Below are 41,313 nucleotides of genomic sequence, written 5' to 3'. Positions count from 1 at the left end.
ACGTTGTGATCATCGGCAATCAATACCCGTATCATCGCTTTAGTGGCCTTGGGTTGAGGTACAGGCGAAAACTCCCGGGACGGAGGCAGTGTTAAGGGCATGAGCCATTATGAAATAATTGTTTATTAGGTTAAGTTTTTTAGGGGACTATCGATAGCAAGCGTTGCTGTCACTGAGCTTCCATCAATAGAAATTTGTTCAGCAAAAATAGGATTAATTAGATATACGTCGATTAGGGAAAACCCTTTATTCGAAAAAATCTAGGGTATACCCTAGGGCTGGCCTTTTGTAAAGCTTCGATTGAAGCTGGTAGTTTTACTTCGAATGAAGCGGATCGGGTTTCGTACAAGAATTATTTTATGATTCTCAAAGGCGTTTGGGTACGGCTGATACCCTGATTTTCTAACCTCGAAATTAATGGATTAAACCTGAAAGCTTCCCATCATCCTAACCCAGAATGTATTAACTTTGATAAAAATCTTCAGCTTATCAAACACAAGGATAAACAGATCGGAATCAAGGATATCGCCCGGCACGCCAATGTTTCCATTGGCCCTGTCGATCGTGTATTACACAATCGCGGTGGCGTATCCCAGGAAACGCGGGAACGTATTCTCAAGGCCATTGAAGAGCTGAATTACCAGCCTAACCTGTTGGCCAGTCGCCTGAAATCCACGAAAGAATACGTAGTGGCGGTCCTGCTTCCGCAGGCTACCAAAGAAATTCCCTTCTGGCATGATCACATATTAGGGGTTGAACAGGCGGAGAAGGAAATCCGGCAACTGGAAGTCACGACCAAGGTGTTTTATTTCGATCAAAATAGCGAAGATTCCTTTCGGGAGCGGGTTAACGAAATCATGGCCGATACGGTTGACGGCGTCTTTATGGTACCCGTATTTTACGAGGAAGCCATTCGTTTGCTCCGGCACTGTCAAAAGAGTCAGGTGCCCTGCCTGTTATTTGATACGAATCTGCCGGATGAAACTGGTGTCCGTTATATCGGACAAAACGCTTATGATAGTGGCTATCTGGCGGCCGAACTGCTTTCTTATTGCATCCCTCCCGACGGTACGATCCTGTTAGCCAATATTGTACAGGAACACGATAACCACCTACAGTTCGCTAAACGGGAAGAGGGCTTCCTGGCTTTTTTCCGGGAAACTTCCCTCCCTACTAAGCTTATTGAGTTCGAATCCCGTCGCGGTTTTTCGAAGGAGATTGCTCAGAAATTGGCTGAGGTAATCCGGCAGACGCCGAACCTAAACGGTATTTTTACAATCAACGGCGTACAACACGTCGCTCAGGTGCTTGAACAGCAGGGATTTACGGACTATAGGCTTATTGGTTACGATATTATTCCCGAAACTATTCACCACTTGGAAAATGGTACGATTCACTTTCTCATCAGTCAGCAACCCAAAATGCAGGCTTACGAAGGAATCAAGCTTTTATCCCAAAGTATTCTACTGAAGAAAGATTTACCGGAAAGCTATTATCTGCCGATTGACGTGGTGATGAAGTCGAATTTGAAGTATCATGTGAAGTAAGAATTCTTTCTTTTACTTCTTCTACTCTTTCTCTTTCAGGCTGTATATCCTGTATATAGAAACCTGATGATAACTATTGACAATCAACTTTTATCGGAGGATGAATACTTCGTCCTGCAGGCACGGCTGGTCTTTTAGTCCGTATCGCGAACACTGCTCACCTCCTCTTGCTCAAGGCCACCGCATTGCCGAGGCGGTAGGCAGCTTTTCGCGATAGGACAGGGATCGGTTTTATGTCGTCCATGCAGGTTTTCACTTGAATTCTGGCAACTAGTTTTTTTATTCTGTTTTTGACTACTGGGTTAAGGATGGAATCACTATAGAACGTTTATCATGGAAGGCGGCTTAGATCCACACTGAGAAATTTCATCATGAAAGGGGTTTAGTCTAATGCCGCCCGTGCAGAAAATTGCTAATGACCCCTTACTTACAACAAACAACCAATCTACCGCTCATACTTTCGCTTTTCCGTCACTCCTGGCCATTGGTCGGTGCGGAAGGAGTTTAGGGGGAGGCCTTCGGTGTTGAAGACGTTGGCTTCGACGGGGGCGTCGGACCAGGCGTAGCGAACGGCCTGGGGTTTGGGGACGCTGGGATGGGATACTTCGATGGTATTGCCTTTGATTTGGGCCTGGGCATAGTGGAAAACCCGGTCGGCTCCGGCGATCTCGAAGCCTTTGACGTAACCGTATTTGTCTTTTACGATCAGCCCATGCTCCGCGAATTTGAAACAGAGTAGGGCTTTATTTCCCTGGAATTGTACGGTATCCAGCATGGGTGAGTTATAAGCCATGGGTTGGCCATAATCAACGTGCAGGGCTTGGATCGCCAGTCGATGGCCTACCTCCTGCTTGTTGGTGGGGTGAATGTCGGTGGCATTGCCAATGTCCGTCGTAACGGCCATTCCGGTTTTCGGCAATTGTAACGTCATCGTCTGGGCTTCCCGTAGCTCCGCCCAAGCACTGCCCTGGTTGCTACTCTGATCGGTGCCAAAGCTCGAAAGTTGTACAAAATAGAAGGGCAACGTCTCGCCCCAGCCTTGCCGCCAGTCGTTGATCAGCAGGAGAAAACTCCGGCGGTACTGATAAGCCCGATCGGCATTGTTTTCACCCTGATACCACAAAACACCCCGAATACCGAACGGAATCAGCGGGGCCAGTTTGGTATTATAAACCGTTGTCGGCAGACGATTTAGCATGGGTACGAAACTGTGCGGTTCGGCCAGTGAAGGCATGATTTTCCAGTCCGAAACCAAACTGATTTTGTCGGTTTCACTGGCTACGTACAGGTGTTGAAGGGTACCCAGCAAGCCCAGTCCAAACCATTCGGGATTCGTCCGCTTCTGGAGTTTCATCACAAGCTGATTTGCTGCCGATTTCCAGGTATGGGCGGGTAATTTGATTTCTTGAATCCCTTTTACGACGCCCTCCGCAATCTTTTCCCCGTTGAGATATACTTCCGTCGGACTGTCAGTATCGGCCAACACCAGCGTAGTCGGCTGACTGGCCATTGCGGCGGGTATCTGGATGTTCCGGCCCATATAACCATTGCCTTTGAAAGCAAACAGTCCCCGATAGTACCATTGTCCAATCGGATCATACAGCGGAACCCACTTCGAAAAGTCTACGTCAGGACCGAGGAATTTTTGTTCATCCGCCATCGTAGGAACGTAGGTAGCACGGCCATAAAATTTCTGCCGGAAGTTCTGTTCACTCAGCGAATCCGCTTCGGCCCAGGTAGCGGGCAGGCGTTGGGCATTTTCCCGAAGTTCGGGATCCGAAAGCAAGGCTTCTTTACTGATCCAGCCCTCGATGTCGGAACCTCCCCAGGACGAATGCAGCAGACCAATGGGTACATTCAGCTTTTGATACACTTCCCGAGCGAAGAAAAAGCCAACCGCCGTAAAGCCGCCCACCGTCTGGGGTGAACAGACCTGCCACTCGCCCGTTTTCAAATCCGTGTGCGGCGTCAGATCCAGCTCATTGGCTACTCGGAAATGGCGAATCTGCGGGTAGTTGGCATCTTTGCGTTCGGTTTCATACTGCTGGGCACGGTCTACCGCCCATTCCATATTCGACTGCCCCGAGCAAAGCCATACTTCCCCCAGCAACACGTCGCTGATGGACGTGTTACCCGATTTGGCAGAAACGCGTAGTTCATACGGGCCACCCGCTTCCATCGCCGGAAAGCGAACCGTCCATTTGCCCTGAGCATCCGCTTTGGCCGTTTGGGTACTGCCCGCCAGTACCACCGTCACGTTCTCCTTCGGCTGAGCCCAGCCCCATACGGGAATGGGTTTCTGCCGTTGCAGGACTACGTGATCAGCAAACAGGCGAGCCAACCGTACCTGACCCGAAACGGAAAGGCTTACTAGCCCCAGTAAGCAAAGGAGAAGCTTTTTCATGCCAAATCCATTTACAACGAGCGGAACGACCGTGAGGCGTCATCCAGTACCAGCACCCAATCCTGATCGTTGCCCTGACTGGGAGGGGTAAAGGTTTGCACGCCAGTATTAGGCATCATCCCCGCTTTCTGAGCCTTCCCGGTTCGGGGATTGTACCAGGAAGCTTTTACTTCTTTCCCGGAAATGATACCCATTTGTACCTGAAAGGGTTGTCCCGAAGAAGAATAGACAAAGGCGTAATCGCTGCCCCGCGTGGCCTGAATCCGTTTTTTAGGATCGTTGGAATTTGTACCGGGAACCAAGGTTTGGTCCGGAATCCGATCCAGATACGGACGCGACTCCATCAGCTTGCGAACGTAGGGCATCGTCCGGGCGGCGGGCAAGTCGAGCGACTCGTACCAGGGTTTGGTGGGATCAATGTAGCCTTTACGACCCGGTACGTACATTTGCCAGATGTTGTTACAGCCGTAGGTAAACCCATGAGCCCCGGCAAAGAGACTTTGGTACGCTTTCCGGCGTACGTCGTTCGGATCGGCGTAACCGTTTTTTTTCAGGTCGAAACACACGGGAATTTCTTCGTACAAGGGTTCACCGTCCATCGTAGGTTTTACGGGTGCCAGCCGGTAATCCTGCGAAATCTGTTCCCATACCTTGCTGTCCGCACAATGTCCCGTCTGGAATAGATTAAAGTCCAGCCAGTCGTCGGTATGAAACCAGGTGGAAGAACTCGTCTGCGGATGGAACGTCATCAAGGCCTTGTCCGCCCCGCCTACGCCTTCCGTCACGCCTTTCGCTAAAGCCCGCCAGACCTCTACGTCCGCCGACCCCTTCCGGGGATTGCGGTCACCGCCGATCACCCAAATGATGTTTTTACGATGTTTATAGCGTTCGCCCAAGTATTTGCCGTAGGCGTAAATCGATTTCTCGTTGAAAATTTCCGGCCCAATGCCCCACTTATCTTTATGCAGTTTATCCCCCCAGGTCGGCAGCAAGGCCACGTGCAGACCCATGCGGTCCGCCTGCTTCAGGATGTAATCGACGTGGGTGAAATAGGCCTCATTGGGCTGACTCGGATCGGTATTCAGAAAAGGAACCTGTCCGTAAGCATTGGGATCCCGCAGGCCATCGTGCTCGGCCAGTACTACGGCCTGAATCACGGTAAAGCCTTTTTTCTTCCGGTTTTTCAGGTATTTTTTGGCATCCGCCCGGTCGAGTCGGTGGAATAGCTCCCAGGCCGTATCACCCAGGTAAAAGAAGGGTTTCCCATTTTGGTAAACCAGGAAACGTTTGTTGTCACTCACGCGTAAGTCCGTTTGGGCGTGAGCGAGCAGGGAGAGAAAGAAGAAGGCAAATAGAAAACGAAAACGCATAAGTCAGGATGCCGAAGCAGATGGTACTAAAACTAAAAAACTTCCCAAAACGCTAAAAGTTTCGGGAAGTTGGAAAGGCTTACTGGTAGGTTTTAAGCGTAGCGGTATCTCCCCAGGATTTGAGAATTTTCTGGAGTCCGTCCATATTCAGCCGAAGGCCCACTTCCGCATCTGGTGCGGTATCCTCATTGATGATCCCGATGGGTCCGCGGTATTTGCTTTGCTGGACGATTCGCATCATCCCGGCTTCGGCGTCACCCTGACCAATGGGCACGACCTTCACCGGATTTCCCTTTTTCAGTCCCGCCAGATTTAGAGCCATCAGGTGCGGAAGCATTTTTGGGAAGAAAACCGGGAACCGTTCGATGTGTTCTTCCGCGTGGTGGAAGTTATACACGATTCCGAGGTTGGGCTTTTTGAGGTACGCAATGATTTTCAACTGATTTTCGGGTTCGCCAAACCAGCCGCCGTGGTTGTACAATCCAACCGTACAGCCTAGCTCCGCAGCCCGGTCGGCAATGTACTGAACGGGACGGGCAACGGCTTTGACCTTTTCTTCCTCGCTCATGGCGTCCAGGCCTTTGATGCCGCCAATCATGCACCAGATTTGCATCTTCGCTTTCTGACGTTTCAGGACTTCGAACACGGCCTGTAGGCCCTTGTCCTCTTCCGGATTGGGTCCGGAGTATAGCCAGAAAGCCTCAAACTTTATATGGTGTTTCCGGCAGGCCTCAAACTCTTCGTCGAAGGTCGGGATGTGTTTTTCCCGCCAATCGTAGGCGAGTTTGGTAATGCCCAGCTGATTGAGCATTTCGGCCCGTTCGACCGGACCCCGGTTTTTAGTATCAAAAGGCACAATACACCAAGCCACCAGATTGTCGCGGGCGTAGATACTTTTCGCTTTTCGCTGAGCCGTTGCGGATTTAGCGGATAGAAAGAGCAGGGCCAGAAGCGGGAAGAAAAGAAAACGTTTCATAGGAAAATCAATAGGCCCTTACACGGCGAGTTCATTGGGAAAATTGTACGACCACTTCCAGGTCTGACTCATGTCGGGGTACTGACGACGGCATTCGAGGTACTCTTCCATCATGCGTCGCATCGTCGGACTGAGCGTGTCGAGGTACTGGGGCGTCAGCAGATCGCCGTTGAGCAGGTAAAAATGCCAGGTCGGCGGGAAGTTTGCACTGTGGTAACCCATGTGTAAGGTCCGACGGGGAATCTTCATTTTTTCCGTGAAACCCCGGTGAATCAGATTATTGTTGTACAAAACCGCCTGACCCGCTTTCAAAGGCACGGGAATGCCGCCGGGCATTTCAACCCCCACGGGGGCGTAATGTTTCGATCCCCGAAAGGCTTCGTCTTCTTCCGGCGTATTGGGCCGGTTGTGACTGCCGGGTACGACCCAAAGCGAGTTTTCATCTACCAGCGGCAGGTTAATCTGTACGCTGTTGTGAAAGCGTTCGGGCGAGAACAGCCAGTCTTCAATTTCATTCTGCGGAATCTGGATGATGTCGCGGTGCCAGCCCAGCGAGTATTCCGTCCCTTCATTCGCAGCCAGAATCGAAGCGTTATTGACAATCAGATTTGGCCCGAGCAGCTCTTCCACCGTCTTCAGAATCACGGGGTGGTGAAAGGCGTGGTGAATCGACTCCGTACCGGGCTTGGTCAGCAGGTGGAAGTAGTACTGCCGGGCCTCTTTTCCAAAGTCCTTGATTTCATCCCCTAAGTGCTGAAAGGATGAACTACGCTTCTCTGTATCAGCCGATTGAATTTTTGGACTGATCAAGGCATCCATCACTTCGCGGAAATCATCGATTTCCTGTGGTGTCAATACATCGACGATTACAAAGCCGTCGCGTTCAAATTTTTCTTTGTTAGAGGATTCCATAGTACTAGGGTTTGGTTTAACTGATAATCACTTGCTGGTGCCTTTCGGCGGAGGTAAGTCCGGCCTCGAGTACCCGAAGAATCTTCAGGCCATCCGAGAAATTGGGTGTAATGGTTTGTTTGGTTTCAATCGCGTCAATAAAATCCACCACGGCGTGCACAAAGGCGTGTTCATAGCCGATGATGTGCCCGGCGGGCCACCAGTGCTGCATGTAGGGATGCGAGCCGTCGGTCGCCAAAATGGTCCGGAAACCCTGGTACCCTTCGGCGTCTTCGCGGGAGTAGTACTGCAATTCGTTCATCCGTTCCAGATCGAACAGCAGACTGCCCTTACTGCCGTAGATTTCGAACGTCAACCCGTTTTTCTTACCCGTCGCAAATCGCGTCGCTTCAAATGAACCGATGGCTCCGCTGGTAAACTGAACGAGCATCAGGGCGGCGTCTTCGACGGTTACCTCTCCTTTGGCCTCACCCTTGCTTTCAGCTTTAAGATTGCCCGAAGTCGATTCATCGGCCAGCGGACGTTCCTTGATGAAGTTGGTCGTCAGGGCCGACACCGTCGCGATGTCGCCCACCAGAAAATGAGCCAGATCCACGGCGTGCGAGTTCAAATCCCACTGGGGTCCGGCCTGAGCGGTTTCTTTGCGGAGTTGCCAGGTAAGCGGAAAACTGGGGTCTACAATCCAGTCCTGCTGATAGGCACACCGCCAGTGAAAAATCCGGCCGATTTTGCCTTCGTCGATCATGCGTTTGGCCAGAGCAACGGCGGGCGTACGGCGGTAGTTGTGGTTGAGGTAATGAACGACCTTATGGTCTTCGCATACCTTCAGCATCTCTTCCGCCTGCTGGCTATTCATCGCCAGCGGTTTTTCGCAGAAAATGTGTTTGCCTTCCTTCGCCGCCGCTAAAGCCACTTCGTAATGCAGTTGCTGAGGCAAAGCAATATCGATAATGTCGATGTCGGGACGGGCGACGAGTTTCTTCCAGTCCGTCTCCGTTTCCTGCCATCCCCACTGTTGGGCAAATTCCTTGAGGGAAGCTTCGTGCCGTCCGCAGGCGACTTTCAGGACCGGTTGAGCCGATACATCAAAAAATAACGGTGCTTTTTTCCAGGCGTTGCTGTGGGCCTTGCCCATGAACTTGGTACCGACGATACCGACGTTGAGTTGTTTTTCCATGCGTTAGAGCGTTTTAGTCAGTGAACGGAGCGCCTGTATGCTTTGTTTGACGACTTCTTCTTCCCGGTCGGTATAATCGGGGTGCAGAAAATCGACCTCCACTGCCAGGAAGCCCTGATAGTTATGCTGACTTAAAAGCTCGGCGAGGCGTTCGTTCGGAATCAGGCCCTCGCCCGTGGGTACGCAGGAAAAGAAATACCACTCGTTAACGGGCACGCCTTTGACCGGTTTCAGGTCTTTGATGTGCGTGGCGAATACGTACGGGGCCAGTTTCTCCATCGCCTGGATGGGATCATCGAGCACCCGCAGGAAATTTCCGGAATCGAAATTCACGCCAAAATACGGCGAGTTCACGCCCTGAATCAGTTGCAGAATTTCGTCTGAATTGTAATCAATGTGATTCTCCACGGCCAGTTTCACACCGTATCGCTCGGCTATTTTTGTGGCTTCGGAAAACATTCGGGTCAGCTTTTCGAGCTGCGGACCGTGCGGCTCAAAGCGGAACATCAGACTACTGCCGACGACTCGCATCACCGGGGCACCAATCTGCTGGGCGTATTCGATGTGCTCGATCATTTCCTCAAACGCCCGCTCGTTCTTGCCGCCTTCCAGCCCGTCGGGATGACCCCAGGCATACACCCGGTCGAGGCCCGTGCGGTCGAGATGAGTTTTTACATCATCGAGATACGCCTTATCGAATTTGGGGATGAAGCACGATTCGAGGGATACCCCGTCAATGCCCAGCGTTTCCGTTTTCGTCAGAAAATCTTCAAACGTCAGGATTTTGTCGGGCTGATTTTGTCCGGCGTACACTTCGCCAAACAGGCGGTGGTAACAGTAGCTGTCGATGCCAACTTTCATAAAACGTTGATTAGTGGTTTAGGTACTCTTTTTCGCAAATAGCTGAAAAAATACCAGCTCGACCCAGAGAAATCAGGAATTTGAGTAGGGCGGCGTCAACACTGGTCCGGTTGGCGGTCTCGGACCAGCCTTATTCCCGAAGGAATTATGACCCCGCCCTACTGAAACTTACCAGCCCGGATTGTTTTCATTGATGGCCGTATTTCCGTTGATTTCGTTCAGCGGCAGCGGCAACAACAAATGTTTCTCCTGACGACGTTTGATGATGTTATTGGCGTCAATATCAATGGCATTCATGACTTGCAGGTAGATGCCCCAGCGGCGAATATCCCAGGCCCGGTGTCCTTCCAGGGCCAGTTCGCGTTGACGTTCCTGCAGGATGAAGGAACGCAATTGCTGCTGATTGAGGTTGGCAGCATCGCTGGCTCCACTGCGACGACGTACTTTGTTGAGAGCCTCGTAGGCATCAGCCGTCGGACCGTTGACTTCGTTTTCGGCTTCGGCGAAAATCAGTAAGGTTTCGGCGTACCGCAGGAACGGAAAGGGCATATCAGACCGCTGTACCGTCCGGTCAGAGACCTGAGCGTACTTGCTCAGCTTGGCCGTGTGAAACTGGTCGGCGGAATAAACATCCGTAGGCTGGTAACCTTCCGCCGTGGGTACAGTCCCACTGTTTTTCACTTTCAGACTGTCTTTAGCGGGGTAGTAATGCCAGGCGGCGTTACTGAACATCCGCCAGCGGTGCTGTACGCCTTCGGTAATTCGCTGGTCTTTTTCCTCGAAGAGTTCGTACCAGTGGTCCGACATGGCGTACAGGGCCCCGTCGATGGAACCGTTCGCCATCAGATACCCTACGTAATGGTATGACAGGAAGTTACCGAAGATCTCCGATCCCGTGATGGCGTTCATCTGCCAGAGGTGCTCGCCCTTATTACGGTTGCCGATGGTCCAAGTATCCATATACCGCGGGAACAGATCGATGGGTGAACCGGCTTTCTGCATGTCAATTACTTCTTTAGCTTTATCGCGGGCCAGTTTGAAGTATTGAGCCGCATCAAAGGATTCGTGACCCGCTACCACGCTCTTGGTGTAGGTAGTGGCCGTCGGCTGGATGCGACGCACGACGCCGTTGACCGTCTCCCGTTGCCGCCCACCCAGTACGGTCACCTGGGCTCCCTTCAGGGCTCCGGAAGCCATCGTTACGTAGACTTTAGCCAGTAAGGTTTTAGCCGCTTCCTGACTCAGCCGACCCGTTTCGTAGCGAGCGTTGGTGCGGGTGTACAGCATCGTCTCGGCCATTTTCAGGTTTTCGATGATGTGGGCGTACACGTCAGGTACGGAGGCCCGGGGCTGGTTCGTGTTTTCGCCTTCGGTTACGGATTTTTTGAAGATGGGGATGGGTCCGTACGCCCGAACGAGCATGTAATACGCCCAGCCCCTGAGGAAGTACAACTGGCCGAGGGCGTTGTTTTTCGAAGCGTCGTCGATCGTGATCTGACTGACTTTCGTAATGGCGAAATTACAGCGTTCGATCAGCGTATAAGGACCACCCCAGAAGGTGTTGATGTCGGAGGTAGACTGGAAGTTCCCCGCTCCCATCGCCTGGAATGCGTAATCCTTGCCGGTTACATCGTCGGCGTCCACTTCCAGCGGACGGTTGTAGACGGCATACTGAAAAAAGGATCCGCTGTTCAAGGTATTCAGTACGCCATTGACCCAGAGCTTGGCGTCGGCTTCGGTAGTCGTTCCCACCTGATCAGGACCGACGAAATCATACGGCGTTTCTTTCAAAGCATCCTTGCAGGACGTGCTGGCCAGTACCAGGGCTACTAATGCTATATGTATCTTTTTCATAGAAAGTTCGGAGGATTAAAAGGAAGCTTTGAAGCCCAGCGTAATGGTTCGGTTGTTGGGATACGAGTTCATATCCACGCCCCGGCGGGAGGCATCGCCCCCGAAGGAGTTCACGTCGGGATCGTACCAGCTGTACTTCGAGAAGGTCAGCAGGTTACCCAGACTACCGTATACATTCAGTGATTCGACGTATTTCACTGGCGTCTTGAAGGTATACCCCAGGTTGACCGTTTTCAGTCGCAGGTAAGAAGCGTCCTCCAGATACCGATCCGAGAACAGCATCACCCGTACCTGCGAGGCATCGGCCCGGGGCCATTTGGCATCGGCTTTGTTGTCTTCCGTCCAGCGGGTATCGTAGGCCCACTGCGGTACGTTGCCCAACTGGTTCATCCGTACTTTCAGCAGGTTGGTGTTGACGATATTGCCCCCCTGTACGCCCTGGAAGAAGATACTGAGGTTGAAACCTTTGTAGGAAAAGTTGTTCGTGAAACCGTAGGTGAAATCCGGGTTAGTATTGCCGATGATCGTACGGTCGGTACTCTCGCTGATACTGGCCGGATTGTTATCCATGTTTTTGTACTTGATCTCGCCCAGTTTCGAACGAAGCTGCGTTTCTGACCAGTTGGCAAACTGCGGATCGGCCCGTACTTCGGCAATGTCGTCGTAGTAACCGTCTTCTACCAGTCCGTAGATCGTGCCGATGGGGTATCCATTCCGCTGAATGAAGATGTTATCGTAGGAATAGTACAACCGCTGAGCAAACTGGTCGGCGGGCAGATCCATGATCTTGTTGCGGTTGAAGGAAATATTGGCGTTCAAATCCCACTTGAAGGCATTCTGCTGCACCAGTGTTCCCACCGCCGTAATCTCCAAGCCTTTGTTTTCCACCGTTCCGTAATTGGTCAGCATGGTATTGAAGCCGTTGCTGGGGGCAATCTGGATGGTTTGGAGCAGGTCTTTCGTATGCTTCTTGTACAGATCGACGGTTACATTGAAACGGTTATTCATGAAACCAAAATCAACGCCGAAGTCATACTGCGTGGTCGTTTCCCATTTGATGTTTGGATCAACCAGACCGCGACCGTTATCGACCGCAAAACCACTCTGTTCGGATCCACCAAAAGGTACGTTGGCAATCGTCGTGGCGTAGATACTGCCGTAAGGTCCGATGCCCTGATTACCCGTTTGTCCGACACTCGTCCGTACTTTCAGCGTCGAGAATACACCTAGGTTGCGGATGAATTCTTCTTCGCCCGCGTTCCAGGCCAGAGCAAACGAGGCAAAGTTGGCCCACTTGTTGCGGATGGCGAATTTGCTGGAACCATCACGGCGGAAGGAAGCCGTGAAGAGGTATTTGCCGTCGTAGCTATAGTTAACCCGACCCAGTACCGACATCAGCGCGTTGTCGTTCCGACCGTTTTGCAGCGGTGAAGGACGCAGACCTGCCCGGAGGTTAAAGTTTTTGGTAAGGTCCGTTGGGAAACCAGTAGCCGACATCGTTTTGTACTCGGAAACGCCTTTTTCGTAGGTGTAAGCGGCTACGGCGTTGATGTTGTGCTTCGTACCGAACGTTTTGATGTAGGTCAGAATCGACTCCATCGTCAATTGCGAGTAGTTATTATCGCTCACCATGCCGAAGCCATTGACGGGCGTGCGGCCTTCGTTCAGATCGCGTCCGTAGTAAATTTCCCGCGAATTGAGGTTGTAGTTATACCCCATGCGTTGCCGGAAATTCAGGGCGGGCGTAAAGTTCAGTTGAGCAAACGCCGTGGTGTACACGCGGGTCGAGTACGTAAAATCACGGGCCGACTGCGTGGTTTTGTAGGGATTGGCCAGATTAGAGGTATTGATCAGCGATTCCCGGAAGGCCGAGTTCGGATCGTTCACCGGGTACGTAGACGGGAAAAAAATCGTCGAACTGATCAGACTGGGCTGAGCTCCGGACGTATTGGTTTTACCTAATTGATAGGTCGTGTAGGCAATGTTGTTGCTCGTACCGATCGTCAGTAATTTACCAATTTTGCGTTCGAGGTTGAATTGCAGGCTGTACCGTTTGAAACCGGAGTTGAGCAATACACCTTGCTGATCCAGGTAATTCCCCGAAATCAGGTACGTGCCGCGATCATTTCCACCCGAAACCGACAGCGTATAATCCTGCGTAACGGCGGGGCGGAATACTTCATCCTGCCAGTTGGTACCTTTGAAACCAGCCGGATACTGAGTGCCTTCGGGTAAACCGTCACGGTAGTCTTCTGGTCCGGGCAGGTACGTATTTTCACCCAATACTGGGTCGCGGCCAATTTTCCCCGGAAAAGGCACTTCCAACGTCGTGCCGATGTACTTACTAGCATTGGCGTAAGCTTCGTTTTGAAACAGTGCGTACTGATAGCCATTCAGCATCGGAATGCGTTTCGATACTCGGCCCAAGCTCAGGTTGGTGGTGAATTCTACACGGTCTTTTCCGGCTTTGCCTTTTTTCGTCGTAATCAGCACAACTCCGTTGGCTCCCCGCGAACCGTAGATGGCGGTAGCGGAGGCATCCTTGAGTACTTCGATGCTCTCGATGTCCTGCGGGTTCATGTTGGCCAGTACGTTGATGGTTTGCATGGAACCTTCGGCTCCGGCGGGCGTAGCGGCGGAGGTGAACGGAATACCGTCGATGACGTACAGCGGTTCGCTACCCGTGAAAGAGTTGGCTCCGCGAATGGTCATGCTGATGCCACCACCCGGAGCACCGTCGCCTTTGTTGACGTTTACACCCGCAATTTGTCCCTGTAAACTCTGGTTGACGCTTACGGGAATATTGCGTAACAAATCCTGTCCTTTTACGGTCGCTACCGAACCGGTAAGGTCCCGGCGGTTGACTTGCCCGTAGCCAATAACAACGACTTCATTGAGTTTTTTGTCGTCTGATTCCAGTTCAACGTCCAGCGTTGTACGTCCTGCCAGAGCTATTTCCTGCGGCGTGTAGCCAACAAAAGAAAAAATCAGTGTGGCGTTGGCATCGGGTACGGAGATGCTGTACACCCCCACGGCATTGGTGACCGTTCCCGAGGTCGTTCCTTTGACGAGGATACTGACGCCCGGAAGTACTTCGCCCGTGTCTTTGGCCCGAGCCACGCCTTTGACGGTGGTAGTCTGAGTCCAGCCTTCTGAGGTTACCGCCAGGCACAAGAAAGCTAGCAACAATAGATAGTATTGTTTCATAGATATTAGGTTTAAAATGAACTGTAACAAGTAGTATGCGTGGGAGTCAGGATTAAAGCGTTAGGTATTTTTCCAGTATTTTCATTTGCGGCCGATCGACACCCTCCCGGGGGCTTACGGCGAGCGTGTAGTCTCCCCACCAGGGGCCCGCGGCCCAGTAGGTACCGCTCACCTGGTTTTCGCGGAGATACGCCAGGAACTGATCGAGGGTTTCGAGCCAGCGAGGATCCGTATCCGGCACGCCGTATTCACCGACGATTCCCTGAAAATGATTCGCTTTCAACCAGTTGACGAAGGGCTTTACTCGCTCGATTCCTTTCTGAGCCGAAGCTTCTTCTGTTAGGTAATCGTGTTTGTACGTTCCCGAACCGTCTTTATCGAAATACACGTGAGCTTCGAAAATCAGGTGTCGGGAAGGATCTTTCAGGTACTTGAGCGTATCACTGGCCCGTAACCAGCGTTCGCCCGAACTCCACTGATCGCCACCCACGAGAATGGCGGTTTTGGTATCCGTTTTCCGAATCTGCGTAATGCAGTGCTGGGCGATGGAAAACCAGGGGGTATCGGCTCGCAAATCGTGCGGTTCGTTCATCAAACCGTAGCCCCAAATGTTTGGGTACGACCGACAGGCCTGAGCCAGCTTTTGCCAGAGATCGCCGATGTGTTGGATAGAAACTCTTTCGGAACCAATCAGATATTCAGTCCCATCCATCTGCCGACGACCGTAATTATGCAAATCCAGAATAACCCAGAGTTTTCGTTGCTGGGCCTGCTTGATGACCTGTTTGATGCGAGAAAGCTCCCGGGCATCGAGCGGTCCGTTTAACTGGGGCTGAATCCGCTCCCATTTAAACGGTAAGCGAATCAGGATCAACCCTTTGGCTTTGAAATAATCCAGCTCGGAAGGCCGGGGGTACGTATAGGTTTTGTCGAATTCTCCCGGCATCGTGGACCCAAAATCCGCTCCAGCCAAATTTACGCCATAGGCTACGGGGTTTTTCTGACTGTACGCGGACCAGCTAGCCAACGCAAAACACACGCCTAGTAAAGCTTTACGCATACGAGGTTTATTGAATGAAATAGATTTAGAGGTAGTGTACTTCACTTGACAACCTTCCTGTCTATACGTCATCATTTTACAGGCTTTAATCGAAGGCTGTGAACTGATCGTATATTCGGAATTCTCGAAAATATCGGTTTGAGGTACGGAGGCAGTTACCGTATTTGCTCGTTCAAAAATTTAGGTAAAATCCTTGCCGTTCCACTCCGTAAGAGCTTAGCTTTTCATCTTTCGCTGGTATGGAATGGCTGACTCTGGTTTGACAAACTACGCTGGTGTGATGAAATAGTGTACGTTAACTATCTTATTCAAAAGTACTTTCCATTTCTGAATCTACCAACAAATTGTATACTTATTTATTTAAAAAATTGGATCAAAAGAGGTCGAAGGTGAACGTTACTCATTACTTCTGTAAAATCACTCCAGGGCAAAGGCGACATACGCATCGCCCGTCTTCGTACCCAGCTTCCCGCCACCCGTAGCCGCGATCACGACGTACTGTTTGCCATGAACCACATAGGTACTCGGAGTGGCGTACCCACCAAAGGGCAAGGTCGTTTCCCACAGTAGTTCACCCGTGTCTTTATCGAAAGCCCGGAATTTCTCATCACCCGTAGCGGCAATAAAAACAAGTCCGCCTTTGGTGACGATACAGCCGCCGAAGTTCTCGCGTCCGGTTACCGGAATACCCTTCGCCGTTAGTTCGGGGTATTCACCCAGCGGTTTTTTCCAGACGAGTTGACCCGTGTGCAGGTTAATGGCATTAAGCGTACCCCAGGGGGCTTTGGTAGCGGGATAATTTTCCTTATCCAGAAATTTGGTATAATTCATCGCCCGGTATACGGGTTTCTGATTGCTTTGCTTCACGGCCGTCTGGCTTTCCATATCCAGGAGAAACTCCGCCAGAGCCTGTACTTCGTCTTCTGAAATCTGGGAAAAAGCGGGCATGGCCCCCCGGCCATTTTTCACAATTTGAACTACATCCGGCTTTTTATACTTCTTAGAAAGGCTCGTTAAAGCCGGAATACCGCCATTTCCCTGTCGCTCGGAGCCGTGGCAACCGACGCAACCCTTCTCCAGATACACCCGCCGACCCGGATGCTGGGCAAAAGCTTCAGCCGATTTTTCCTTGGCGTTAATATCAATCATGGTAATGTGCCAGGCCAGCTCATTAGCATTCACGTACAAATTTCCGGTTGTCGGATCGTAAGCTCCGCCGCTCCATTCAGCTCCCCCGTGAATGCCGTAGTAAATCACGCCTTTCTGGGTTGGGGGCACGTACCAGCCCGTGTCCGCCTTTTCAAAGCGGGCGAGGGCATCGGCGTGAGCTTCGGGCGTACGGTCCGTTAAATCATTCCGCGTAACCACTTGTTTGGAAAAGGGCTGCGGCCAGCGAACGTACGGCTGCGTCGGGTAGGCCTGTTCGTCGAGTAAGGTAGATAGGGGTACGGGCCGCTCTTCTACATCCGACAACAATTCTCCCGTTAATCGATTGAATAAAAACACATTACCCGTTTTGGTTAACTGTACCACGCCGGGTACGGGTTTACCTTTGTAGTTAAAATCGGCCAGAATGGGAGCACAGGGTAAATCGAGATCCCACAAATCGCGGTGAATAACCTGATAATGCCAGGCATGTTGGCCCGTGTTGGCATTCAGGGCAACAATGCAGTTGCCGTACAGTTGGGAGCCTTCTTTACCCGGACGGTAGAAATCATTTTTCGGTTGACCCGTGGCAAAATACACCATGCCATTTTTAGGGTCTACTGACAATCCACCCCAGACGTTCACGCCCGCCCCATCCTTCCAGAAATCCGGATCACCCCAGCTCTCGTAGCCGAGTTGGCCGGGTTGGGGAATGGTATAAAAAGTCCAGCGTTTTTTGCCCGTACGCACGTCGAAACCGCTGACATTGGCCGGAGCACTCCAGCTCATCGAACCCACGATCACCAAATCGTTATAAATGACGGGCGAAGCCGGAGCCGTAATTTTCATATCCGACGCGGGTCGCATGTGACCCTCGTTCAAATCCATGCGACCACTCGTTCCGAAGCTTTCAATGGTTTTTCCGGTACGGGCGTCAATGGCCAGCAAGTAATGATTAGCGGTAAAGAGAATCCGTTGTTCGTTTCCTTCGTTCCAGTAAGCAATGCCCCGGTTGATGCCACCGAATTTTTCACCCGCCCGGGCCGGATTGTGACGCCAAATTTCCTGACCGTTGGTGGCATTCACTGCAATGATTTCCTGAGCGGGCGTTGTTACGTACATTACGCCGTCTACAATTAATGGATTGCCCTGAATGTTACCTGCCTTGTTGCCCGAGTGATACGTCCAGGCGACTTTTAGCCGGGATACGTTTTGTTTCGTGATCTGATCTGCTGCCGCAAAACGGGTTACGCCGGGATCACCACCCGTGATGGGCCAGTCCAGCGAAGCCGTGGTGGTCTGCGTCATACGTTTACAGGCAACCACGCCTGCTACGAGGCTTATACTCACCAAAACAAACCACCGGGATGTTACCGGCAAACGGGAAAGGATCAGGGGGCGAACCTTTTTCATACAGAGGCGTGCGTATCAATGGGTCGTCACTTCATGCGTTGTTACCACCTAATGGAACAGGAAACAAAAATGCAATAGTGTACGTACACCAAAGGTATAAAGAATAATTTATCCGAGAATTAATTTCATTAAAATTTGATGGAATATGCCTTTTTTAGAACCATTATAAGCTAGTTCCTGATTAGTCGCTTTTCAAAACCGACAAAGCGTAGATTGGGCCGAAAACCCAGTGAGAGTTCGCCGGCGTAGCGGTAGCCTAATTTGGGAAAGAGTCGTTGTGTAGCCTGATTCTGTGTATTAGTGTCCACGCGTAGTATGTGAATATTCCGATCAATGGCTAGTTGTTCGGCCTGTTCCAGTAATCGCTGGGCAATTCCTTTGCCTTGAAAATCGGGGTGCACGGCCAGTCGGTGCGTGACGATGGCGGACTCGGACAGATCCCAACCCAGTTGGGCATACTCGGCATCCTGATCAGTTGTCAGGGCCGCTACGCCCGCGATACTACCTTCGTACTCGGCCACCCAGAGCTGACCTAGCCGAATGTCTTCGCGAAATACCTCGGCATTGGGGTACGATTCATCCCATTGCAGGTTGCCGGAAGCTTGCATGAGGGGAACCACGCGTTGCAGTAAGGTTACCAGAGCGGGCAGGTCGGATTCGGTGGCGAGACGGATAAGCATTTTTTAGTTACTGGTTAATTGTTGTTGGGGGTGATACTGCCCATGGGCTGAGCGGGTTGGTACATAGGCTTTATAAATCACATTGCATGCGGATGTCGGCTCGCTCGTAGGGGGTGGCGGTCATAGCGACTTTGTAGAAACCTAGTTTTTTGTAAAGTTCGATGGCGGGTACCAGTCGCGTGTTGGATTCCAGCCATACCTGGGCGGCTCCGGCTTCGCGGGCTTTCTGTAAAATGGCCTGCCCCAGCTTTTTACCAATTTGTCGTCCCTGTACCTGCGGTGAAACGGCCATTTTGACCATTTCAAAGTCGCCGGGTTTCTCCTGTACCAGAGCTACGGTACCGACAATTTCCTGTTGGTAGCGGGCAAAGAGAATGACGCCACCTTTTTGCAGAATATGTTCGGGATGATCGAGCTGTTCGAGATCGTGGGGTTCGAGCCGAAAGTATTGCTCGATCCAGGCCTGATTCAGGGATTTAAAGTACGGAGCATAGGCCGGATCGTAATCCAGAATTTCCACTTCTTCCAGCTGCTGAGTTTTGAGATAGTCTTTAAAGATGCTGAGATAGTCCTGCTGGGCAAGTACGCCTTCGATTTCCTCTACCGCCCAAAGCAGGTTGTGCCGACGCTCGGCAATTAGTCTGGTATTGACAGCCTGAATATGAGCCCAGACTTTCTGAAATTCGGGACGCAAGGCCTCTCCTTTTTCAGATAGCTTCAGAATTCGCTTGCGTTTATCCGCATCCGATTTCCCGGATACAATGAGTCCGTCCTGTTCCAGTTGTTTGGCCAGTTGAATGACGCCCGGATGGGAAAAGCCAATGTATTCCGCTAACTCGCTAATACCCATAGGACCTACTTCACAAAGCGTCCAGAATACGGGAAAACACTTGGGATCAAAATTCAGTCCGTATTGCTGATAAACCGCCCGGGCGTACAGGTTCACGGATTCGGCCAGTCGCCGCATCCGGCTAACGAAAGCCAAGGGTCCCAGTTGTGAAATGATATCCATATTTAATAAATTACGTAATTACTTACGCAATTTATTACAGGAATGCGATTGAATCCAAATTATAGCGTACAAAAGGTATTTATATCAGGCGTTAACCCAAGGTTATTTACGGTTAAACTTCTTGGGAGTTTGTTTTAGTTAACGTGAGCTATGCGGAGTTTTTGATTAGATTCTTTTTTACTGACTCTTTAAAACATTGTGGGCATTTAATTTCGCTAGTTTCATATGCTATGCGATATGCGTCAAGCCCGGTAGGCTCAGCCTACCCATTAAAAAAGTCCGTAGCGGATGCTACGGACAACTCGCCCGGTCAATCTTATCGGTTTTCTAAAGTGACGCCCCTCGGAAAGCTGGCATTGGGTGAATACAGGTTTGGGGACCTGCATCTGTATAATTACCACACCCTAACCCCGAAGGAATTCAACCTGAATAACCCGTGTGCAATGCAGGGTATTCTTGCTCCCCTATTAAACATCAAACCACTTCAAACACAATTCTTCAAACCTTCACTTCAACACTTCCAGATCATTCAGCTCCGGACCACCGCCGTGATTAGCCGAACCTGCTCCGATGTAAATTTTTCCTTTATAAACCACCGCCTGCGTCGCATGACGTCCTTTTTTTAGCGTAGGTCCTTTCGTCCAGGTATTGGTTTTGGGGTCCAGAATTTCGGCTTCGTTGTGAGCCAGTAACTGCGGACTTTCGCCGCCGATCACCCAAACCTTGCCCTGGTGCGTTACGGCCGTACCACCCGCCCGTTGCGTGGGAATGTTGGAGGTAGCGGGTAGGGTCTCCCACGTGCCTTTTTTGAAATCGTATACATCCACTTCGGCAATGGTTGTTTCCAGGACCTTGTTAATCCGGGCCGTGGAGTTCCGACCGCCCGCCAAATACATTTTGTCTCCCACGACCGCCGCCGCAATGTGGTCGCGGGTACGGGGGGCATCGGCGAGTTTTTTCCAGGTATCCGTCTTCGGATCGTACTCATCCAGCCAGGCTACATGTCCGTCGTAATGCCCATCAATGATGCCGCAGCTCATGTAGATTTTATTTCGGTATACCACCACGCCCGTCGAACCCCGTAGCCGATCCTTGGGAATCGACGGGCCTTTTCGCCATTCCCCTTTCGCAGGGTTATAGATATAGATGTTGGGGATGGGCGTCTCGTGCGGAAATTTTCCTTCAAAGGCTCCCATCACGTAGATTTCACCGTTGTAGGTGATCGCCTGAAAATGATGCATCTCCAGAGGTGGCGACGGCAGGCGTTGCCAGATTAGCGTATTTAGGTTAAGGGCCTCCAAGGGTCGCGTCCCGCGGCCACCGATGGCGTACAAACTATCTCCCACCAGCGTTGCCGCACTTTCGTGACGCGTTGCACACGTATTTTGCGTGGGTACGGACTGCCATTCCTGAGCCTGAGCCGCTAGTCCTAGCAGGATCAAAGCTCCACTGTATAGCATTTTCATAGGTAGATCCATGAAGAGTGTGAACCGAAAAGACTACAAACGCCGAATCTTAATGTCCCGCAACCAGACTTTTTGCCCGTGGTGCTGAAACATGAGTAGTCCATCCGTAGAGGTGGCAAACTTGGGATTGCTCGAAAACTTGCTATTCCGGATCAACTCCTGTAAATCCTTCGAACCAATTTCGTACGTCACCACTTTTTCACCATTCAGCCAGTGCTCCACGTGATTTTTATTGACAATAAGCCGGGCATCGTTATACGTTCCTACGGGCCGAAGCTTTTTGTTCGTAGGCGTAATCAGATCATACAGAGAACCCGCCGAGCGTTTGGGCTCTTTATCGTTGAAATTGATGTCGTCAAGAATCTGCATTTCGAAATTGTCCAGCCAGTTCGGACTGTTGCCGTTCCCGGCCTGACTGGCGGCATCTTCTTTCATGTAATAAAAAACGCCGCTGTTACCCGCTTCCGACACTTTCCATTGAAAAGCCAGCTCGAAATCCTTGAATGATTCTTTGGTCACCAGATCAATGTTCGGTACGCCCGTTTGCGTTACCAGGGCCCCTTCTTCCACTTTCCAGGCATCCGTTGGGAAGGTTTTCATCCGGTATCCCCGCAGAGCCGCGGTTGATTTGCCATCGAACAAATAGATCCAGGTGGGCTTAGGTTTAGAAGCCGTGAATACTGCCAACGTCAGGAGGCTAAGGATTACTTTTTTCATGCGTTAAAACTGGGTTTAGAGTATGATTCAAAGGTACTCGCTTCTAGGATTCTTCGTTCAAGATTTGCTGAAAAGTCTGGGCGTCTTCGACCATGTGTCTATTATTGAAAAAGACATAGGCCGGTCCTTCTTCGGGCAGCAATTCCTTCAGCTCCCGTAGTTCCTGCTCCTCGTACTGGTACCGCCAGCCCTCCCGCCCGTGCAAGCGAAAGTACGTGGTTTCGGGCGTTGTTGTCTGTTGAACAAAAGGATCAACCACGTGCCAGAGGTGCAGGTCTTCACACAGTCCTTCCACCACATCCCATTCCCAATCGCCCCGGGGTTCCCAGGCCAGATGTAGCGTACCCCGATCGAGTTCTGAAAAAAAACGTTGCAGTTGATGCACGTTTTCCGGCGTTTGCCGAAAACTAGCCGGACATTGAAACAGCACCACGCGAGCCCCCAGGGCCTCCGCACAGGCACGGGTCGTTTGCCAAGCCTCTTCGACAATGGCCGTAGCACGGAAGGCACCCGCCTCTTGTTTTTCCTGATCCGTGAGTTTTCGTTTGAGTCGTTTGTAGGTCGGACTTTTTGCTTCGTGCGTAATGAGCTGCCAGGCTTTCAGCGTAAACTCGAAAGGGGCGGGTACTTCCTGCCGCCAGCGTTCGAGCGTACGCAGCTGCGGAGGCTGATAAAACGTATGTTGAACTTCCACACAGGAAAGTTTCTGAACGTATTCGGTTTGGGTGCCGTTAAAACCGCAGGTACCCACGTGAACGTTTTTCATAATCATTCATACAGTCAACGTATAGGGTAGTAACGAAAAACCTTCCATTCGGTTTAATTCAGTTTTACCGGCTGGTAACAAAAAAATAATTTGGCACGTAAGCCGAGTGTTCGCCAGTTTTGTAGGTATTCTTTCGTTACCAGCGTTCGAAAATTCGTTTCCCCATTTTACCTGCCTGATTCATCCATGGATTCCAGAAGAGATTTTCTAAAAAAAGCAGCGTTATTATCCAGTGCAGCCGGACTGGCGGGTTTACTGCCCGCTTCCATTCAGAAAGCTTTTGCCATCGATCCCGAAGCCGGTACTACGTTTCTGGATGCCGAGCACGTGGTGATTCTCATGCAGGAAAACCGTTCGTTTGACCATACGTACGGTACGCTTCAAGGCGTACGGGGTTTCAACGATCCACGGGCGATGGAGCAGCCCAATCGTAAAAAAGTTTGGTTTCAAACCAATGCGAAGGGGGAAACGTACGCTCCGTTCCGGCTGAACATTAAAGATACCAAGGCTACCTGGATGAGCTCGCTGCCACATTCCTGGGAAAATCAGGTGGATGCGTTTCATGGCGGTCGCATGGATGGTTGGCTGGAAGCTAAGAAATCCGGACACAAGGATTACGCCGATATGCCCCTTACGCTCGGCTACTACAACCGCGAGGATTTACCCTTTTATTACGCGCTGGCCGATGCCTTTACGGTTTGTGATCAAAATTTCTGTTCGTCGCTGACGGGTACTACGCCCAATCGCTTGTACCTCTGGACGGGTACCCTCCGCGACCCTCGCAACCCGAAAGCTCAGGCCAATGTTCGGAACGAAAACGTTGATTACGAGGATGAAGTAAGCTGGAAAACCTTTCCCGAACGACTGGAGGAAGAAGGAATCTCCTGGAAAGTGTACCAGAATGAGATTAGCCTTTCGACGGGGCTAGAGGGCGAGGAAGATAGCTGGCTGGCCAATTTCACCGACAATCCGCTGGAGTGGTTTTCGCAATTCCGCGTACGTTTTCATCCGGCCTACCGCACCTATATTCAAAAACAGGTGACGGTTTTACCGGAGAAAATAAAGACGCTGGAAGAAAGTCTGCGTAAACTGGGAACGAGCGATCCTAGCTACGAAAAGACAAAACGTACGCTGGATTCCTATAAAAAAAGGCTGCAAACGTTTCAGTCTGACCTGAAACAGTATACGCCCGAGGCCTTTGCCAAGCTTTCGGCCAAAGATAAAAGTCTGCATCAGCGAGCGTATACCACAAATGTTAACGATCCGGACTATCACCAACTGACCACGCTGAGCTACGAGGAAGCAGGGCAGCAACGTAGTGTCCGCGTCCCGAAGGGTGATGTTCTGCACCAGTTTCGCAGCGATGTCAAGAACAAAACGCTGCCGACGGTTTCCTGGGTAGTGGCTCCTGAAAACTTCTCGGATCACCCGAGTGCTCCCTGGTACGGGGCCTGGTACCTTTCGGAAATGCTCGACATTCTCACGCAGGACCCGGAAGTCTGGAAGAAAACCATTTTTATACTGGCGTACGATGAAAACGACGGTTACTTTGATCACGTACCACCCTTCATTCCCGCCCATCCCGATCAGCCCGAAAGTGGCCGGACGAGTGCGGGTATCGACACCCGACTGGAATTCGTGACAGCCGAGCAGGAAGCTTCCCGCAAGGAGCACGGCCGGACGGGCCCGATTGGCCTGGGTTTCCGCGTACCCCTGGTGATTGCTTCGCCCTGGAGCCGGGGCGGTTACGTGTGTTCGGAGGTATTCGATCATACGTCCGTCGTACAGTTCCTGGAAAAATTTGTGAGTCATAAACACGGTAAAACGCTTAGGGAAACAAACATCAGCGACTGGCGACGGACCGTATGCGGGGATCTGACCTCGGCCTTTCGTCCGTACGCGGGAGAAAAAATGACGCTTCCGACCTTCGTATCCCGCGATCCCTTCGTTCAATCCATTCATCAGGCTCAGTTCAAGCCACTGCCGACGGGTTACAAAGCCTTATCTACGGAAGACCTTCGTCAACCCGCTACCGTCTTACCCCAGCAGGAAAAAGGGATACGCCCTTCGTGTGCCCTGCCCTACGAGCTTTACGCCGATGTAGTGCCTTCGAAGCAGGGCCTTCAGCTCGTTGTTTCGGCGAAAAACGAATTGAAAGGATCTACGGGTGCTCCTTTTCAGGTGCATGAACAAAGCGGAGGTGCTTTGAAAATCCGCTCGTACACGGTAGCGGCGGGTGATACCTTGCGGGATTCCTTTCCGACTACGGCTCAGCTCAAAGTATATGGTCCGAACGGTTTCTACCGGGAATTCAGCGGGGAATCAATTCAGGTTTCCTGTGACTATCAACGAAACCGACAGAAGCAGTATACGGGCCAACTCGTGCTACGTATTCAAAATCTCAACTCTACGGAAGATTGCCCTGTAAGCATTACCGATGAGTCGTACGGAAATCAGGCTATTTCGAAAACACTGGCCCGGGCCGGACAACCGGGTGATCGAACGGAACTGGTGATTGATTTACGGAAAAGTCATCAGTGGTATGATCTCAGCGTAAAAGGGGGTGATTCGGTGTATCGGTACGCGGGCCGGGTAGAAACGGGGAAGGCGGGGTATACGGATCCTTTGCTGGGTTAACAGGCATTATGACATGAATTCAGCGAACGGAAGCAACGGATGCAGGTTTCCATTTTCCCCGCATTTCATAGGGGGAAAATTACATGAAACCCCTTTGGAGTTACGTGGCCATACAGAGAAACACATAGAGGAAACCAGCCAATAGAGTAAAGCGATTTCTCCGTACCTTCGGATTTTACACCTGCTCGAATGATGGAATCAATCGGACGCCGCATTACTGCTGCCCCTGAACTGGCCGACCTGATCGGTCATTACTACGAAATTCAGACGCCATCGGGGTTTGATCCGCAGGTCTATCATCTGTCTCCGTCGCTGGAAATGATGCTGGCGTTCAATTTCGGTCCACCGATACGATTTTCGTTTGGGAACCAGCTGGATCGATCCATTCAGAAAATTTTTATTCTGGGTCCGTTACGTCATATGCTGACGTATGAGTTGAGGGCCAACGCCGATCTTCTAATTATTAATTTTACCCATAACGGTTTTTATCGGCTCCTGGCTCAATCGATGCAAAACCTGAATCTGGAAGAATGGTCTGAATCAAAGCTTCTGGCCCAAACCCAGCAACTCGAAGAGCTTTGGCAGAACCTGGCTTCGTTTCCCGATACTCACCAGCGGATTGAATACCTTAATTCTTACCTCATTTCACGCCTGGCTCCCGACGAAGCTGAAGCGGTGCCTTTACTCACGCACGCAGCGGCTTTTCATTCGCCCGTGGTAAGTCCGGTAAAAATCATCGCCGCAGAAACGAACCGCACTGAGCGTACCGTACAGTTACGCTTCAAAAAATACGTGGGTTATTCGCCGAAAGAACTGCTGCGGTTTCTTCGTTTTAAGGAAGTCCTGCATACGCTGACGAATCGCTCAGAGGCATCCGTCAACTGGTTTGAATTGATTGAACAGTACGGCTATCACGATCAAAGTCATCTCATCAAAGATTTCCAGTACTACACAGGCGTTTCGCCCCGGCAATTTCTGAAACTCAGCGATGCGTTTTGTAGCAGTAGGGATTAGAGGCTGTTTATTGGCCAAGCCTGGATTCCTGCACCCGTTCCCCTCTCTTCAAGCATACCTCCTAATCCTGAAGGAGTTTACTGATTAGACCCGTATGCCCTGCGGGGAAACGACACACTCATTACCTCCTGTCGCGATGCTTCCAACAGAATGAACGCAATAAAAAAGGCTCCAACCCTTGCGGAATTGAAGCCTTTCGATCGTAAAAACGGTGTTTAGTATAATTGATTAAATAACCATTTGAAAGTTCCGTGCGACTGAGCCCGGAACGTAATTTCGGGTCCGAAGGCGTACAGTTTTCCTTGGCCCACTTTGGCTTCAAACGCGGCTACGCCATCCTGTAGATAGGCTTCTCCCCAGGCCCAGCCACTGCGTAAAGGTTTATTGTTGGGGAACCACGCGAGTGGCGTCAAATGACCTTTGGCGACCGCTTCCGAACTCAGATGAAAAACGGGGCTATTGTCAAAATACACATCGGCCTGACCGGGCAATCCCCAGCTGGCTTTCGCTGAAGAATCGACACTGACCCGCAGAATACTGCCGGGTACGTAGTACTTGCCACTGGGTAATTCACGTTCCTCACCCGTAGCGGTCAACTCGGACAAGGCACTGCGTACCGGTAACCCGAGGTGATACGCCAGGTTCGTGCTCGAACCAATCGTGACTACTTTTCCGCCTGCTTCGAGGAACGCTTTCAGTGGAGCGATGGATTGATTAGCCGTAATCCGTCCCATGGTAGGATGAAACTCGGAGGGAATCTCCTCTTCTTTCGTTTCCGTTCGGAAAGCGGCGTAGGGATCATTATCCGCTCCGCGATACACTGGAATGGCTCGCGTGACGAATACGATCACGTCATACTTGTTCTTCAAATTACCCGCGTCTATCTCCTTCGAATAAACGACGTTACAGGGAAAATGATACTGCTCCATCAACCAGCGTACCCAGCCCGAGGGCATCGAGCCGCCGTACGTATCCCACAAGGCAACGCGTAGGGGTTTTACTTTTTCCATCGCCTGCGTCGGTTTTTTGGAAAGCCCCGTCACTCGCAGTCCAGCACTTTGAGCAACCTGATCCAGCGTCGCCTTGGCTTTGGCACTGGCGGGTACGTAAAAATTGCCCATCTCCGATCCTTGTGTAATTCGGAACACCTCCACACCCGCTTTCTGAAGATCATTCACGGCCAGGAACGCGTCATTCATTTTCGTACTCAGCACATACCCCCCGGAACCCGCGGCTACTTTGGCGGGAATCGTTTGTAATTCTCCGTAGGGTAGGCGTTGGAACGGTCCGTCGAAACCTTCCAGCATGCGGTCAAACGTGACGCCCATCTGATACGCCAGCGTCCATCCGGCGGCATCGTACGGACGAATCGGAGGGCCACCGGGATACTGGAAGTCATTGGGGTAGTTTTGGGGTTCAAACATGTCAATGATGTGCGGGCGGAAGGCCTGAGCCGTTTTCACAATGAACGAACCCGCTGGATACTTTTTCCCGGCAATGGTGAAATCTGTCGTTGCTTTTTCTACCCCAATGCCGGTACGGATGAGGGCATTGACGAATTTGGTTGCCGTAGCAAAATCGGCCTGGTTGGCAGGAATGATGTATCCCCGCGGATCGCGTAAGAGCGGATCCCGCATGACGCTTTCATAAAACTTAAGTGGCATACCCGCACTCCGCGACCCCCAACCCATAGGATCTGCGGCAGCGGCCGCTACGCCGCCCCCGCGAGCCCCACGGGTTTTGGCCTGATCGGCTTGGTAGGCCGTATTAATCGCTTCAATACGTTTAGGGTACGGCGTCCAGTAATCGGAGCTGCCCCGCTCGATGGAGTTTTTACCCATCGAATAAATGTTATACAGCAGATGATCGCTGTTGCGGGCGGCGTAATCCAGCACGGCGAAGTTCAGCGAAACCGAATAGTCGATGGATTGCTTAAAATGCCACTTTTGTGGTGTAACGGGATTAGGCGTATTGTTATTGGGAATCAGTCGGCTAGGTACTAGCGGTACCTCTTCGGGCGTTGGGCCGCCGATGATTTCCGTCAGCAAACCAATCATGTTGTGGAAGTGGGTCGTCGTCCGTAATCCACCGTTGTACCAGGTTGAAAAGCTTGATCCATTCAGACGGGTGAAGCCGGGCTTTTTCTCGGCGTTCAGGCGGTTGTACATCGCCGCACCCAGGGCGTCAATACCCGTTACCATCATCGGATCAAAGACGTAGTTGAAGGGATCGCGGTACGGTGGACCCGCTAAAACCGACCCCGCCGGCCCCCGCTGGTGGTGGTTGTACATGATTTGCGGAATCCACTCTACGAATAACTGCCGACCCACGTTTTGCGATTCTTTCATGTTGAGCATGAAATAATCGCGGTTGTTGTCGTGACCGATGTACTTATGGTACAGCCGGGGAATGGTTTCCATTTTGCGTTTTGTTGGATCTTTTTCCCGCATGTACCAATTGGCCACCAGTTCTTGTCCGTCGGGATTGATGTGCGTAAAGAGAATCACCACATTATCCAGAATTCGCTTGGTTTCGGCATCGGTACGCGTCGTGACCTGATACAATGTTTCGATGAGCTGATGCGTAGCGACCATTTCCGTCGAGTGAATACCGCCGTCGATCCAAACAATGGCCTTTCCTTCCGCGGCCATCGCCCGGGCCTGCTCCTCACTCAGTCCTTCGGCACGAGCCATTTTGGTGGAGATTTCCTTGTACCGATCCAGCTTTTTATGGTTGTCCGCGGACGTTACAATCATCATGATCTGATCGCGGCCTTCTTCAGTCTTGCCAATAACCTGTAGCTTCACCAGATTGGGTACGGCCTGAGCCACTTTCTTGAAATACGCCTCTGTTTGCGTGTAATTGGCCAGGTGATAATCGTCGCCAATGGCAAAACCAAAATGTTCTTTAGGCGTCGGCACCTGAGCCCTGCTCACGTGCACGCTTACGCAAACCAAAATGAAAATCAGACGTTTAAACATAGGCTAGTGATCAATTAGATGCGTTGATTGTTTAGCGTTTGGTACAAGCTTTGAAGAATAGGTACTTATTTACTGGTTTTTGAAGCGTACACCGATCCGGCAGTCACAGGGTTCCCCCCGGGATTCGTCGCAGGCATTGTCCTGAAACTGGACGATGCGTTTTCCATTCTGCATCGTCAGGATGAATTTGAAGAGAAAATAATCATTAACGGCCACCTTACTCAGGTCGGTGTTGGTGATCTGAGCCAGTTGCGTCGGAGTGAAGCGGTAGGTCTTGGGAAACTGCGTAACCGATTCGTACAAAATATCCGTTTTGGCCACCGTACTCGGTAAGGGAAACTGCCGTTCCGTGGGCTGTACCCCGGCCAGGGATAGCGTAATGGGATACGCCGGCGGACTCGATTCCCGCTTGTTATAGCTCACGTATACATCAATGGACTGTACCGGGCTATCCCCAATGTTATTCGCATCCAGGGTCCATTCGAATACTTGACTGGTAGCGAAGTTGGGATCTTTCAGGTTGAAAAAGGAAACCTTGGCCGTCTGCACCGTCGGCAAAGCGGAGGTTTGCAGATTCAGCGTAGCCTTGGGCGTGGCCGTAGTCGTATAGTTTTCCCAATCGTAATCGACGGTTTTGCAGGAAGCCAAAGCCGCGAGCGTCGTCAGGATTGCGTAAATCAGGTATTTGTTCATAGAATATGTTTTCATCAAATGCCGTTTATTACTGGAGTTTAAACGTTTCAGCGGTTTATAAAAGCGTCAAATGAAGGGTCGTTAGGGGTTTGCTTCGTTTTCTAAATAGGTCCTTGTAAATAGATCGGGACTTGTTCTTGAGCGACGGCTGACTAGTAGCCCCTAAGCATTCCATGCGGACCAAAAGATCAACCTATTATATGATCAGCTTATTTTAGCCCAATAAGCCTTTCAAACCCTACTTATCCCAAAACACCGGCGTTAGCTGCTGAGCCCGTTGCACGGCATCCCGATTGGCGATCACCGAAGCATTGGAGGTCATTTCTGTTTCGGAATAGTAGAAGCGGAAGGGGAACGTATCCAGGGGCGACACCAGATCTTCGAGTTGCGGTAGACCCGTCCGGCGGTAATCGTTGTAGGCTTCAACACCGTTGCCGTACAGGGCAATCCATTTTTGCATCATCAGTAATTGCATCTTGCCTGCGGCATCAGCGGCATCGTACTGCTGACCCAAGCGGGTAATAAAGCCCGTGATGGTAGTGGCCGGAATGGCGTTTCCTTTATTACTGGCCGAAAGCGTACTGACGCTCGTGAGTTGAGCCGTTACGGCATCAAGCAACAGTTTGCGGGCATCTTCCCCCGTGTTGAGCGTTAAGGCCGCTTCCGCCCGGATGAAGTTGACCATGGCATTCGTAATCAGGGGCAGAATACCCGCTCCCGTTCCATCGCCCGACGTAAACAAGGCAATTCGGAAAGAATTAGCCGTGGTACCAGCACTGGCTCCTTCGTTGTTCAACAACTGATTCGCGGAAGTCAACGTGGCAATGGTCCCGTTGTCATACAAACCCGCGGCGGGATAAATGCCGGAAATAGCCCGCGTACTGTGGTCGGCGGGGGAAGCCGCACCGTCGCCCGGATACCGTCCGTAATACCCATCACCGTTGGTCGCATTTGCCAGACCAGCATTGGACCGCATCCGGAATACGTAATACCGCAGACGAGGATCATCCTGTTGTTTCAGGCGATTAATCAGCGTCATACTCATGTAGCCACTGCGACTGGTATTGTAGGAATTGATGTACCAGGGATGGCGGGAGTTGGGCGTCACGTTGCTACCATAGCGGAAGGTGAAATCATGAGCATTCTCCGTCATGAGCGGGACACCGCTGCTGAGTAGCGTCCGAATGCCCTGCTCGGCCCGGGCGGGGTCAACCAAACGAATCTGATTGAACATTTTCAGTTTCAGCGAGTAAGCCATGCGTTGCCAGCGTTCCTTCGAGCCCTGATAAAACAAATCAGCACTGCTCGTAACCGTAAAGCCTTTTTCCATGTCAGCCAGGGCTTCGTCAATCAGCGTGAAGAGGCTGTTGTAAATATCCTGTCCCTTGTCAAAAACCGGGTCAGTGTAGGTACCGCCTGCCTGCGTATAGGGAATGTCGCCCCATACGTCCACCATGATGCTGTAGAGATAGGCTTTCTGTAGTTTCGCAATGCTGACGTAGCCCCACTGCTGCTGCTCAGTACCGGTTTTAATGATCGTTTCCAGATCGGGAATGGCCCCGGTGTAGAACCCGGACCAGGACGAAGAAAAAGTACCTCCCGACTGATCCCAGCGGTTCAGGTTTCCTGAACCCCAGTGCTGAACCACGGCCGATCCTCCACTGTTAATGCCCGTAAAATTACCCGCAATCGATACCTGCGTACCCGATAGTAATAAACTCAGGTTTGGTTCCGTCGGGTTATTAGGGTCGCCATTAATGTCAACAAATTTCTTGCAGGCACTCGTCGTGAGGATCAATACAAAAGCGACTAAAAACGAGATAGGACGATGCGTTCCGTTCATGATACCTGTGGTTTGCATTACGTTAAAAACTGGCTCTCAGGTTGACCCCGAACCGGCGGGTGGTGGGTACGCCGAGTGAATCGAAACCCGCGTTATTGGCCGCTCCCGTACTTACTTCCGGATCGTAATTCATGTACTTCGGGGTGTTGGGAGCTTTATACCAGAGGTTTCGGCCGCTCAGGGAAATGGATACGGAACCAAAGGGCGTTTTTTGCAGGATATTGGAGGGCAGCTGATAGCCCAGCGACAGCTCCCGCAACCGAAATACGGTCGCGTCGAACACGTAGCCCTCGCCAATTCCTCCCGGACCGTAGCCACCACTGAAGAAGTAGTCGATGACCGTCAGGGCCGTATTGTTTGGAATTTTGTTGCCGCTTTCATCCAGGATGGGCTCCAGCGTATTCACGTTGCCCAGTACACCCGGTCCGACCCAAAGCGTTTCGCGGTTTTCCGTATCGCGGGTTACGCCCCGCGACAGAGCATTTCCGATGTTGGTCGAGTAAATCGCTCCACCCTGTTTCCAGTCAAAGAGTACGTCAAACGTGATGCGTTTGTAGGAAAAGCTGTTGTTTAGGCCCACAATGAATTTGGGATTGGGATTACCAATGGGTCCGCTCGTAGCGGCTGCAATGGGCTTAGCCGTCTGCGGATTCACCAGAATGTTACCCTCGCTATCGCGGGCGTATCGACTGCCATAAATCTGCCCGTAGGGTTGTCCGGCAATGTGGATATTATTGCCGTACACCAACTGAGCAAAGCCCCCCAGATCATCCACATTATTCCGGTTACGGGTGAAGTTGGCATTGATATTCCAGCGGAAACCCGAAGCCAGCGATACGGGCGTTGCACTAATTCCCAGCTCAATTCCTTTGTTGGAGGTTTGCCCAAGATTAATGATGCGATCCGTGAAGCCCGTCGATGGAGCTGACTTTACGGTAAAAATCTGCGAGGTACTGCGTTTGTGGTAGTACGTCAGATCAATGGAAAGGCGGTTGTTAAAGAACTGTAGCTCGGTACCGGCTTCAAATTCCGTGATGAACTCCGGCTTCAACCGGGCGTTGGATAACACGTCGCCCAGCGTCATGGTACTCACATTGGATTGGACCGGATTAGAAAAGGGAGCGTCCAGATCCCCCGCACTCGCGTTGGCGTTAAACACGTTCACGGTTTGATACGGCTGGGCTTCATTTCCCACCTGCGTATAGCCCACACGAACTTTACCGAAATTCAGGATGGGGCTATTGAGACCGAAGGCTTCCGTAAAGATGAACGAACCGTTTACGCCTCCGTACAGGTAGCTGCGGTTTTCCGGTGGAAGCGTGGAAGATACATCATTCCGTCCCACAATATTGAGCGAAGCAAAACTCTTGTAATCCAGCGTAATATCCGTAAAGAACGCGTAAAACCGCTGTCGGATCATCGCCCGGTTATTGGGCAGGCTTCCCAGGGTAATCGTCGAGGTATTGTTGATATTATTGATCCCAGCCGTGATAATATTGGTACCGACAAAGGCCGAGCGGTCGGTCATCCGCTGGTTGATGTTATTGCCGAAAATGGCCCGCAGTGAAAAATCCTGCTTAATGGTTTTCGTGATCGTCACCAGCAAGGTATTGTCCAATTCCTGCCGGTAGATATTATCCGTATTGATGGTACCGTTGGCGTATACTGACGAGCCCTTGCCCAGTACACTCACCCGGCGATCCGTGTAGGCGTTGAAACCCGCCGTATTCTGAATGTTCAGCCAGCTTAAGGGGTCAAAACCGAGTACAAAGTTTCCGTAATACCGGTCCACGTTACTAGTCGCTGGACTGTGTCGGATGGACCAGTAGGGATTGTCAACCCCCGCGTAATCGTACACATTCGCTCCGGTGTTGGGATTTTCGTAGGGGTAACCCGTCAGATCGTAACTCGTGGGCAAATAATACATCGTGCTCATAATGGAACCGCTCCCCCCGATTGGAGGCGATTTCTGATCCGTCATGACGTAATTGATGGTTCCACGCACGTAAAATTTGTTATCCAGCCGGGCATTTCCACCAACGTTGATGGACGTACGGGCAATCTCATTACCCGGAACAATACCCTGGTTGGTCGTACGGCTCAGGCCCACCGTAAAGTTTCCTTTTTCGCTACCACTATTCACCGTCAACGCATTTTCGTAAACGGAGCCGGTGCGAAAGAAATCCCGCTGGTTTTTTCCGGCGTACGAGCGATACGGTACCTGCACGGGCGTAACGCCATCGGCTTCATAGAACTGCGGAAAATCGGCGGCTGAAAAACCAGCCCGGGCCAGTGGATGCGGAATCGTCGCCCGCGTACTGTAGGCCGAACCCGAGGAACCATACACGGCACTTCGGTAATCGCCGTTGGTTCCCTGCCCGTACAATTGCTGATACTCGGGCAATCCGGCGATCGTTTCGGCGGAATAAGAGGTGTTGTACGTGATTTCTGTACCCTTCCGGCTCTTCTTCGCCGAAGCTTTCGTGGTAATGATGATGGCCCCGTTCGCCGCCCGCGATCCGTAGAGGGCCGCCGCGGCGGCTCCTTTCAGTACGGTCATACTCTGGATGTTGTTGGGGTCAATGTCGAAGGCCCGACTGGCCGTACTCTGGTTGCTCTGCGTTTGGTTGTTGCCGGTTACCGGGGCAAACGTCGAATTATCGAAGGGTACCCCATCGACGACGTACAGCGGCTGGTTATTATTTCCCAGCGACGAATTTCCCCGAATCGTAATGTTCGTGGCTCCGCCCGCCACACCGCCCCCACCCTGGACGTTGACCCCGGCTACTTTTCCGGCTAGGGCCCGTACGGGATCAGGTTCGTTTTTCTGGGCTAAATCGGTCGTACTGAGCGTACTGACTGAGTAGCCTAAGGCGTTGGCCTTCCGTTCGATACCAGCGGCCGTCACCACTACTTCCGTCAATTGTTTGGTCTCATTTTCCAGGATAACGTCAATAGTGGTTTTGCCCGCTACGGCAATTTCCTGACTCGTGTAGCCAATGAACGAAAACACCAGAACGCTGGTCTCGCTGGGAGCCGTAATCAGGTATTCGCCCTGGGCATTCGTTACGGCTCCGATGCCCGTTCCTTTCACTCGCACGTTTACGCCGGGCAGTTCACTACCGTCTTTGGCCGTAACTTTCCCTTTTACTTTAATTTCTGCTTTCGAAGTTTTTTTAGACTCCACCGATTCCCGAATCCGCTCGGAAATGATATAGGTCTCGCCAATTTTTTCATACGTCAGGTTTAGGGGTGAGAGTACCTGCTGCAGATTTTCCTCTAGACTACGTTTGCCAGTACCAACGGTTGCCTGTATACGTTTATCCTGCACCAGCTTCTTCTGATAGGCAAACTGTACCCGGTACTTCTTTTCCAGTTGCTGAAAAACTTCCGTTAGCCCTTTCGTAGCCGGGGTGGCGGGCCGGGGCCGCTCTTCCCTTTCGGCCTCCGCTCGGGCAAAGTACGCCGGGGTTTGTCCCGCAGCCGAACAAACGATCCCGGTTATCAGTAATCCGACTAATCCGCTGCTCTTCCTTCGTAGTAGTAATCCCATAGGTAGCCAATGGTTTGCGAAATGAGAATGGTCGTACTTCAGCGGTAAGACAACCATACCCCAGGGCTAAGGTCCCCCTGCCATTAAAGATTTTTCATTTTATTTAATAGGTTATACTCTTTGTTTATATATTACAAATTTTGACAAAATCCAAAAAGGCAAAATATTATTTCGAAAGGCCGTTTTTAGCCAGTACAGAAAAAGGCCGTTGCAGCGTAGTACTGCAACGGCCTTTTCGATCCCTAGACGTTTTTTACTCAGCCGGAACGGCCATCCCACTGGCTTCGCGAATGGTTACTAATCCTTTTCGCTGCACAATCTCTACATCGAGGGTACGAGCCAGAATTTTCAGAACCTGTCCCAGATCCTTTTGCGAAAGTTTGCCGGTGAATTTAAGATGATCGAGATGATCCTGAATCACAACGTGGATGTCGTAATACGCTTCTAGTACACGGGCAATTTCGATAAGCGTAGCATCGTCAAACACGAACAGTTCATTTTTCCAGGCCAGCCATACGTCCCCTTTCGCGGACTGAACGGTAAGGTGTTGCTGTTCATAGGTGGCTAATTGTCCGGGGGAAAGTTCGGCGACTTGCTGTTCTTTCTTGAGGGTCACTTTTCCTTCTTCGAGAAACACGCGGGTACTGCCCTTTTGCGTGCGTACATTGAATTGCGTGCCTTTTACCTCTACCGTCAGTTGATCGGGCGTTCGGACAATGAACCGGGGATGTTTTTTATTCTTGGCCACCTGAAAATACGCTTCTCCGGTCTGCATTTGCACTTCACGAGTATCACCCTGCCAGGGATCAGCGTACCGCAAGCTACTGTTTCGATTCAACCAGATCACTGAGCCATCCGACAGACTGACTTTCCGAATGCCTTGATTCTGCGTACGTACCTGCGTGTAATGGGTGGGTACGGACGAGCGAAAGTACGGGCGGGCGTAGAAGACTCCCCCACTGACCAGGGCCAGCGTAAGACAGGCGGCCCAAAGTGTTTTTACTCGCGTGGGTTTCGGACGGAAGGTAACGGCCTCGCTGGCTTCGATCTGCTGTTCGAGGTATTCATCCAGCACCTGTTCCAGTTCACCTTGTTTATAAAGTTCAATGAAGGTTTCCAGTTCCGGCAAACTGGCTTTCGACTGGATGTATCGCTCAACGAGCTTCTGGCGTAAGACCTTGTTTTCTTCCATGAATAAGCAATAAGAGGGTTGATCTCCGCTTCGGAGGTTGAGGTTGCGGGGGTAAGACAAGTGAGAGCACCCGGAAGGTCCCCTTACCCGTTAAAATAATTGGGATACCGTTCCTTTTTATCCTTCGAAAAGAACCGTTGCCAGCACGCTGAATGTGATGCCCAGGTCTTTTTCGACGGCGATTTTCAGTACTTTCATCGAACGTACCATGTGTTTTTTGATGATGTTGCGGGAAACGCCCAGTTCAGCGGCGACTTCTTCGTAGGAAAGTCCCTGTTGACGGCACAGTTCAAAAACCCGCCGACTCTGATTCGGTAAGGTGGCTAGTACCGATTGAATAAACCGCTGGTATTCAATCGTCTGCCATTCATCATCTACGGATGATGAGGTTTGTTCATACGTTTTAACGAAGGAACTGAGATTTTTTTCTTCCGATAAGACTTTTTTCAGAACGTTGAGACTCAGGTTTTTACCAGCCGTCAGCAGATACGATTTGAAGGCACTGATTTCCGGTAGCCGACCCCGATCTTCCCAAATCCGGAGAAATACTTCCTGACAAATGTCTTTCGTTACATCCGACGATTTCACGATGGAATACACAAAACGGTACAGAAGCGGCCGGTAGCGGTCGTGCAATTCCGCAAAGGCATTTGCATGGCCTTCGGAGGCGAGCTGCAGCAGTACTTCTTCAGTCAGGAGACGCATAAGTAGAAGTATTGGTTAAGTAAGTCGTTGCAATCGGAACTAGACAACTGCCATAACCTAGATCCTTTGAAAAGGGACCAGGCTACGTTTGCTCGTACGTTTACACGGGAGCCGCCTACGCTGGGGAAGGATTTTCAACGGACTCCGGTAACGTAAAGAATTAAGGTACTGAATGCGTACAATGCCAAAGGAAAGCTGCGGCTCTTGCCTGAGGGGAAGAGCTAATTAAGCAAGGAATTCGTAGAAATCAAAGAATTATCCGAAACGATTTTAAGCGTAATTTTCTACTCTACCGGTCGTACCGAAGCAAATGCAAGCATGACGTTGATTCCTTCGGGCCGTTTTGCTTACACGGTTTTTCTCAGTATAACCGAATGATTAGGTAATAAAAATAGCCCAGAAGACTTGTTGGACGTCTTCTGGGCTGTGGAATGGTACTGTGATCAGGATTGCGGTGTATAGTCGATCATCCATTGAATGCCATAGGCGTCCGTTAGCATGCCAAAGATTGTACCCCAGGACGAAGGCTCCAGGGGTACGCTTACCTTCCCTCCCAGGGAAAGCCCCTCGAACAATCGCTGGGCTTCGGCCTGGCTGTCCGGCGTGAGCGTAAGGGAAATCTGATTACCCGGCATCAGGGTATGACACATGGAATCGAGTACATCCGTACCCATCAGAATGACGCCACCCTTGCCCAGCGGCAAGGCGATATGCATCAACTTATGCTGCTCATTTTCGGGGACATTTGTGGCTTCGGTCGTGTCTTTGAAGCGTATTAACGTCAGAAATTCGCCACCAAACACGCTTTGGTAAAAGCGAAAAGCTTCTTCGGTAGTACCGGGAAAGTTGAGATAGGGATGTGCCGTGAACATAAATAAGAAACGTTGAATAAGTAAAAGAATTTAATTCAGACTAATTGGGAAACGGAGCCGTGTATCGCCAAAGAACAGATCATCCAACGAGCAACGTTAATTTCTTTTCCCGAGCAGTTCTTGGGCAAAAGTAGCGTCTCCTTATCTAACGAGCGGGGGGTAAATCCGTCCATCTATAGGGTTGATTGCGACAGGTTTTTTCCCTAGTTTTACTCCTATGAAGCACATCTCTATTCTGGTGCCGCAAGGGGCTATTTTAGGAAGTCTGGAGGGCTCTCGCCAACTGTTAACGCAGGTGAACGCATTCGTAAAAATGCAGGGACAGCCGCCCCTGTTTAAGGTACAGCTGGTGGGTCTCTGCCGGGAAACACCCGTGAGTGGTGGCCTCTTTACCGTCCACGCCGATCACTTGCTGGAGGACATCACGCATACGGATCTCATCATCATACCGGCGGTAGATGGTAATATTGAAGAGGCTATAGAAAAGAATAAACGCTTCATTCCCTGGATTACGCAGCAGTATCAGCAGGGGGCGGAGGTGGCCAGTTTGTGTATGGGAGCGTTCATCCTGGCTTCGACGGGTTTGTTACGGGGGCGTAAGTGTGCTACCCACTGGATGGCGGCCAACGATTTCCGCCGCATGTTCCCGGATGTTGAGCTGTTAACCGAAAAAATTATTACGGACGAACAGGGCATTTACTCCAGCGGTGGGGCTTTTTCGTACCAAAACCTGATTTTACACCTGATCGAAAAGTACGCGGGTCGCGAACTGGCCATTCTTTCAGCCAAAGTTTTTGCGATTGAAATTGATCGGATCAGTCAGTCTTCATTCATGATGTTTCAGGGACAGAAAGATCACGAGGATACACTGGTACGCAAAGCTCAGGACTTTATCGAATCTAATTTTACGGAACGCATCACCGTCGAACAATTATCGGATCGGCTGGCCATCAACCGCCGCAGTCTGGAACGACGCTTCAAAAAGGCGACGGGGAATACGGTCAACGAATACATGCAGCGGGTCAAAATCGAAGCTGCCAAGAAGAGTTTTGAAGTGAGCCGTAAAAACATCAACGAAGTGATGTACGACGTAGGCTACTCGGATACGAAAGCCTTTCGGGTAATTTTCAAAAAGACCACCGGCATGACGCCTCTCGATTATCGAAACAAATACAACAAACAGGCGGCGGCTTTGTAAGTATAGCTACTTCGTTTTATTCGATACATTACTTAACCCATGCTTAACGTATCTGCTTTCACGAACTTTCGTTTTCAGTAGGCTGCCGTTAACGCACAGAAGTTGGGGTCTCTACTAAACAATAATGTCCGACAAGAAGCTCTTGTTGGACATTATTCAGACCTATAATCCAATACTTAGACTTTCAATTTTCCTTCGATCGAATCATCCAGGGTTTTACCTACCAGGGCTCCCACGGCTGTTTTCACCATAGCCACGGCATTCCCGTGTTTGTTGTCCCAGTAATAGCCTTCTTCAGCGGCTACCTGAATAACCGTAATCCGGGGATCGTCTTCTCCTTCGGTAAACCAGGCTTTTAAAATGGGATTCCAGAGTTCTTTGATTTTTTCCTTGTCCTTTGAAATCGTAGCCCGACCGTATACGCTCAGGAAATCAGAATGAGCGGAGCCTTGGAATAACAGGTGAACGTAGGGGTCTGCCTGAATATCCGCGTTTTTGTTACTATCGTCAGAGCTCAGGAACCAGAAGTTGCCCGATTCATCGACTTCCTGTACGGACATCGGGCGTACCTTCAGCGGTTGACCGCTCGTGATTCGCGTACAAAAATGACAGGTGCTGTTTTTTTCGGCTAGTTCGTTGATTTTCTTTCCGGCCTCGTTCCCTGCTAAATCTTCCTTGTTCTTTTCAGGTTGCTGTTGATTGATACTATCCATGATATTAGCGTTTTATCTGTTCGCCTAACCTTACAAAGACTGTTCCAGTCCTTTACCGAATGAATCGCCGGGTCAGGGAGAACTGATCCATAAGCCGGGCAATCAGATAACTTATGCCAAAAACCGAAAGGGCCATCCCCAGAATGTGTACTACCGGTGGCAATGAACCCAAGGCTCCCAAAAGGTCATACATGACATCCACAAAAATGAAATGACACAAGTACATCCCAAACGTCAGATAGGCCAGACGCGACCACCCGGCGGAAGGGCTGGCTTTTGCTTTCTGAACGAAGAGAAATACGGGAAACGTCATGAGGAAAACGTTGATACCGGCGAAATACCAAACAATTTCCAGATAGGCGTAATTGCCGGGAAACGATTGTTGCATGAGCACGTAGCCCCCAGCCGTACTGGCGTAGCCAACTAGAAACAGAGGAATACCTACAGCTAACGTTTGATTCCAGGTCCAGTTTAGTGGATACCTAACCAGATAGTACGCCAGCACCAGATACCCGATAAATCCCGAGAGGTAATAAAAAGTACCGTAATCGTTCCAGTCGCATACCCCTAGAATTCCCTTGTTGCCGTAATTGCCGGGATAGCCCAGTATCGGAGCCACCATTTTCACGTAAGGTAGAACCAGGGATATAGCCCAAACTTTCAATACCACCTCCACGTCTTTTTTAGTGGCCTGCTGTAGCCAAACGCTGAAAATCGGCATCACCAAATACAGCCCGATCAGCATGTAGAGATACCACAAGGGAATCGTGGCGAAGTTGAAATTGAAGACAAAGGTGTAGAGCTTGCGTAACGTAGCGGGCAACGTATGATCGGTCTTATCAATTGCCGGATTCATGGTTCCGGGGTTGATGAAGTTGAGATATACATAGAAAAGGATGGGCAGTACGAGCGACCAGAAGACCAGGGGTATCAGGATCCGTCCGATCCGTTTTTTGTAAAATTCGCTTACACTACTCGTTACGGGGAACAACAGAACGCCGCTTAGCATCACAAACAGCGGAACGCAGGGGCGGACCAGACTGCCGATGGCTACGCCCGTCAGGAAGGATTCGCGGTCGGCGTCAAACTTAGCGACAAAGGGATCACAACAGTGGGACAGAATCACTAAGAAACAGGCCAGTACCCGAAGCCGGTCTACCCAGCCAATGGTTTCTTTCATAGTTAGGTTTAGTAAGGGAGGTCATGCCGGGCGATACCCGCTTAAATGAAATGGAGCAGTCCGATTAAAGAGAAGACAAATTTGCTTGATGCATAGCAGTAGCTTACCCTTTTGCCATTCTGAAACAGGTTGCAAATTAAGGTAGGAAATCTCAATAAACCGGG

28 protein-coding genes and 1 pseudogene are annotated in these 41,313 nt (G+C 50.9%); 5 read left to right on the top strand and 24 right to left on the bottom strand.

Going from position 1 to position 41,313, the window contains the following annotated elements:
• Positions 1–413: 413 nt before the first annotated feature.
• Together ACOJTG_RS03900 and ACOJTG_RS03895 are read left to right on the top strand one after the other, a co-directional pair.
• Positions 414–638: pseudogene (locus ACOJTG_RS03900) on the top strand (helix-turn-helix domain-containing protein); the annotation flags it as partial.
• Positions 639–653: 15 nt separating this feature from the next.
• Positions 654–1,547: a substrate-binding domain-containing protein gene (locus ACOJTG_RS03895; RefSeq protein WP_420152613.1), complete on the top strand. Its 894-nt coding sequence runs from the start codon at positions 654–656 to the stop codon at positions 1,545–1,547.
• Between the two features lie 445 nt (positions 1,548–1,992).
• Here ACOJTG_RS03895 and ACOJTG_RS03890 read toward each other — a convergent pair whose 3' ends face one another.
• From ACOJTG_RS03890 to ACOJTG_RS03820, 15 genes are all read right to left on the bottom strand, one after another.
• Positions 1,993–3,951: a sialate O-acetylesterase gene (locus ACOJTG_RS03890; protein WP_420152612.1), complete on the bottom strand. Its 1,959-nt coding sequence runs from the start codon at positions 3,949–3,951 to the stop codon at positions 1,993–1,995.
• Positions 3,952–3,962: 11 nt separating this feature from the next.
• Positions 3,963–5,321, bottom strand: a complete 1,359-nt coding sequence (locus ACOJTG_RS03885; protein ID WP_420152611.1) for a glycoside hydrolase family 140 protein — start codon at positions 5,319–5,321, stop codon at positions 3,963–3,965.
• A 79-nt stretch (positions 5,322–5,400) separates the two neighbouring features.
• Entirely contained in the window at positions 5,401–6,297 is an 897-nt protein-coding gene (locus ACOJTG_RS03880) for a sugar phosphate isomerase/epimerase family protein (RefSeq protein WP_420152610.1), read from the bottom strand.
• 18 nt (positions 6,298–6,315) lie between these two features.
• Positions 6,316–7,209 carry a phytanoyl-CoA dioxygenase family protein gene (locus ACOJTG_RS03875; RefSeq protein ID WP_420152609.1) on the bottom strand — a complete coding sequence of 298 codons (894 nt, stop codon included), beginning with the start codon at positions 7,207–7,209 and terminating at the stop codon, positions 6,316–6,318.
• 16 nt (positions 7,210–7,225) lie between these two features.
• Complete coding sequence (locus ACOJTG_RS03870) at positions 7,226–8,386, bottom strand: Gfo/Idh/MocA family protein (protein ID WP_420152608.1); 1,161 nt, start codon at positions 8,384–8,386, stop codon at positions 7,226–7,228.
• Between the two features lie 3 nt (positions 8,387–8,389).
• Complete coding sequence (locus ACOJTG_RS03865; protein WP_420152607.1) at positions 8,390–9,247, bottom strand: sugar phosphate isomerase/epimerase family protein; 858 nt, start codon at positions 9,245–9,247, stop codon at positions 8,390–8,392.
• 168 nt (positions 9,248–9,415) lie between these two features.
• Positions 9,416–11,101 carry a RagB/SusD family nutrient uptake outer membrane protein gene (locus tag ACOJTG_RS03860; protein ID WP_420152606.1) on the bottom strand — a complete coding sequence of 562 codons (1,686 nt, stop codon included), beginning with the start codon at positions 11,099–11,101 and terminating at the stop codon, positions 9,416–9,418.
• A gap of 15 nt (positions 11,102–11,116) precedes the next feature.
• Positions 11,117–14,308 (bottom strand): SusC/RagA family TonB-linked outer membrane protein, encoded by a 3,192-nt coding sequence (locus ACOJTG_RS03855; protein ID WP_420152605.1) that lies wholly within the window; start codon positions 14,306–14,308, stop codon positions 11,117–11,119.
• 52 nt (positions 14,309–14,360) lie between these two features.
• A complete protein-coding gene (locus ACOJTG_RS03850; RefSeq protein ID WP_420152604.1) occupies positions 14,361–15,368 on the bottom strand; it encodes a glycoside hydrolase family 5 protein in 1,008 nt (335 codons plus the stop codon).
• A 417-nt stretch (positions 15,369–15,785) separates the two neighbouring features.
• Positions 15,786–17,822 (bottom strand): PQQ-binding-like beta-propeller repeat protein, encoded by a 2,037-nt coding sequence (locus tag ACOJTG_RS03845; protein ID WP_420152603.1) that lies wholly within the window; start codon positions 17,820–17,822, stop codon positions 15,786–15,788.
• 275 nt (positions 17,823–18,097) lie between these two features.
• Positions 18,098–18,607 carry a GNAT family N-acetyltransferase gene (locus ACOJTG_RS03840; RefSeq protein WP_420152602.1) on the bottom strand — a complete coding sequence of 170 codons (510 nt, stop codon included), beginning with the start codon at positions 18,605–18,607 and terminating at the stop codon, positions 18,098–18,100.
• 70 nt (positions 18,608–18,677) lie between these two features.
• Positions 18,678–19,619, bottom strand: a complete 942-nt coding sequence (locus ACOJTG_RS03835) for a bifunctional helix-turn-helix transcriptional regulator/GNAT family N-acetyltransferase (protein ID WP_420152601.1) — start codon at positions 19,617–19,619, stop codon at positions 18,678–18,680.
• Between the two features lie 506 nt (positions 19,620–20,125).
• Positions 20,126–21,085, bottom strand: a complete 960-nt coding sequence (locus ACOJTG_RS03830; protein ID WP_420152600.1) for a Kelch repeat-containing protein — start codon at positions 21,083–21,085, stop codon at positions 20,126–20,128.
• Positions 21,086–21,118: 33 nt separating this feature from the next.
• On the bottom strand, positions 21,119–21,802 hold the full coding sequence (locus tag ACOJTG_RS03825; RefSeq protein ID WP_420152599.1) for a 3-keto-disaccharide hydrolase: 684 nt from the start codon (positions 21,800–21,802) through the stop codon (positions 21,119–21,121).
• A gap of 43 nt (positions 21,803–21,845) precedes the next feature.
• On the bottom strand, positions 21,846–22,568 hold the full coding sequence (locus ACOJTG_RS03820; protein ID WP_420152598.1) for a DUF72 domain-containing protein: 723 nt from the start codon (positions 22,566–22,568) through the stop codon (positions 21,846–21,848).
• A gap of 186 nt (positions 22,569–22,754) precedes the next feature.
• Here ACOJTG_RS03820 and ACOJTG_RS03815 point away from each other — a divergent pair, with 186 nt between their 5' ends.
• Complete coding sequence (locus ACOJTG_RS03815; protein WP_420152597.1) at positions 22,755–25,205, top strand: phosphocholine-specific phospholipase C; 2,451 nt, start codon at positions 22,755–22,757, stop codon at positions 25,203–25,205.
• A gap of 189 nt (positions 25,206–25,394) precedes the next feature.
• The gene (locus ACOJTG_RS03810; protein WP_420152596.1) at positions 25,395–26,219 is read left to right on the top strand and encodes a helix-turn-helix domain-containing protein; all 825 of its coding nucleotides are present in this window, start codon (positions 25,395–25,397) and stop codon (positions 26,217–26,219) included.
• A gap of 215 nt (positions 26,220–26,434) precedes the next feature.
• Here ACOJTG_RS03810 and ACOJTG_RS03805 read toward each other — a convergent pair whose 3' ends face one another.
• From ACOJTG_RS03805 to ACOJTG_RS03775, 7 genes are all read right to left on the bottom strand, one after another.
• Positions 26,435–29,200 (bottom strand): M14 family metallopeptidase, encoded by a 2,766-nt coding sequence (locus ACOJTG_RS03805; protein WP_420152595.1) that lies wholly within the window; start codon positions 29,198–29,200, stop codon positions 26,435–26,437.
• A 69-nt stretch (positions 29,201–29,269) separates the two neighbouring features.
• Positions 29,270–29,908, bottom strand: coding sequence for a hypothetical protein (locus ACOJTG_RS03800; RefSeq protein WP_420152594.1), 639 nt, complete (start codon positions 29,906–29,908; stop codon positions 29,270–29,272).
• A 223-nt stretch (positions 29,909–30,131) separates the two neighbouring features.
• Positions 30,132–31,736, bottom strand: a complete 1,605-nt coding sequence (locus ACOJTG_RS03795; RefSeq protein ID WP_420152593.1) for a SusD/RagB family nutrient-binding outer membrane lipoprotein — start codon at positions 31,734–31,736, stop codon at positions 30,132–30,134.
• Positions 31,737–31,758: 22 nt separating this feature from the next.
• Positions 31,759–35,289: a SusC/RagA family TonB-linked outer membrane protein gene (locus ACOJTG_RS03790; RefSeq protein ID WP_420152592.1), complete on the bottom strand. Its 3,531-nt coding sequence runs from the start codon at positions 35,287–35,289 to the stop codon at positions 31,759–31,761.
• Positions 35,290–35,542: 253 nt separating this feature from the next.
• Positions 35,543–36,481, bottom strand: coding sequence for a FecR family protein (locus ACOJTG_RS03785; protein WP_420152591.1), 939 nt, complete (start codon positions 36,479–36,481; stop codon positions 35,543–35,545).
• Between the two features lie 117 nt (positions 36,482–36,598).
• Positions 36,599–37,186 carry an RNA polymerase sigma factor gene (locus ACOJTG_RS03780; RefSeq protein ID WP_104715104.1) on the bottom strand — a complete coding sequence of 196 codons (588 nt, stop codon included), beginning with the start codon at positions 37,184–37,186 and terminating at the stop codon, positions 36,599–36,601.
• A gap of 443 nt (positions 37,187–37,629) precedes the next feature.
• Positions 37,630–38,058, bottom strand: a complete 429-nt coding sequence (locus ACOJTG_RS03775; RefSeq protein ID WP_420152590.1) for a VOC family protein — start codon at positions 38,056–38,058, stop codon at positions 37,630–37,632.
• A 217-nt stretch (positions 38,059–38,275) separates the two neighbouring features.
• On the opposite strand from ACOJTG_RS03775, the gene ACOJTG_RS03770 reads away from it, so the two are divergent.
• Complete coding sequence (locus tag ACOJTG_RS03770; protein ID WP_420152589.1) at positions 38,276–39,256, top strand: GlxA family transcriptional regulator; 981 nt, start codon at positions 38,276–38,278, stop codon at positions 39,254–39,256.
• A 176-nt stretch (positions 39,257–39,432) separates the two neighbouring features.
• Here ACOJTG_RS03770 and ACOJTG_RS03765 read toward each other — a convergent pair whose 3' ends face one another.
• Together ACOJTG_RS03765 and ACOJTG_RS03760 are read right to left on the bottom strand one after the other, a co-directional pair.
• On the bottom strand, positions 39,433–39,969 hold the full coding sequence (locus ACOJTG_RS03765) for a pyridoxamine 5'-phosphate oxidase family protein (protein WP_420152588.1): 537 nt from the start codon (positions 39,967–39,969) through the stop codon (positions 39,433–39,435).
• A 52-nt stretch (positions 39,970–40,021) separates the two neighbouring features.
• Positions 40,022–41,149, bottom strand: coding sequence for an acyltransferase (locus ACOJTG_RS03760; protein WP_420152587.1), 1,128 nt, complete (start codon positions 41,147–41,149; stop codon positions 40,022–40,024).
• Positions 41,150–41,313 lie beyond the last annotated feature (164 nt).

The sequence above is a fragment of the Siphonobacter sp. genome (assembly GCF_048595215.1).
Taxonomy (GTDB): Bacteria; Bacteroidota; Bacteroidia; order Cytophagales; family Spirosomataceae; genus Siphonobacter.
This window is presented reverse-complemented; position numbering and strand designations above follow the sequence as displayed.

Coding starts and splice junctions, on each gene's coding strand:
- ACOJTG_RS03890 (WP_420152612.1), bottom strand. CDS start 3,951: ATGAAAAAGCTTCTCCTTTGCTTACTGGGGCTAGTAAGCCTTTCCGTT.
- ACOJTG_RS03885 (WP_420152611.1), bottom strand. CDS start 5,321: ATGCGTTTTCGTTTTCTATTTGCCTTCTTCTTTCTCTCCCTGCTCGCT.
- ACOJTG_RS03880 (WP_420152610.1), bottom strand. CDS start 6,297: ATGAAACGTTTTCTTTTCTTCCCGCTTCTGGCCCTGCTCTTTCTATCC.
- ACOJTG_RS03875 (WP_420152609.1), bottom strand. CDS start 7,209: ATGGAATCCTCTAACAAAGAAAAATTTGAACGCGACGGCTTTGTAATC.
- ACOJTG_RS03870 (WP_420152608.1), bottom strand. CDS start 8,386: ATGGAAAAACAACTCAACGTCGGTATCGTCGGTACCAAGTTCATGGGC.
- ACOJTG_RS03865 (WP_420152607.1), bottom strand. CDS start 9,247: ATGAAAGTTGGCATCGACAGCTACTGTTACCACCGCCTGTTTGGCGAA.
- ACOJTG_RS03860 (WP_420152606.1), bottom strand. CDS start 11,101: ATGAAAAAGATACATATAGCATTAGTAGCCCTGGTACTGGCCAGCACG.
- ACOJTG_RS03855 (WP_420152605.1), bottom strand. CDS start 14,308: ATGAAACAATACTATCTATTGTTGCTAGCTTTCTTGTGCCTGGCGGTA.
- ACOJTG_RS03850 (WP_420152604.1), bottom strand. CDS start 15,368: ATGCGTAAAGCTTTACTAGGCGTGTGTTTTGCGTTGGCTAGCTGGTCC.
- ACOJTG_RS03845 (WP_420152603.1), bottom strand. CDS start 17,822: ATGACGCAGACCACCACGGCTTCGCTGGACTGGCCCATCACGGGTGGT.
- ACOJTG_RS03840 (WP_420152602.1), bottom strand. CDS start 18,607: ATGCTTATCCGTCTCGCCACCGAATCCGACCTGCCCGCTCTGGTAACC.
- ACOJTG_RS03835 (WP_420152601.1), bottom strand. CDS start 19,619: ATGGATATCATTTCACAACTGGGACCCTTGGCTTTCGTTAGCCGGATG.
- ACOJTG_RS03830 (WP_420152600.1), bottom strand. CDS start 21,085: ATGAAAATGCTATACAGTGGAGCTTTGATCCTGCTAGGACTAGCGGCT.
- ACOJTG_RS03825 (WP_420152599.1), bottom strand. CDS start 21,802: ATGAAAAAAGTAATCCTTAGCCTCCTGACGTTGGCAGTATTCACGGCT.
- ACOJTG_RS03820 (WP_420152598.1), bottom strand. CDS start 22,568: ATGAAAAACGTTCACGTGGGTACCTGCGGTTTTAACGGCACCCAAACC.
- ACOJTG_RS03815 (WP_420152597.1), top strand. CDS start 22,755: ATGGATTCCAGAAGAGATTTTCTAAAAAAAGCAGCGTTATTATCCAGT.
- ACOJTG_RS03810 (WP_420152596.1), top strand. CDS start 25,395: ATGATGGAATCAATCGGACGCCGCATTACTGCTGCCCCTGAACTGGCC.
- ACOJTG_RS03805 (WP_420152595.1), bottom strand. CDS start 29,200: ATGTTTAAACGTCTGATTTTCATTTTGGTTTGCGTAAGCGTGCACGTG.
- ACOJTG_RS03800 (WP_420152594.1), bottom strand. CDS start 29,908: ATGAAAACATATTCTATGAACAAATACCTGATTTACGCAATCCTGACG.
- ACOJTG_RS03795 (WP_420152593.1), bottom strand. CDS start 31,736: ATGAACGGAACGCATCGTCCTATCTCGTTTTTAGTCGCTTTTGTATTG.
- ACOJTG_RS03790 (WP_420152592.1), bottom strand. CDS start 35,289: ATGGGATTACTACTACGAAGGAAGAGCAGCGGATTAGTCGGATTACTG.
- ACOJTG_RS03785 (WP_420152591.1), bottom strand. CDS start 36,481: ATGGAAGAAAACAAGGTCTTACGCCAGAAGCTCGTTGAGCGATACATC.
- ACOJTG_RS03780 (WP_104715104.1), bottom strand. CDS start 37,186: ATGCGTCTCCTGACTGAAGAAGTACTGCTGCAGCTCGCCTCCGAAGGC.
- ACOJTG_RS03775 (WP_420152590.1), bottom strand. CDS start 38,058: ATGTTCACGGCACATCCCTATCTCAACTTTCCCGGTACTACCGAAGAA.
- ACOJTG_RS03770 (WP_420152589.1), top strand. CDS start 38,276: ATGAAGCACATCTCTATTCTGGTGCCGCAAGGGGCTATTTTAGGAAGT.
- ACOJTG_RS03765 (WP_420152588.1), bottom strand. CDS start 39,969: ATGGATAGTATCAATCAACAGCAACCTGAAAAGAACAAGGAAGATTTA.
- ACOJTG_RS03760 (WP_420152587.1), bottom strand. CDS start 41,149: ATGAAAGAAACCATTGGCTGGGTAGACCGGCTTCGGGTACTGGCCTGT.